Origin of the sequence: Aeromicrobium sp. YIM 150415 (assembly GCF_016918125.1) — a bacterium.
Taxonomy (GTDB): Bacteria; Actinomycetota; Actinomycetes; order Propionibacteriales; family Nocardioidaceae; genus Aeromicrobium; species Aeromicrobium piscarium.
The window spans coordinates 1-57,671 of the sequence record NZ_JAERWM010000015.1 but is presented as its reverse complement, the minus strand read 5'-3'; the positions used below and the strand labels follow the sequence as shown (position 1 = coordinate 57,671).

The window sequence follows — 57,671 nt, the reverse complement described above, 5'->3', positions numbered from 1 at the left end:
GAGACACGGCCATAGGACTGACCACCGCTGTCGCCCTGGTTGACGATCGTGTCGTTGCCGATCTGCAACGGCGAGTTGCCGTTGAGCAGCGTGCGCAGGCTGTACCCGTTCTCGAGCGCCGCGACGACCGCGAAGGCCTTGAAGGTCGAGCCCGGCTGCACCAGCTCGGTCGCCCAGTTCAGGCTGGCCCGCTCGCCCTCGCCGAGATAGTCCGGTCCGCCGTACATCGCCCGCACGGCTCCGCTCCCCGGCTCCACCGAGACGAGGGACTCGTTGAGCTCGTCGAGACCCTCCGGACGAACCTGGTTCACCGCCTCGACCGCGGCATTCTGCATGCCCGCGTCGAAGGTCGTGATGATGTCCAGGCCACCGCCGTTGATCTCATAGTCGGTGAACTGCAGATTGGTCATCTGCGTCTTGACGAGCTGCAGCAGGTGACCGTTGGGGCCCTGGTAGTCGTTGCTCTCGCTCGGCTCCTGGAAGGCCGGGAGCTGATCGGCGAACTCGGCCGCCTCCTCGGCGGTGATGTCACCGGCCTTGGCCATGCCGTCGAGGACGTAGTTGTAGCGCGGAAGGATGCGCTCGGCCGCGCCCTCGGTGTACGGGTTGTAGTAGGTCGGGCTGTTGACGACCGTGGCGAGATAGGCGGACTCGGGAATCGAGAGCTCGGCCGCCGACTTGCCGAAGTAGTTATTGGCCGCGACCTCCACGCCGTAGGCGCCGTTTCCGAAGTAGATGGTGTTGAGATAGCCCTCGAGGATCTCCTGCTTGGAGAGCTGCCGATCGACCTTGATCGAAAGAATCGCCTCTTTGGCCTTGCGCGTGTACGTCTGGTCCTGTGTGAGGTAGAGGATCTTGACGTACTGCTGCGTGATCGTGGAACCGCCGCCGGTGATCTCACCGCTGGAGGTGTTGTCGCGCAGGGCGCGCACGATGCCGCGCAGGTCGATGCCCCGGTTGTCCCAGAAGGTCCGGTCCTCGGCGGCGACGGCGGCCGCCCGCATCGGTTCGGCGATCTCGTCGTAGTCGACCATGATGCGGTCCTGTGTGGCGAAGGACCCGATCTTCGTGGAGCCGTCGGAGAAGTAGACGTCGGTGGTCTGCGTCTGGAAGTCCGCATTGGGGTCGGGGATCTTGACGACCGCGTAGGCCGTCGCGAAGGCCGCGGCACCGGCCAGGAATCCCAGGACGGCCAACAACAGCAGCCAGCGGATGACCTTGACCGGCCACGGGCCGTTGCCGCCGATCCGACGGAACAGCCCGCGCTTCTGGGAGTCCTTCTTGCGATTCGTCGCCACGTACCTATCCCTTCGTACGGCAGCAGGGCACGCGCCACCAGCGTCCCAGTGTGCCGTGTCGCGCCCCAAGTTCCAAGAATCACCCCCGGGGGGAGGCTGACGAACGTCGCGGCTCGATGTATCGTTTCGATATAACCAGTCGTCAGTGAATGAAGGAAGTCGATCGTGTCTCGTCGTGGAGTCGCCTTGGAGTTGGCCGTGCTCGGTCTGCTCGCCGACTCACCCATGCACGGGTACGAGCTGCGCAAGCAGGTCAACGCGCTGCTGGGCTGGACGCGTCTGTTGTCGTACGGAACGCTCTACCCCTGCCTCAAGCAGTTGGGGCGCGCGGGATACATCGTCGCCGACGAGGACGCCTCCAGTGGTCGCCGGACCAAGATCACCTATCGACTGACCGCCGACGGCAAGGAGCACCTGGCCGAGCTGTTGGAGGACACCGGCCCGAGCGCGTGGGACGACGAGAACTTCGGCGTGCGATTCGCCCTGTTCTCGCGGACCACCTCCTCGATCCGGGTCCGCATCCTCGAGGGGCGGCGCAGCCGCCTGGAGGAGCGGCTCGACACGGTCAAGAACGCCGCGCAGCGCGGACGTGAACGCATGGATGCGTACACCGCCGAGCTGCAGCGTCACGGCCTGGAGTCCGTGCAGCGCGAGATCACCTGGCTCACCGAGCTGATCGAGCGCGAGCGGGCCGCGGCCGACCAGACCAATGACGGCGACCTGCCTCCCGCGGGCCGCCGGGAAACCACCCGAAACAAGAAGAAGTGAGGACCCATGAGTTCGGTACGCGTAGCGATCGTGGGCGTGGGAAACTGCGCCACGTCCCTGATCCAGGGCGTCGAGTACTACAAGAACGCTGATCCGGCCGGAACCGTCCCCGGGCTCATGCACGTGCAGTTCGGCGACTACCACGTGCGCGACATCGAGTTCGTGGCCGCTTTCGACGTCGACGCCAAGAAGGTCGGCTTCGATCTCGCCGAGGCCACGCAGGCCAGCGAGAACAACACCATCAAGATCACCGACGTCCCCCCGACGGGTGTCACGGTGCAGCGCGGTCACACCCTCGACGGTCTGGGCAAGTACTACTCCGAGACGATCGAGGAGGCCGACGGCGATCCCGTGGACGTCGTGCAGGTCCTCAAGGAGACCGGCGCCGACGTGCTGGTGTCGTACCTCCCGGTGGGTTCGGAGGAGGCCGACAAGTTCTATGCGCAGTGCGCGATCGACGCGGGTGTCGCCTTCGTCAACGCGCTGCCGGTCTTCATCGCCTCGGACCCGGAGTGGGCTGCCAAGTTCGAGGCCGCCGGCGTGCCGATCATCGGCGACGACATCAAGAGCCAGGTCGGTGCCACCATCACGCACCGCGTCATGGCCAAGCTGTTCGAGGACCGCGGCGTGTCGCTGGATCGCACCTATCAGCTGAACGTCGGCGGCAACATGGACTTCAAGAACATGTTGGAGCGCGAGCGGCTGGAGTCCAAGAAGGTCTCCAAGACCCAGGCCGTGACGTCGAACCTGCACGGCTCCCTCGCCGGCAAGATCGATGACAAGAACGTGCACATCGGCCCGTCGGACTATGTCGCCTGGCTCGATGACCGCAAGTGGGCCTACGTGCGCCTCGAGGGACGCGCCTTCGGCGATGTTCCGCTGAACTTGGAGTACAAGCTCGAGGTGTGGGATTCGCCGAACTCGGCCGGCATCATCATCGACGCGATCCGCGCGGCCAAGATCGCCAAGGATCGCGGTATCGGCGGACCGCTGATCTCGGCCTCGTCGTACCTGATGAAGAGCCCGCCGGTGCAGCGCGAGGACACCGAAGGCCGCGCCAAGCTCGAAGCCTTCATCGCCGGTGACGAGGAGCGCTGACCGCCCGACGCAAGGTACAGAGGCGCTTGCCGCGGTGATGAGGAGCGCTGAGCGCTCACGTCAGCTGCAAAGCGGCCTGCGCCGGTGACGAGGAGCGCTGACCGCCCGACGCAAGGCACAGAGGCGCTTGCCGTGGTGATGAGGAGCGCTGAGCACTCAGCTCGATGACGAAGGGCCGGATCCCCTGGGGTCCGGCCCTTCGTCATGGCTCAGCCACAGCGGACATTGAGGCCGACAAGCACGGCACTCGTCGTCACCGGTGTACTCGTCGACGTCTCCGCGACCCAGCTGGCCGAACCTCGAAGACGGGCCGTGACGGCGATGTTCAGTCTCCTCGAGCCCAGCCCCAAGTCGAGCAGGTTCGTGGTCATCTCCAAGGTCACGGTGGAGCCGGCGGGCCCGGTGGGCGTCACCACCCCGCTCGCCACCACCGTCGAGTTGTCGGCGCGGCGGGCCACCCAGAAGTACTCGTAGCGCGGGTCGACGTGGGACCACGTCATCCGCGCCCCGGTCAGCAGACCCAGGATCCCGCCGTAGGTCTCGCAGGCCGGTTGCGCCTGGGCCACGACCTGGTGGGCGCCGATCGACGCGGTGTCGAGGGTGGCGGTATCGGTCCAGGCCGCCGAGGCCGCGCTGGTCGTCGCCACGACGGCGGCCACGGTTCCGGCCGTCGCAAGGTTCCAGCGTCGCCTCATGGCGCACCACGTTGGATGCCGGTGACGACGAAGCGGGCGGTGGCGGTGGCTCCCTGCAGCGTGGAGTCCGCGTTCGCGTCGAGGGCGACGATCACACAGACCTGTTCGCTGGCGCCGACCGCCAGTGGACGAGGGGTGGCGATGACGCCGGTCGGGCTGGTGGCCGAACCGCTGATCGCCGCACTCGGATACGTGCTCGAGCCTCCGGTGCAGCTGCCCGCCCGGTTGCCGCCCGCGACGGTCCCCGCATTGGTCGCGCTTCCGCCGGGGACGACGGTCCAGCGCAGGGCGGCCCCCAGGGTTCCCGATGTCGACCCGGTCATCGTGTAGTCGAGGGGCACCGTTCCGCCGTTGCCGACCGCGATGATCCGCGCGAAGCTCTCACCGGGGACCAGATCCGCGATCTGGAACTGTGTATCGACGAGCACGCCTCCCTCCCCGGCCAGCTCTCCGTTGAGCGTGACATCGAGCCGACCTGCGTCGAGGCTCCCGGTCTCGACCGTCGCTTCGTCACTCCAGAACGCCATCGTGCCGCCCACGCCGACGGCGAGCATCAGCACCACGCCGCTGACCCAGACGAGGACGGCCAACAGTCGAGGGCGCTGCTCAGCGGTCACCATCGCTCCTCCCTCAGACGGCGGGCCCAGACGCCGAGAGAGACGACGAACAAGCCGAGCACGATCCACCAGGGCGAGATCACGGTGCCCGCACCGGGGAGTTCGCCCGCACCGGCGCGCGGCCCGGCGGCCTGCCACACCACCTCCAGGTCGACGCTGCTGTCCTGGTGCCTGTTCGTGGCGCCCTCGTGGAAGAAACCCCGTAGCTCGACCGGAATGCTCTCACCCGCCTCGAGGGTCCCTCCCGGCGTCCACGTGGACCATTCGACTGTTCGCCACGGCCCACCGTCGATGCGCACATCCAACCACAGCATCCCCTCGCCGTAGAGATGCTCGTCGCCTTCCACGAGGACCTGGAAACGCGCATTAGCGGCCGTCGGACCGGCGTTGCGCACCACCATGCTCGTCTCCCAGATATCGCCGGGGACCCACCGCGCCTCGGGATCGAACAACGGCTCCGTCATCGTGGCGCTGCCGCCGCCGGGGGACAACTCGATATCCGGCGCCGGCATCGCCGGGAGCAGCAACGTGGACAACACCGCAACCGCCCCGAGGAGGGGCGTCATCGGGACACCGGCCGCGATCGGGCACGATCACGCCAGGCACCGGCGAACATCGCCAGGGCGTAGACCGACAGCCCGCCCACGATCACGAGCGTCAACGTGGCCCGCTGGGCGCCCGTGAGCCAGCGGTGCGCGTACCCGAGATAGGGCACGGCGTACCAGAGCTCTCCGCGCACCTGGACCGGACGCACCGGCTCGGGGTCGGCCGCGGCATTCGCATCGCCCTGTGTCACGAAGCTGCGCTCACCGTCCAGTCGCTGCTCGATGGCGGTCACCCGATGGGTTGCCGTCAGCGCCCGGCCCGAGGACAGCTGATAGGTGATGACATCGCCCACCCCGATGTCGCCGGTCGCGACGGGCCGCGCCACCACCAGGGTTCCCGGTGGCAGCGTCGGCTCCATCGACGATGTGAGGACCGCGTAGGGTGTCGCGCCGGCCAGTCGGGGAACCACCACGGCGGCCAGGAGAGCCGCGGTCGCGCCGAGGATCCCCATCCAGGCGAGGACCAGGAGCACGGCGGCCCTGACGGTCGCCGGGCGGCGACGGTGGGCTGCCATGAGCTCAGGGGTTCGGATCAACCTGGGTCAACGTCACCGTCAAGGTGTCGAGCGTGGCGGTGATGTCCTGCATGTCGTCGACATTGACCGCGGTGGCGTCGCCATAGGGGAACTCGACCAGGAAGGTGGCCGCCAGGACGTCACCGTCGTTGTCCTCGGTGATCGTGGCATCGTCGGCGAGGGCGGCGCCGCCCAAGGTGAAGGAGGCGTCGACATCGGCGGCGAACGATGCCGCCTCGGCCGGCACCGTGAACTCGAGGCTGTCGGGGACGTCCACGGTGGCGGCGAGGTTGTCGCCCGTCGCACCCACGGCGAAGCTGCAGGTGGTGGTCACGACGTCACCGGGCACGAAGGCCGTCACGGTCTCACCCGCCGAAGCGCTCCCGGCGGCGTAGACCCAGGTGTCGCAGTCGTCATTCGAGGCGAGGGTGAGGTTGCCCGAGGCGACCGGGCCGCCATCGGCCGAGTCCTCGGCCGTCCAGTACGCCAATGTGCCGGCGCCCCCGATCAGCAGTGCCGCGGCCGCTCCCGCGGCCAGTGCTCCCTTGGTGGTCTTGCGCATGTCGTCTCTCCCGGTCTCATGGCCGATCGAAACGGACGATCGGCTCCCGAGAACTATTGGAGCTCACGCTCCGGATAAACGGAAGACTGTATGTGATCTAACCCACATGTGGTTGGCGGCGGGAGCCGATCCAGTGCCACCCGGCGACGATGGCGGCACCCACGATCAGGCCCAACAGCGCCGAGGCCGCGGTGTTGACGAACCAGCCCGCGACCATGTTCGCGGGTTCGAGGCGGTGCACCGCCTCGTAGAGCGCGTGCCAGCCGAGCTCCTCGGAGCCGACGAGCAGGATGTGCCCGCCCACCCAGAGCATCGCCACGACCCCGACCGTCGCGAGCGTCGTCATCACCTTCGGCATCGCCTTGACCAGTCCGCGTCCGATGCGCCGCGCCAATCTCGACGAGCGCTCGGCCAGGGCCACCCCGATATCGTCCATCCGCACGATCAGGGCGACCACCCCGTAGACGAGGGCCGTGATGGCGACCCCCACGACGGCCAGGATGATCGCCCGCGACAGCAGCGGTTCGGAGGACACCTCGTTGAGGGCGATGACCATGATCTCCGCGGACAGGATGAAATCGGTCCGGACGGCCGAGGACACGACCGCATCCTCGGACTCCGGACCGTCCTGTGTCCTCGGCACCTCGTCGTGACTCTCGCCACGGAGCTTCTCCCACAGCTTCTCCGCACCCTCGAAACACAGATAGGCACCGCCGACCATGAGGAGGGGAGTCAGCAGCCAGGGGAGGAACTGGCTGAGCACCAGCAGCGCCGGGAGGATGAAGATCAGCTTGTTGCGGAGCGAGCCCTTGGCGATGCGGCCGATCACCGAGAGCTCACGCCGCGGATCCAGGCCTCGCACGTAGCGCGGGGTGACCGCCGCGTCGTCGACGATGACACCGGCGGCCTTGGCACTCGCCCGCCCGGCCGCCGTGCCGACATCGTCCACCGAAGCCGCGGCGAGCCGCGCGAGCGCGGCCACATCATCGAGCAATGCGGCCAGCCCGCCGCTCACCGATCCGATCCGTTCACCGGCTCAGCGTAGGCGAGCCGGCAGAACTAGTGTCCTGCGTCGGAGGTTCGTTGCCGAGAGGCGTCGTCTGAGTGGGTGCTCCGCAATCCCCCAAGGACTCCGTCCAGGGAGGTACCCCCACGGCGGAGCGCGGGCAGGCTGGGGGTACCGCCCTGCACGGAGCGAAGCGGAGTGCTTGGGGGAGGCGCCTTTCGAGTGACGCCAACGTCGCGGAGCGCCGCTTCCCCCACTCGCTAGCGCTCGCGGGAGGTGCCCCCAGGCGGCGAAAAGCGGTGATGAACTTTCGGCGCAGGACACTAGACTCGGCCCATGATCGGCTTCGGCATCGACATCGGTGGTACGGGCACCAAGGGAGCACCGGTGGATCTGACGAGCGGCAGTCTCGCCAGCAACCGCACTCGCTTCGCGACCCCCAAGAAGTCGACCCCGGAGGCGCTCGCCGATGTCGCCGAGCAGATCATCGGCTCCTACAAAGGACTGGAGCTGCCCGCGGTGACGGGTGTGGCCATTCCAGCGGTGGTTCAGCGTGGCGTGGCCCGGTCGGCCGCGAATATCGACAAGAGCTGGATCGACACCGATGTCGACGCACTCTTCACCGAGCGTCTCGGACATCCGGTCCACGTCGTCAACGATGCCGATGCGGCGGGAGTCGCCGAGGCACGCTACGGCGCGGCTCGCGGCCGTGACGGCGTCATCCTGGTCATCACCCTCGGCACCGGTATCGGCTCGGCGCTGATCGTCGACGGCACCCTCGTGCCCAATACCGAGCTCGGCCACCTCGAGCTGCGCGGCGACGACGCGGAGCACTACGCCGCCACCAGTGCACGCGAGCGCGAGAACCTCAGCTGGACCCAATGGGCCAAGCGACTGCATCACTACTTCCGCCATCTGGAGCGGCTGTTCTCACCGGATCTGTTCATCGTCGGCGGCGGCGTCAGCAAGAACTACGAGGCCTTCATGCCGCTCATCGACGTACGGACCGAGATGATCCCCGCCGACCTGCGCAACAATGCCGGCATCATCGGGGCCGCGGCCCTCGCGCACGACGAGGCCTGATCATGATGCGTCGTGGTTCCCGCCGCGACCTGAACGCATCGAGTTTCGAGCAAGTCCGCACGGATGATGATGCGATACGGCGGCCATAGCAGCCGCAACGCATCGCCCTCGGTCCCTGACCGTCGCCCCTTTCGGAGGTCTAGCGACACCCGGCCAACAGCGCCGTGAAAGCGCGACGCATCGCGGTCTCACACTCCTCGGCGGTGCGGCCGAGATCATCGTGCAGGATCGACCAGGAGTTCCAACTGCTCGCCGCCAAGAGCGCATCGCAGAGCGTCTCGGGAGCGGCCGAGACGGCGATCTCCGCGGCGAAGACCTCGGCGATCTCCACTCGCACGTTCTCGATGTGGGCACGGCGGCTTCCCCGCAGTGTCGAGGAGGACGCCTCCATCAGCTGCGCCGCGCGGGCGGCGGGCGCGATATTGGTGAGGCGGCGGGCACGGGCCGCGCAGAAGCGGTCGATCCGCTGCTCCAGCTCCAGTGCGGGATCGATCACGACCGCCAGCGCATCGTCGGAGACGAACCAGTAGGCGACCGTCTGCGCGAACAGGCTCTCCATGTCGCCGAAGGCGAGCCACAACGTGCGGACCGACACGCCGGCGGCCTCGGCGATCGTCTTGGCGCTGGGCTTGAGCGTCCCCTCACGCAGCAGCCGCACGTGGGCGTCGACGATCGAGGCGCGTGTCCGTTCGGCGCGCCGCACCCGGCCGTCGGTCTGCCGTGAGCCTTCCATGAGCAGTCAACCTACCCCCGTCGAGAAAAAGTTTCACTACATCTGCATAAAGTTCGTGACGTCGCTCACATCCATGTGTCAGGATGCTGCGCAACCAAGGAGGAGGGGGAGTCACCACGTGCTGAGCGTCAAGAACCTGGAAGTCGTCTACAACGACGTCGTCCTCGTGCTGCGCGGCGTGAGCCTGACGGTGCCCCGCGGACAGATCGTCGCTCTGCTCGGTGCCAACGGTGCCGGCAAGACGACGCTGCTGCGGGCGTTGTCGGGTCTGCTGGACATCCACGACGGCGAGATCACCAAGGGTCAGATCCTGCTCGACGAGAAGCCGATCCAGCGCTGGAACGCGCCCCGGATCGTCGCGGCCGGACTCGGACAGGTACTCGAAGGCCGCCGGGTCTTCGGCGAGTTCACCGTCGAGGAGAACCTGCGAGTCGGCGGCCACACACGCCGCGGGGGACTGAGCGAGAGCATCGAGGAGATCTACGAGCTGTTCCCGGTGCTCAAGGAGCGCCGCAAGCGCACGGCCGGGTACCTGTCCGGCGGCGAGCAGCAGATGCTCGCGATGGGTCGCGCCCTCGTCGCACAGCCGGACATCGTGCTCCTCGACGAGCCGAGCCTGGGTCTGGCACCGCGGATCGTGGCCCAGATCAAGGACATCGTCGTTCAGATCAACGAACAGCGCGGCACGACCGTCCTCCTCGTGGAGCAGAACGCGATGATGGCGCTCTCGATCGCCAGCCACGGCTACGTCATGGAGCACGGCAAGATCGTCATGGATCAGCCCGCCGAGGCTCTGCTCCAGGACAGCGATATCCGCGACTTCTACCTCGGCCGGGGCGAACTGGCGACCTCGTACCGCGACCTCAAGCACTACAAGCGCAGGAAGCGGTGGCTGTCATGAGCGAGCGCAGCGAGCGAACGATGGGTGCTGACGAATGCCGGGATCGTGGGGGTACCGCCCTGCACGGAGCGCAGCGGAGTGCTTGGGGGACTATCGTGCTTCTTCTTCAGGCGGTGCCGGCATGAGCGAGGACATCATCTGCTCGGTGGAGGATGTCGAGCTGAGCTTCGCCGGGGTCAAGGCCCTGCGAGGAGTCTCCTTCGACATCCAGGGCCACGAGCTGTTCGCGATCATCGGCCCCAACGGCGCCGGCAAGACCTCGATCTTCAACGTGCTCTCGGGGGTCTACCGGCCCCAAGCCGGGGACGTGCGCTTCGACGGCACGTCGATCCTCGGCGAGCGGCCCCATCGGATCGCCGCCCGCGGACTGGCCCGCACCTTCCAGAACATCGAGCTCTTCGAGAACCTCAATGTCGTCGACAACCTGATGCTGGGACGCCACCACCATCTCGGCTACAGCTGGCCGTGGGCGGTCGCCTGGCTCGGGCGCGCGCAGCGCAGCGAGATCGCCAATCGCCGGCGGGTCGAGGAGATCATCGACTTCCTGGAGATCGAGGGCTACCGCGAGCTCCCCGTCGGCATGCTGCCGTACGGCGTGCAGAAGCGGATCGAGCTGGGACGCGCCCTCGCGATGGAGCCCCGGCTGCTGCTCCTCGACGAGCCCGTCGCCGGCATGAACGGCGAGGAGACCGAGGACATGGCGCGCTTCATCCTCGACATCCGCGACGAGCTGAAGATCCCGATGATCCTCGTCGAGCACGACATGGGCCTGGTGATGGACCTCGCCGACCGGGTGATGGCGATGGACTTCGGCACGCCCATCGCCCTCGGCACGCCGGCCGAGGTCCAAAGCCATCCCGATGTCATCCGCGCCTATCTCGGCGCGGGCGACGAGGACCCCGTCATCGAGGAGGTCTCGTGAACGAGCGGCAGGAGAACGCCACCGCCCGGACGACACTGCCCCTGCGCATCCGCGAACGCGCCCGCACGTCGCCGGGGACCGTCGCGATGCGCGAGAAGAACCTCGGCATCTGGGATCAGATCACCTGGGAGGACTACTGGGAGCAGGCCACGCTCGTGGGCCACGGCCTGCTCTCCCTGGGCGTCGAGCCCGGTGACCGGGTGGGAGTCCACAGCGAGAACCGTTGCGAGTGGCTGTTCAGCGATATCGGCATCACCGCGGTGCGGGCCGTCACGGTGGGTCTCTATCCCACCAATCCGGCCGCCGAGGTGCTGCACGTGCTGCGCGACTCCGGCACCTCCGTGCTGATCGCCGAGGACCAGGAGCAGCTGGACAAGGCCCTCGAGATCATCGACGAGCTGCCCGAGCTGCGCCACCTGGTCTACATCGAGCCCCGGGGCATCGCCGGCCGCTACACCGATCCGCGGCTGCTGTCCTGGACCGAGCTGCTCGAACGCGGGGCCGAGCACCGCGACGCCCATCCCGACGCGGTCGACGCCCGCGCCGAGCAGGCCCAGGACGACGACATCGCCACGCTCGTCTACACGTCCGGCACCACCGGTCCTCCCAAGGGCGCCATGCTGACGATCGCCAATATCGAGTTCGTCATCGAGACCCTCGCCCAGCACGGCGCCTTCGTCGACCCCCCGGCGAACGACAAGGACCTGATCGTCTCCTATCTGCCGCTGTGCCATGTGGCCGAACGCGTGTTCACCACCTGGTTCAACGCGGCGGTCGGCACCCAGGTCAACTTCGCCGAGTCGATCGAGACCGTCCAGGTCGCGCTGCGCGAGGTGCAACCCACGATCGTGTTCGGCGTCCCGAGGATCTGGGAGAAGATCGCCGCCGGCGTGCACATCCGGATGAGCGGGGCCAGCCGGCTCAAGAAGCTCAACTTCGGGCTGTGGATGAAGGTCTCGCAGTGGATCGGGCGCCGTCTGGTCGAGAACGACGGCAACCACACCCTCGCGACGCGGCTGGCGTACGCGGCCGGCTGGGTGTTCCTCTACCGGCCGCTGCGCGAGCGGCTCGGCCTGGGCAAGGCACGGTACGCCGCCTCGGGTGCGGCGCCGATCGCCCCGGAGGTGCTGGAGTTCTTCATGGGCATCGGCGTCCCGATGCACGAGGTCTACGGCATGACCGAGAACAGCGCGATCGCCACGGCCAATCGGGCGGGGCGCATCAAGGTCGGCACCGTCGGCGAGCCGCAGGAGAGTGCCGAGGTGCGCCTCGACCCCGAGACCGGGGAGATCCTCACACGTCACGCGGGCACCTTCGCCGGCTACTGGAACAACCCGGAAGCCACCGCGCGGACGATCACCGAGGACGGGTGGCTCCGTACGGGCGATGTCGGCGAATGGGTCGACGGCACGCATCTGAAGATCACCGACCGCATCAAGGACATCATCATCACCGCGGGCGGCAAGAACATCTCCCCGAGTGAGATCGAGAACAGCCTGAAGTCCTCGCCGTACATCAAGGAGGCGATCGTCATCGGCGACCGTCGCAAGTATCTGACGGCGCTCATCGGGATCGAGCTCGACACCGTGGGCGACTGGGCGCAACGGCGCAAGCTCGCGTTCACCACCTACCGCGACCTGTCGCAGAAGCCCGAGGTCATCGAGCTGGTGCAGGAGGTGGTCGAGGCCACGAACACCAAGTTCGCCTCGGTCGAGACCATCAAGCGCTTCCGGCTCATGCCCAAGGAGCTCGATCACGAGCAGGGCGAGCTGACCGCCACCCAGAAGATCAAGCGTCCCGCGATCACCCGGCAGTTCGCCGCGGAGATCGCCGACATGTACGACGAAGAGGTGCGCGCATGAGCCCCGTTCCCGTATTCACGTCCGAGCAGTGGTTTCGATACGCCGCTCGTTCCTCACGGCTACTCAACCACCGAGGCGCAGCAAGCCGGTGGTTGAGTAGCGCAGGTCGCTCAGCGACCGGAGCGTATCGAAACCACCCCACCGCACGCCTACTCAACCACCGAGGAACCGGCACCCGGTGGTCGAGTAGCCACGGCGAGCGCAGCGAGCGCGTGGCGTATCGAGACCACAGGCAGGTGAGCGCATGACCACGTTCGCCCAGGCCGTGCTGAACGGCTTCGCCCAGGGCGCGATCTACGCGCTGCTCGCCCTCGGCTACGTCATGATCTACAAGGCCACGCACGTGATCAGCTTCGCCCAGCCGGCGCTGATGGTGTGCGGAGGACTGTTCACCTATCACCTGACCACGCAGATCGGCCTTCCGTTCTGGCCCGGCCTGGCCGGTGCCGTCGTGCTCGGCGCGCTGCTCGGCATGGCCGTGGAACGGCTGGCCCTCCGGCCGATGGTCGGCAAGCCGGTGTTCACCCTGGCGATCATCACCATCGGTGTCGACATCGTGCTGCGCATCTTCGCCAACCGGTACATGGGCCCCGATCCGCGCATCGTGACCTTCCCGAACGGCTCGCGGCGCTATGAGTTCCTCGGGCTGTCGATCAGCCATCAGCGCGTCTCGCTGATCGTCGTGACGCTGCTGACGGTCATCGCCCTCGTGCTCTTCTTCCGGTATGCCAAGGCGGGGCTCGCCATGCGTGCCACGGCGCTCAACCAGGAGACGGCGCTGGCCCAGGGCATCCGCGTGGGAGCGATCTTCGCCCTCGCGTGGGCGATCGCCGGCGGGCTCGCCGCCATCGCGGGCACCTTCGTGGCCGCCGGGTCGGCCGGCATGGAGCAGAACACCTGGATCATCGCGCTCAAGGCCCTCCCGGCGATCATCATCGGCGGACTCGACAGCCTGCCCGGGGCGGTGATCGGCGGGCTCGCTGTCGGCATCGTCGAATCGCTCACCGCCGTCTACCAGCCGAGCGTCGCGCCCTTCCTCGGCGCCAACTTCGCGCTGGTCGCCCCCTACGCGCTCATGTTCCTGGTGCTGCTCGTCAGACCCTATGGACTCTTCGGCACCAAGGAGGTGGAGCGGGTATGACCGCCACCGTCACGTCACCGCGCCGTACCCCACGTCCCCCGCGCGGACGGCCGCGGCTGCGCACCGCGTACCGCCAGGACATGGCGCTCATCAACACGCCCGCCAAGCGCCGGTCGACCGTCCTGCTCGTGCTGGCCGCCTTCGGGGTGCCGTTCTTCTTCACCGACGACCTTCTGCTGGTCTTCACCCTCGGCCTCATCGCCTCGGTGGGCGCCATCGGCCTCAACCTGGTCACCGGCTATGCCGGGCAGGTCTCCCTGGGCCACGCCTTCTTCCTCGGACTCGGGGCCTACACCGCGGCAGTGCTCGGTGGCGATCCCGAGGGCCGACTGATCGGCTACGGCATGCCGATGTGGGTGTGGCTCCCGGCCGCCGGAATCGTGGCGGCGATCGCCGGACTGATCGTCGGGCCGATCGCGGTGCGCCTGCGCGGCCTGTATCTGGCCATCGTCACCCTCGGACTGGTGTTCCTCGGCGAGCACGTGTTCCGCGAGGCGCGGACCCTCACCGGCGGGCCCGGCGTGGGCCGCCGCGGACCGGACCTCGAACTGTTCGGCATCCGCTTCTCCGAGGGCGGATCGCTGTTCGGCCTCGGCCTGAGCCGCGACCAGCAGCAGTTCTTCCTGGCCCTGGTCTTCCTGATCGTGTTCGCGATCCTCGGTCGCAATATCGCCCGATCGGGTGTCGGCCGCGCCTTCTCGGCCGTCCGCGATCGCGATGTCGCCGCGGCGGTCATCGGCATCAACCTGACCGTCTACAAGGTGATGGCCTTCGCGATGTCGTCCTTCTTCGCCGGCGTGGCGGGAGCGATGTACTACGCGGTGGTGGGGGTGTTCGAGCCCGCGGCCTTCGGCCTGCTGCTGAGCATCCAATACCTGGCGATGGTGCTGATCGGCGGCGTGGCGACCATCTCCGGGTCGATCATGGGCGCGATGTTCATCACCGCCCTGCCCCGTATCGCGCAGGAGATCGCCCACCTGTTCCCCGTCATCAGCACATCGACCGTCGGTGGCGGCATCATCAACGTCTTCCAGTTCGAGGCCATCCTCTACGGCCTCTTGATCATCGGATTCCTCATCTTCGAGCCGCGCGGTCTGTACGGCATCTGGATGCGCATCCGGAACTACTGGAAGGGCTGGCCCTTCTCCTATTGATCCCCATCACCTGATCCCTCCGAAAGGAACACCATGAAGCAACGCAGGTTCATCACCCGAGCGGTGGCGGGTGCGTCCATCGCCGCGCTCGTCCTGACCGGGTGTCGCGGCGGCGGAGACGACTCGTCGAGCGAGGCGGGCCCCGGCATCACCGACGAAGCGTGTCCCGATGCGGTCAACGAGGACAACGGCTGCATCTACCTCGGTGCGATCTCCGACCTCACCAAGGGGCCGTTCGCGCCGCTCGCCGTCCCGATCACCGATGCCCAGAAGGCCTTCTGGGAGCGCGTCAACGAGGACGGCGGCGTCGGCGGCTACGACATCAACATCAGCGAGCACATCGCCGATGCCGAGTACAACCCCGAGATCCACAACCGGCGCTACCAGGAGATGCGCGGTGAGATCCTCGCCCTCGCGCAGACCCTCGGGTCCTCGCAGACCCTCGCGATCCTCGATGACATGAAGGCCGATGACGTCATCGGCATCCCGGCCTCGTGGAACTCGGCCTGGGACTTCGAGGATCAGATCCTCCAGAGCGGCGCCAGTTACTGCTTCGAGGCGATGAACGGCGTCGACTGGGCGGTCGAGAACCGTGGCGTCGAGGGCACGGTCATGGCGATCAAGTACCCGAACGACTACGGCGGAGACGCCGCGGCGGGCGCCAAGGCCGCGGCCGAGGCCAATGACCTGGAGTTCGTCGAGGTCGAGACGCCGACCGGCCAGGACAATCAGGCCGGCGCGGTCGCCGCGGTGCTGGAGAATCAGCCGGACCTCATCGTGGTCACCACCGGTCCCGCCGAGATGGCGACGATCGTCGGTGGCGCCGCGCAGCAGGGCTGGCAGGGCACCGTGGTCGGGTCGAGCCCGACCTGGAACCCCGCGCTCCTGCAGTCGGCCGCCGCACCGGCGCTGGAGGCGATGTACTTCCAGGCCGGTCCGTGGGGCCCGTGGGACACCGACAGCGCGGGCCATGAGGCGATGCGCGAGGCACTCGACGGCGTCACGCCCAATGACGGCTACACCGCAGGCTGGGTGTGGAGCTACCCGCTGCTCGCCGCCATGGAGGCTGCCGCCGACATGGACGGTGGCATCACGCGGGAGAACCTCGTGAAGGCCGCGGGCGAGCTCGAGGAGGTCGACTACGAGGGCATGCTGCCGAACGAGGCCGGCAACAACGCCGGTGACCCGTCGGAGGTCGCGTGGCGTTCGAGCGTCATCAGCGGGGTCGACACCGAGGCCATGACCGGCGTGACGATCGCGCAGGAGCTGACCGCCGGGCCGACCGCCGAGGGCTATGACTACACCGAGCCCTGTTTCGCGCTGAACTGATCCCCCCGAGCCGAGATCTGCTCCCGTTTCGTCAACCGGTCCCCATCCCGGACGACGATCCGGGAGCAGATCTCGGTTCTTCGCGTGCGGCCGGTAGGCTGGCGTACCGTGTCCGACCTGACCGATCTCGAACGCCGGCGCCTGGAATCCCTGCTCTCCACCTACCCGGTGCTGGGCGAGATCGGCGCCCGTTTCACCGATGCCGGACACGAGCTGGTGCTGGTCGGCGGTCCTGTCCGCGACGCCCTCCTCGGCCTGCCGGTGCACGATCTCGACTTCGCCACCTCCGCCACGCCCGATCAGATCGAGGCGGTCCTCGCCGGCTGGGCGGATGCCGTGTGGGATGTGGGTCGGGACTTCGGGACGATCGGCGCCCGTAAGGGCGGCGACCAGCTGGAGATCACCACCTACCGCACCGACGAGTACGACCCCGCGACGCGCAAGCCCGTCGTCGCCTTCGGCGACACCCTCGACGGCGACCTCTCGCGTCGGGACTTCACCATCAACGCGATGGCCGTGCGACTGCCCGATGGCGAGTTCGTCGACCTCTTCGACGGTGTCGAGGACCTCGCCGACCGCCGTCTCCGCACCCCGGTGGCTCCCGAGCTCTCCTTCTCCGACGATCCCCTGCGGATGATGCGCGCGGCGCGGTTCACCGCGCAGCTCCATGTGTCCGCCAGCGACGAGGTCGTCGAGGCGATGACCCAGCTCGCCGAGCGGCTGCAGATCGTCTCGGCCGAACGCATCCGCGACGAGCTGTCCCGGCTGCTGTGCGCGGGATCGCCCGTCGATGGTCTGCGGCTGCTCGTCGCCACCGGCCTGGCCGACCAGATGCTCCCCGAGCTGCCGGCGCTGCGCCTCGAGCGCGACGAGCATCACCGGCACAAGGACGTCTACGAGCACTCGCTCACCGTGCTGGAGCAGGCGATCGATCTGGAGCACCGCCTCGACGAACGCCCCGATCTGGTGATCCGCCTCGCCGCGCTCCTCCACGACATCGGCAAGCCCAAGACCCGCCGGTTCACCGATGACGGCACCGTCACCTTCCATCACCACGATGTGGTGGGCGCCAAGCTCGCCCGCAAGCGGTTGCGTGCGCTGCGGTACTCCAATGACGTCGTCGACGCGGTATGCCGACTGGTGGAGCTGCACCTGCGTTTCCACGGGTACGGGTCGGGCCAGTGGACCGATGCGGCCGTGCGTCGCTATGTCCGCGACGCCGGACCCGAGCTCGAACGCCTCCATATCCTCACGCGGGCGGACAGCACCACCCGCAATGCCAAGAAGGCGCTCCGGCTGCAACGCACCTACGACGACCTGGAGCGCCGCATCGGCCAGCTGGCCCAGCAGGAGGAGCTGGACTCCCTGCGACCCGATCTCGACGGCAATCAGATCATGGAGATCCTCCAGATCGGTCCCGGCCGCGAGGTCGGCGAGGCCTACCGTTTCCTCCTGGAGCTGCGGATGGATCGCGGCCCGCTCGGCGAGGACGACGCGTCCGAGGCGCTGCGCTCGTGGTGGGCGGCAAGGTCCTGACCCCACCCCCTCCGGGGCGGTGACTTACGCACCTCTCGTCCGCATGGGCGGTGACTTACGCACCCGTCGCCACGCTCGAGAGGTGCCTATCCCACCGCCCCTGGACCTGAGGGGTGCGTAAGTCACCGCCCAGGGTGGGGTGGGTGGAGTCGCCCGACCTCGGCGTCGCGGTCCGGGCATCAGACAACGCCACCCTAGGATGGGACGGTGAGCTTCCGATCTGCCGGCCGCCGGCGCGCCCTCGTGGCCGCCCTCACCGGATGGCTCGTCCTGGGGCTCACCGTGCTGCTTCCGAGCCCGAGCCAGGCGGCGGAGGACGAGGAGGATCCGGGCGGGGGGCTCACTGTCACCATCGACACGCTCACCCCCTCCCAGCTGACGGCCGACGCGACGATCGAGGTCTCGGGGCGGATCGAGAACACCTCCGACGGCGAATGGAGCTCGGTCCAGGCCTATCTGGTGATGGCGCGGTCGCCCTTCACCACCCGCGAACAGGTCGAGACGGCCGTCCGGAGCTCGAGCACCTACACCGGCGAACGCGTCACGACCATCGGCCTGTTCGACGAGGTCGGCGACATCGCCCCGGGTGACACCGCCCGGTACGACCTCTCCGTCCCCCTCGACGAGGTCGGCCCCACGGGGGCGCCCGGCGTGTATCCGGTCGGCGTGCAGCTGCTCGCCACTGACCCCGACGGCGTCCGACCGCAGGACTCGGTGGCCCGGGCGACCACCTTCCTGCCGTGGATCGACGACCCCGCGTCGCCGATCGACGGCGGGCTCGTGTGGTCCTTCGTCCTGGACCCTCGCCGCGACGACGAGGCCGATGACGTCCAGGCCCTCCGGACCGCCGTCGGTGAGAACGGCAGGCTGCGCCGCCAGCTGGATCTCGCCGCCGCCCTGCCCGTGGAGGCACAGAGCCTCGTCATCGACCCCGCGGTGCTCGATGCCAGCCAGCGCATGGCCGACGGCGAGGGACCCTTCGACGATGTGAGCGACGAGGCCCGCGAGCAGGCGCAGTCCTTCCACGACGACCTCGTGGCCCTGGCACGCCGCTCCTCGGTGTGGAATATCGACTACGACCGGCCGGACTGGGCGGCACTCTCCGAGCGCCCGGATCTCGCCGCCGAGCTCTCACCGCAGGTTGCCGCCGCCACCCAGTCGGCCCTGGACGAACACGGCATCACCGGCCGCTCCGCACGGTGGGCGATGGAGACCGGCGTGACCGACGCGATGCTCGAACGTCATCGCGCCGAGGGCGACGCCCCGACGATCGTGCGTGCCTCGGCTCTGCCGCAGTGGGACCAGCGCGACGGATCCCTGGTCACCGTCGATGCCGAACACGGTCCCGCCCTGCTGGCCGTCAACGACACGCTGGGGAGCGCCGACGAGGTCGAGACGACTGTCTCGCTGCGCCAGCGTGTGCTGACCCGCGCCGCCCTCGCGACCCTCTCCCGCGCGGCCGACCCCGAGTCCGCCGCGGATGCCGTCACCTTCGTCGATCCGGACTGGATCCCCGAGCCCCGGGCGAACACCAGCGCCCTGGCCGCCTCGCTCCGCGGAGACGAGCTGGTCGAAGGCACCACCCTGGATCGTCTCGTCACCAGCGGAGTGGACGGCTACGACGGCGAGCTCCCCGCCAATCCGGTCTCCGAGCCGCTGTCTCCCACGGTGCTCAGTGCGGCCGCTGACCTGCTCGAGGCCGAGGACGCGGTCGCAGCCGTGAGTGCCGGCGCGGCCGAGGGCTCGCAGGCCGACCGCGAACTCGCCTCCGCGGTCTCCGTGCGGTGGCGCTCCGTTCCCGAGAGGGCGGTCCGCACCGCCGAGCAGCAGGCGGTCGAACGCAACGGCAGTCTCGCGGGCATCGAGGTGCTCGGCCCCGAGACCGTGACCCTATCGAGCAGTCAGGGGAGCTTCCCGCTCACCGTCAACAACCCCACCCGGCTGCCGATCTCGGTGTCGATCCTGCTGACCCCCGGCAATCCCGCGCTCAGCTCGAACCGCCTCGACCCGATCGACGTCGCTCCCGGTGAGCGGCGCACCGTCAACGCCGATATCGACCTCGGGCGGCAGAACTCGACGACGATCACCGCACAGGCCATGGCCGGTGACCGTCCCGTCGGCTCCGAGGCCTCCTTCAACGTCCGGTCGAGCCAGGTCGGCACGATCGTCTGGGTCGCGATGGGCGTGGCGGTCGCCGGCGTCGTGTTCGCGATGAGCCGCCGTTTCCGGAGACGCGGTTTCCGGCGACTCTCAGAGAGCGATGACGATGGCTGACGCTCCTCGATTGGCGCGCGCGAGCGCGTGGATGGCGCTCGGCACGGTCGTTTCCCGGGCGACGGGACTGCTGCGCTCGGTCCTGCTGATCGCGGTGATCGGCACGGCACTCAATGCCGATCTGTTCAACACCGCCAACTCGATACCCAACTCGCTCTACATCCTCGTCGCCGGCGGGGTGTTCAATGTCGTGCTGGTGCCGCAGCTGGTCCGGGCTATGCGCAACGATCCCGATGGCGGGGACGCGTACGCCAACCGCATCATCACGCTCGGCATGCTGGTGCTCCTCGGCGCCACGATCCTGTTGATGCTGGCAGTGCCGCTCATCATGCGGATCATCTACGCCGATCTCTTCACCCCGGAGTTCACGGCCCAGCGCCAGTCGGCCTATCTGCTGATGCTCCTGTGCCTGCCGCAGGTCTTCTTCTACGGGGCATTCGTGCTCGTCGGCCAGATCCTCAATGCCCGCGAGCGCTTCGGGCCGATGATGTGGGCGCCGATCGTGAACAATCTGACGGCCCTGGTCGTGCTCGGCATCTATGCCGTCGTCTTCGGCGCCGATCGTGGTGGAACCGGGGGATTCTCCACGGCCGAGTCATTGCTGCTCGGCATCGGTTCCACGCTCGGCATCGTCATCCAGGCCGCCGTGCTAGTGCCGTTCCTCGGGCGCGTCGGATTCCGGTACCGTCCACGCTTCGACTTCCGCGGGGTCGGGCTCGGGCACACGCTGCGGCTCGGCGCCTGGACGCTCGGCTTCATCATCGTCAATCAGATTGCCTTCTTCGTCATCGCGCGGCTGGGTGTGCGAGCGACCAGTGAGGGGCGCGCGCGCGACGTCCCGGCGGCCGGCACGACCGTGTACGACTTCGGCTTCCTGCTCGCCCAGGTGCCCCACGGCATCATCACCGTGTCCGTGGCCACCGCGATCATCCCGACGCTCTCCGCCTATGCGGCCGCGGGTCGTGTGGACCGGGTCGGCGTCGAGATCGGGCGCACGCTCCGGCTCGTCGTGAGCCTCGTCGTCCCGATCGCGGTCGCCGTCGGCGTCCTCGGGCCGTCGCTGGCCCGGCTCCTGCCCGGCGAGAACCCGGCGATCGGGATGACGATCTCCGCCTTCGCCCTCGGGATGGTGGCCTTCACGATCCACTACGTGGTCCTGCGCGGCTTCTATGCTATGGAGGACACGCGGACGCCGTTCTGGATCCAACTGGTGATCATGGCGGTGAACCTCGGCACCGCCGTCGTGGCGACGCGCCTCGTCGAGCCCGTCTGGGTCGCCACCGTGCTCGCGGTCTGCTGGAGCCTCGCCTATGTGATCGGTCTCGCGGTCGCCTTCGCACTGCTGTCGCGGCGCGTGGGCGGGACACTGGTCGACCACGAGATGGCCTGGTTCCTGCTGAAGATGGCGTTGCTCACCCTCATGATGTGCGGCGTCATGGTGGCCGCGAGCCTCGTCTGGGTGTTGTTCGAGCCGACACCCGGCGGCGCCACGACCGCCATCGCGCAACTCTGCGTCGTGGGTGGCGTCGGAACGGTCACCTATCTGTTCATGGCGGAGGTGCTCGGGATGAACGAGCTGCGCTATGTGCTCACGAGCCTGGTGGGGTCGCGACGGCGCTAGGGCTCTCGGGCGTGGCTGACACGACGCATGGGGCGAACGCCTAGGATGAGGGGGGTCGGAAGGAGGATGCGGTGACGAGCGAACGACGTGCCCTGACGCCCGGGGTCGTGATCGCCGACCGCTATGAGCTCCACGACCTGGTCAGCGAGCGGCTCGGCTGCTCGAACTGGCGAGCCCACGACCAGGTCCTCAATCGCAATGTGCGGCTCGAGCTGCTGCCGGCGAGCGATCCACGGGCCGCGAACTTCCTACAGGCCGCCCGCGAGTCCACCCGGGTCACCGATCATCACTTCCTGCGGGTGCTGGATCTCATCGAGGACGACGACGGCTATCACGGCATCGTCCGCGAGTGGGCACGGGCGGTTCCGCTCAGTCAGGTGCTGCAGGAGGCTCCTCTCCCGAACCGGCGGGCGGTGACGATCATCGCCGAGGTCGCCGATGCGATCGCCCACGCACACGCGCACGGCGTGTACCACCGTCGGCTCACGCCCCATCAGATCCTCCTGAAGGAATCGGGCGCCGTACGGATCGTCGGGCTCGGCGTGGCGACAGCGCTGGCACCGGCGGACCATCAGATCTCCGAGGCCGACAAGGCAGGTTACGAACGCGCCGATGTCGAGGCGATCGGCAAGCTCCTCTATGCCTGCCTGGTGAGCCGCTGGCCCGGCGGGCACACCGACGGCCTGCGCGCGGCCCCCACCGAGCACGGCCGGCTGCTGCGGCCTCGCAGGGTGCGCGCCGGTGTGGCCCGCGATATCGACACCGTCTGCGATCGCATCCTGGGGCAACCGCCGCGCCACCACCAGACCCCGCTCACCACCGCGGCCGACATCGCCCACGTGCTGAACCTCGTGGGCGAGGACGACGAGGCGCCCCTCGCCTTCGCGGGCGAGGCACGGCAGTCCTCCCCGGATCTGCTACGGCTCGATCCGGTGATCGAGCCGTCCGGACCACCGCCGGGTTTGACGCCCCCACGGCGCCGCCCCAAGGCCTTCGAGCCGGCTCCTCCGACACGAGCCGAGCGGGGGCGCGCCCGGCTGCGCGCCGCCGCACGGGGCGACCGCGGCCTGGTGCTCCTGGGCGTGCTCGGCACTGTCACGATCGTCGCCGTGCTCGCTCTCCTGGTGCAGCAGGCCACCCACGAGGGCGGCCCGCCGCTCGAGTCGACGCCTACGGCGACCGCCCCGACCACCGTGCTCCCGATCGACCGGGCTCTCGACTTCGATCCGCAGGGCGCGGACCGTGCCGAGAATCCCCAGCTGGTCGAGAACGCCCTGGACGACGACGCCGAATCGGGCTGGTACACCTCGACGTACTACGGCGATCCCGCGCTCGGCCGGCTGAAGGACGGGGTCGGTCTGGTGCTGGACCTCGGTCGCCCCTCCCAAGTCGAGCAGGTGCAGTTGCGGCTGGCCGGCAGTCCCACCGATGTCTCCATCCTGACGACACCATCGACCCAGCAGGAGCCGCCGTCGAGCCTGTCGGAGCTGCGCGAGGTCGCGGTGCTCGACGGAGCCGGGGAGGACGCCGCGATCGCCCTTCCCTCGGACACCTATAGCCGGTACGTCGTGGTGTGGCTTCGCTCGCTCCCACAGGTCGGCAACGACGAGTATCGTGGCGAGATCCGCGCGGTCGCGGTGCGCGGTCGCTGATCTCGGGAATGTCTGCGCCGCTCCATCCGTTCTCCCTGATAGTTCCGTCCTCGACAGAAGAGTCCACACATGACCGACGTCCGTAATGTCATCATCATCGGCTCGGGCCCCTCGGGCTATACCGCCGCCGTCTACGCCGCCCGCGCGAACCTGTACCCACTGGTGTTCGAGGGCTCCGTGACCGCCGGTGGCGCGCTCATGAACACCACCGATGTCGAGAACTTCCCCGGCTTCCCCGAGGGGATCATGGGGCCGGAGCTGATGGACAAGTTCCGCGCCCAGGCCGAGCGCTTCGGTGCCGAGCTGATCGCCGATGACGTGGCCTCGGTCGATCTCACCGGCCCGGTCAAGACGGTCTCGCTCGCCGACGGCAGGACCTTCTCGGCGAATGCCGTGATCCTCGCCATGGGATCGGGCTACCGCAAGCTCGGTATCGAGGGCGAGGACACCCTCTCGGGCCACGGTGTCAGCTGGTGTGCGACCTGCGACGGCTTCTTCTTCCGCGGCAAGGAGATCGCGGTGGTGGGCGGTGGCGACTCCGCCGTGGAGGAGGCGACCTTCCTCACGCGATTCGCCGAGAAGGTCACGCTCGTGCATCGCCGCGAGGAGCTGCGCGCCAGCAAGATCATGGCCGAGCGCGCCCTCAACAATCCCAAGATCGAGTTCGCCTGGAACAGCGAGGTGGCCGCCATCCACGGTGACGGCAATCTGGAGTCGATCACGCTGCGCGACACGGTCAACGGGGAGACCCGCGAACTTCCGGTGAGCGGCCTGTTCATCGCGATCGGGCACGATCCGCGTTCCGAGCTGTTGACCGGCCAGGTCGATCTCGACGACGAAGGCTATGTGCTGACCCAGCCCGGCACCACGGCCACGAACCTCCCAGGCGTGTTCGCCGCGGGAGATCTGGTCGACCACACCTATCGCCAGGCCATCACCGCTGCGGGCACCGGGTGCTCGGCGGCCCTCGATGCCGAGCGCTACCTCGCCGACTTCGCGGAGGCGGGCGAACCCGCTCCCGCCGCCGCCCTCACCGAATGACAACCCGAAGGAGTACCCATGGCAGACATCGCCGCAGTCACCGACGCTGATTTCGAGGAGAAGGTCCTCAAGGCCGACGGGCCGGTGCTCGTCGACTTCTGGGCTTCCTGGTGCGGTCCGTGCCGCCAGGTCTCGCCGATCCTCGAGGAGATCGCCAAGGAGCACGCCGGCTCGTTGACCGTCGTCAAGATGGACGCGGATGCGAATCCGGTGACACCCGCGCAGTACCGGGTCACCGGCCTGCCGACCATCAACCTGTACCAGAACGGGGAGGTCGTCCGGTCGATCGTCGGCGCCCGGCCGAAGTCCGCGATTCTCTCGGAGATCAGCGACTACGTCTCCTGATCTACTGACGATAAATCCCCTTGTAGATTTCTCTACAAGGGGATTTATCTATTTGTCGACTTATTGCCGTGAGCCTACTCGGGATTGATCAGGCCGACGATACGTTCGAGATCGTCGATGGTCGCGAAGTCGATGCTGATCTTGCCCTTCGACTTACCGAGCTGCACCTTCACCCTGGTGTCGAAGTGATCCGACAGCCGGCTCGACAGCTCCGCGACCTTCGGTGAGGTGGGCCGCGTGCTCAGCTTGCGCGCCGCCGGCGTCAACTCCTCCTCACCGAATCGCACGATCTCCTCGAGGGCACGGACGGAGATTCCCTCCGCGACCACACGCTGAGCGAGGCGGTCCTGCACCTGCGGGCTGGTGACCGAGAGCAGCGCCCGGGCATGGCCTGCCGATAGCACCCCCGCGGCGACGCGGCGCTGCACATCCGGGGACAGCTTCAGTAACCGGATCGTGTTGGTGATCTGCGGCCGTGATCGACCGATGCGGTCGGAGAGTTCGTCGTGCGTGCAGCCGAAGTCCTCCAACAGCTGCTGGTAGGCGGCGGCCTCCTCGAGGGGATTCAGCTGCGAGCGGTGAAGGTTCTCGAGCAGTGCGTCACGCAGCAGATCCTCATCGGTGGTCTGCCGCACGATCGCGGCGATCGTGTCGAGCTCCGCCTTCTGGTGAGCGCGCCAGCGGCGCTCCCCCATGATCAGCTCATAGCGGTCCTCGCCGAGCTCGCGGACCACGATGGGCTGCAGCAGTCCGACCTCGCGGATGGAGTGGACGAGCTCGGTCATGTCGTCCTCGTCGAACACCGTCCGCGGCTGCTTCGGATTCGGCTGGATCGACGACACCGGGATCTCCGCGAACCGCGCACCCTCGACCTCGGCCAGTCCCTCGCGCTGTGCCGCCGCACGGGAGGTGGGGATGAGCGCCTCCAGTCCTCTTCCCAGTCCCGGTCGCGTCGCCATCACTGCTCCTTCTGCGGATAGTGGGTGGTCATCTCCCGCGCCGCCTCCAGATAGGACAGCGCTCCCGTCGATGTCGGGTCGTAGGTCAGGATGGTCTGCTGGTACCCCGGCGCCTCGCTGATCTTGACCGACCGCGGGATCGCTGTCTGCAGGACACGGTCTCCGAAGTGCTGGCGCACCTCGGCCGCCACGCTGGCGGAGAGATTCGTGCGTGCGTCGTGCATCGTCAACAGGACCGTGGTGACGTCCAGGTCTGGGTTGAGGTGACGCTGCACCAGTTCGATATTGCGTAGGAGCTGGCTGAGGCCCTCGAGGGCGTAGTACTCGCACTGGATCGGGATCAATACCTCGCGTGCGGCGGCCATGGCGTTGACGGTGAGGAGTCCGAGCGAGGGGGGACAGTCGATGAACACGTAGTCGACATCGTGGCTCTCGACGTAGCTGTCGATGGCCTGCCGGAGTCGCTGCTCGCGGCTGACGAGCGAGACCAGCTCGATCTCGGCTCCCGCGAGGTCGATGGTGGCGGGCACGACGGTCAGGTTCGGGATATCGGGCGCCTGCTGTACGGCGTCATCGATGGCCATGCCGTCGAGCAGGACCTCGTAGGTGCCGGGGGTGCCGCTGCCGTGCTCGATATTGGTGGCGGTGGAGGCGTTCCCCTGCGGATCCAGATCGATCAGCAACACCGACAGTCCCCGCAGTGCCATCGCGGCAGCGATATTGACCGAGGTCGTCGTCTTACCTACGCCGCCCTTCTGGTTGGCCACCACGAAGACTCGTGAACTGGTCGGGGACCCGAACTCACCGACGGTCGACAGGCGTTCCATCAGGTCGACGTGGTCGCGCGCCTGCGTCGCCAACGGTGTCGAGGCATCTTCCTCGAAGTCCGGTCGCGCGAAGTCAGCGGCGGTCGGGGTCTGCTCCATGCTCATTCCTTCGGTGTTTCACGTGGAACCATCCAGCCCAATGGCGACAGCTGGACACCGGCATCGTCTGACGCCGCGCCATCCAAGGGCGGTGCGTCGGACGCCGGCCAGCCGAGCGGGCTCTGTGTCATCGGGTCACCTCCACCACGGTCGTCGGGACCTCCAGGACATCGTCGCCATAGGTCTCCACCACCATAGTGCGCGCACCGAGGCGTACGAGGTCGGCACGCGCAGCCTCCAGCTCATCGCTCGCACTACTTCCCTTCATCGCGAGCAACGCGCCTCCGGGTGCGACCAGGGGCAGGCACCACCGTCCGAGCTTCCCCAGCGCAGCCACGGCGCGCGCCGTCACGACGTCGAACCGCAGATCGACGTCCTCGGCGCGACGCCGATCGATGACGACGTTCGACAAGCCCAGGCGTTCGACCGCCTCATCCAGAAAGCGGGTGCGTCGCAGCAGCGGCTCGATCAACGTCATCTCGATGTCCGGACGAGCGATCGCCCAGACCAGGCCGGGCAGCCCGGCGCCCGATCCGACATCCGCCACACGCGACCCGTCGGGAATCCGCGGCGTCACCACGACGCAGTTGAGGAGATGCCGATCCCAGAGACGAGGCGCCTCGCGGGGGCCGATCATCCCGCGCTCCACCCCGGCTGTTTCCAGGAACTGCGCGTAGGCCTCGATCAGCGGGCGGCGCGCGCCGAAGTATCGATCGAGCGTCGTTTCACGTGAAACGGAGTCAGTCATCAGCCGCGACCAGCGCAGCGGAGATCACCACGTGGCGGCCGGCGCCCGTCCCGTCGGAGGAGCTACTGAGTCCAGCCTCGGCCACGGCATCGTGGACGACCTTGCGCTCGAAGGGCGTCATCGGATCGAGCGCCACCGACGGGGCGCCGGCGCGCACCTCTTCGATGGCAGCCTCCGCGATGGTGACGAGCTCCGCCCGACGCGCGGCACGGTGTCCACCCACATCCAACATCAGCCGACTGCGCTCACCGGTCTCCCGGTAGACCGCCAGCCGCGTCAGCTCCTGCAGCGCATCGAGCACCTCACCATCGCGACCGACCAAGTGCTTCAACGAGCCACCGATGATCTCCAGCGCCGCGCGATCACCGTCGACGTCGATATCGATATCTCCATCAAGATCCGCGATGTCCAGCAGCTCCTCCAGGAAGTCCGCGGCGATATCGCCTTCGCGTTCCAGATCCGCATCACTCATGTCGACTTCTCCGTCACTTCGAGGGCTTCTTCTTGCCCTGGGTGGATCCCTTCGAGGGGGAGTTCTTGGGCTTGCTCTGCTTCTTCGGCGTGATCGCTCCGTCGGAGGCCTCGCGCGCGTCCGCCGCGGGCTCCGGGGACGAGGACGACTCGTCCGACTCCGCTGCCTTGTTCGGCGGCGTGTCCTTGGCCTGCTGGCCGCCACCCTTGCGCTGATTGCGCGACTGCTTCTTCGGCTGCTGCCGGCGGGCGGCCGCCTCGCGGGCGATCTTCTTACGCTCCTCCGCCGCGGCGGCCGCCGGATCGATCTGCGGCTCCTTGCCCTTGCGGCGATCCCGCTCCTGCTTGGCCCGGAAGGCCTCCGTGCCGGGAGCCGGGTTGTTGCGGATCACGTAGAACTGCTGACCCATCGTCCACAGATTCGAGGTGGTCCAGTAGACGAGGACACCGAGCGGGAAGTAGACACCGGACACGGCGAAGACGAGCGGCAGGATGTAGAGCAACATCTTCTGCTGCTGGGCGAACGGCCCGTTCAGTGCCTCGGGCGGCATGTTCTTGGCCATCAGCTGACGCTGCGTGAAGAACTGGGTGGCGCTCATCATGACGACCATGACGAGCGCGATGATCTTGGTCTCGAGGTGATCGCTGGTGAGGAAGGTGTCGGCGATCCGGCCGCCCAGCCACTCGGCGTCCTGAAGTGCCTCCGCTTGGTCGCCACTCAGGAAGCCCAGCGCTCCATCCGCGCCCTTGCGCGACGCCTCGTTGATCACCCGGAACAGCGACAGGAAGATCGGCATCTGCAGCAGCAGCGGCATACAGGAAGAGAACGGATTGGTGCCGCTGTCCTTGAACAACTTCATCTGCTCCTGGGCGAAGCGCTCACGATCGTGCCCGTACTTCTCGCGCAGCTCACGAAGCTGCGGTTGCAGCAGCTGCATGTTGCGGCTCGACTTGATCTGCCGCACGAACAGCGGGATCAGCATCGCCCGGATCGTCACCGTCAGGCCCACGATCGACAACGCCCACGACCAACCACTGGCTGGGTCGAGGATCAGCGAGAACAGTTCGTGCCACGCCAGCACGACACCGGACACCGCGTAGTACAGCGGAGTCATCACCGCGTTGAAGATCGAGCCTAGGAAGTCGAACATGCTTCTCCTTGAGCCGACGTCGCAGATCGCGCCGTCGATGGGGGTACGAGATCGACGCCTCCGGGCGTCCACGGATGGCAGCGCACGAGGCGTCGCACCGCGAGCCAGGAGCCACGGATGGCTCCGTGCCGCTCGACCGCCTCGAGTGCGTAGGCCGAACAGCTCGGGTAGAACCGGCAGGTCTGGCCGTACAGCGGACTGATCACCGCTCGGTAGCCCCGCAGCAGCACCACCAGGAGCCACTTCATCGCGGCTTCCTCTCCGCTATCCGCGCCAGCGCGCGATCCAGATGCTCGCCGAGTTCGGCCGAGCTCGCTTCGGCAGCAGGACGAAGTGCCCTCACCACGACCCACTGCGGCTCGCCGAACTCGCTCACCCGTTCGCGCATGAGGTGGCGCAGCCGTCGTTTGACCTGATTGCGTTGCACGGCACCGCCGACCGCCTTGCTGACGACGAAACCGACGGACGAATCCGTCGGTTCCGTGGGAGCCATCGCATGCACGACGAGCGCAGGGGTCGCGCCCTTGCGCCCGCGACGGATCACGTGGCGAAACGTGTCACCGTCGCGCATGCGGTGGGCACGCGCGAGCACGTAGATCAGGCAGACAGATTGGCGCGGCCCTTGCGACGACGCGAGGACAGGATCGCGCGGCCGGCACGCGTGCGCATGCGGAGACGGAAGCCGTGCTTCTTGGCACGACGGCGGTTATTGGGCTGGAAGGTGCGCTTGCTCACGAGTCTTTCCTTTGACGTCTGTAGTGGGCCGCGATCGACGGCCACCGCTCGCCCGCGAAGTCTACCTCGTGGGCATGCGGCGGAAGTCGCACGTGTCGACCTCTCTACGGTACGGGGCGCACCAGAATCGGGTCAAACCGGCCCGTTGTACTGCGCCGCCGATGGAGACTTCCAGTCGACACGCCGATGTGTCCACAGATTTCTTCAACCCGGGTTGTGGGAGCGAGGCACTCGCCGTTAGAGTCCCAGAAGGCTTTTCCACAGGAATGCGCTCTCGGGGGCGTCAGTCATTCACAGTCTGTGGACAAGTCTGTGAACAAGTCGGGCGGCTCGCCCGTCATCACAGGCAGGACGAGACCAGCTACGAGGAGCGCGACGTCGGTGAGCGATGTGGATCACGGCCAGAGCCAGGACCTGAACGATGTGTGGGCCGAGGCCGTTGCCACGCTCTCGCCCGGCGCCAAGGTCTGGGTCTACGGTGCCAAGCCGCTATCGCACCACGACGGTCTGCTCATCGTCGCCGTCCAGGACGATCTCACCCGCGCGCAGCTCGAATCTCGCGTGCGTCCGGCTCTCGAGCAGTCGCTCACCGCGCGCCTCGGCCGGGACACCCGTCTCGTCGTGACGATCGACCCGAGCGTCCTCGATGAATTAGAGACAAAGACACATGTCGACAAAGAGACGTCAACCCTCATCGACGAGGACGACGACGATCTCGACGACACCGACGAGCCCACCGAGAGCGACGCCCTCACGCCGAGCTGGGTGAGCCGCCCCGCCGCGATGGGACCCGTCAGCTCCGAACAACACCGCAGCAGCATCGCCGAGGCGCGGCTCAATCCCCGGTACCAGTTCGAGAACTTCGTCATCGGCTCCTCCAACCGCTTCGCCCACGCGGCAGCCGTCGCCGCCGCCGAGGCACCCGGCAAGGCCTATAACCCCCTCGTCATCCACGGTGACTCCGGTCTCGGCAAGACCCACCTGCTGCACGCGATCGGGCACTACGTGCTCAACCTCTACCCGTCGTCACGAGTGCGCTACGTCAGCTCGGAGGAGTTCGTCAACGACGTCATCAACGCGATCGGCGAGAACCGCACCCCTGCCCTGCGCCGCAAGTACCGCGAGATCGACGTCCTCCTGGTTGACGACATCCAGTTCCTCGAGCGCAAGGAGTCCACGCAGGAGGAGTTCTTCCACACGTTCAACGCGCTCCACAACGAGAACAAGCAGATCGTCATGACCTCCGACCGGCCGCCGCAGGAGCTCAAGACCCTCGAGGAGCGCCTGCGCAACCGGTTCACCTGGGGGCTCCAGACCGAGATGCTGCCTCCGGATCTCGAGACCCGCATCGCGATCCTGCGCAAGAAGGCCTCCAATGAGAAGCTCACCGCGCCCGCCGATGTGCTGGAGTTCATCGCCAGCAAGGTGCAGACCAATATCCGCGAGCTGGAGGGCGCCCTCATCCGCGCCACCGCCTTCGCCAATCTCAACGGCACCACCGTCGATCTACAGCTCGCGCAGATCGTGTTGAAGGATCTCGTCGCCGAGGGCGAGGAGCCCGAGATCACCGTGGGCGTCATCATGGCCCAGACCGCCACCTACACCGAGTTCACGATCGACGAGATCTGCGGCACCAACCGGTCGCGCAGCCTGGTGCTGGCGCGCCAGATCGCCATGTACCTGTGTCGCGAGCTCACCGACATGTCGCTGCCCAAGATCGGCCAGGAGTTCGGCGGCCGCGACCACACCACCGTCATGCACGCCGAGCGCAAGATCCGCAAGCTCATGGCCGAGAAGCACGCGGTCTACAACCAGGTGACGGAGCTCACCGCCCGGATCAAGCAACAGGCGCGTCAAGCGTGATGCCCTTTACTACCAGCCGCCCGCGCGCGTCAACCTCTTCTCACAACTGGGGAAAACACTGTGGGTAACTGTGGACACGTGGTGGAGCCGGCGGGGGTCGCCTGTGCACGAAGGGTGGACGACGACGACTCGTCCACACCTAGACGGGGCCGCTCCACGAGGTGCTCCACACCCCGTCCACGTACCGTTCAATGCTCTGACCAGCACGAACACCGGTTCTCCACAAGATCCACAGTGCCTACTACGACGACGACAGAGATATACATGACAAGAACCCGACGAAGTCACCACCGCTCCCGGATGTGGATCGACCGGGCCGAAGCCTCCCGCGCTGGTTCGCTGTCGTCTGCTCGTGGCAGGATTCGATGCATCTCCCGTGCGACCCGAAAGGCCTTGCTCTCGTGAAGTTCCGCATCGACCGCGACACCCTCGCCGATGCCGTCGCCTGGACGGCTCGCAGTCTGCCCAACCGGCCGAGCGTGCCCGTGCTGGCCGGACTTCTGCTCCAGACCGCAGACGGGCAGCTGACCCTCGCCGGGTTCGACTACGAGACCTCGACCCGCGCCACGTTGCCCGCCGAGGTCCACGACGACGGCCAGGTCCTCGTCTCGGGCCGTCTCCTGGCGGAGATCGTCAAGGCCCTGCCGCACCAGCCGGTCGATATCGCCGTGGACGGCTCCAAGATGCAGGTCACCTGCGGTTCCGCGCGATTCAGCCTGCAGACCATGCCGGTCGACGAGTATCCGCAGCTGCCGCAAATGCCCACGGCCTCGGGCACCATCAAGGCCGACGCCTTCGCCACTGCCGTCGCCCAGGCGAGCGCGGCCGCCGGCCGCGACGAGATGCTGCCGCTGCTCACCGGTGTCCGCCTGGAGCTCGAGGGCGAGACGATCTCGCTGATGGCCACCGACCGCTTCCGCGCCAGCCTGCGTGATCTGCCCTGGTATCCCGAGACCGCGGACGTCTCGGCTCGCGCGCTCGTGCCTGCACGGGTGCTCGGCGAGACCGCGCGTGCCCTGGGCACCAGCGGCGAGGTGACGATCGCCATCTCCGGCGGCGATGCGGGAGACGGCATGATCGGCTTCGAGGGCACGGTCGGCAATGGCATCCGCCGCACCACCACGCGCCTGCTCGAAGGCGACTTCCCCCGTGTCCGCCAGCTGTTCGCCGCCCAGGCCGAGACGGTCGCCTATGTTGGTACGGCCACCTTCATCGAGGCCGTCAAGCGCGTTGCTCTCGTCGCCGAGCGCAACACCCCGGTCCGCCTGAGCTTCTCCGAGGGGCAGGTGCTCCTCGAAGCCGGAAGCGGCGATGAGGCTCAGGCTTCCGAGGCGATCGAGGCCACCCTCGACGGTCCGGACATCTCGATCGGCTTCAACCCGACCTACCTGCTGGAAGGCCTCGGCGTGATGTCCGAGCCCGTCGTCCATCTGGCCTTCACGCAACACACCAAACCGGCGGCGATGTCGGGCGTCTCGGAGGTCGGCAACGACCCCGACGGAGCGTTCCGTTACCTGATCATGCCGGTTCGCCTGCAAAACTGAACTCGATCTCCAAGGAAGTGACCTCGATGCACATCGGACTCGTCGGCCTGGGCAAGATGGGCGGCAATATGCGCACTCGCCTGCGCAACGCCGGGCTCACGGTCGTCGGCTACGACCGTGATCAGGAGCTCAGCGATGTCGCCTCGCTCGAGGACCTCGTGCGGCAGTTGCCCGACGACGCGCCGAAGGTCGTCTGGATCATGGTGCCGCACGGCGATCCCACCCATGCGACGGTCGACGCTCTCGCGGACCTGCTCGGCGAGGGCGATGTCGTCGTCGACGGCGGCAACTCGCGGTGGACCGATGACGAGCTCCACGCCGAGCAGCTCTCCGAACGCGGCATCGGCTACGTCGACTGCGGCGTCAGCGGCGGTGTCTGGGGGCTGGAGAACGGCTACGCGCTGATGGCCGGCGGTTCCGCGGAGGACGTCGCCAAGGTCCAGCCGGCCTTCGACGCGCTGCGCCCCGGGCCCGAGGAAGGTTTCGTCCACGCCGGTCGCGTGGGCGCCGGCCATTTCTCCAAGATGGTCCACAATGGCATCGAGTACGCGATGATGCAGGCCTATGCCGAGGGCTTCGAACTCCTCGAGAAGTCCGACATCGTCGACAATGTCACCGAGGTCTTCGACTCCTGGCGCGTGGGCACGGTCGTGCGTTCCTGGCTGCTGGATCTGCTGGTCAAGGCCCTGCAAGACGATCCGGGACTCTCCCAGATCCGCGGCTATGCCGAAGATTCCGGTGAGGGACGCTGGACGGTCGAGGCCGCCATCGACAATGCGGTGCCGGTGCACACCATCGCGGCTGCGCTGTTCGCGCGCTTCACGTCCCGCCAGGACGAGTCCCCGGCGATGCAGGCGGTGGCGGCCATGCGTCAGCAGTTCGGTGGTCACGCCGTGCGCGCCACCCAGGAATCCCCGGACGTCCCGCCGGCCACCGACTGACCTGGGCGAGCCATGTTGCCCTGATAGCTCAGCGATCCGTGGTCATCCCCCGCGGGCGGTGAGCTATCCCGCACGTGGAGCACGAAAGTGCGTGATAGCTCACCTGGCACTGACGGTGTCCCGTCAGACCCGTCACCACCCTCGGCCTCGAGCAGCTGGGCTCCGCTCGGCGGGGGCGGCAGTGAGACCACCGCACCGGCTACGGTGGACGCGTGCATGTCCGTCGTCTCTCGCTCGTCGATTTCCGCTCGTATGCGAGCGTCGACATCGACTTGCGCCCGGGGGCGACGGCGTTCGTGGGTGCCAATGGCCAGGGAAAGACCAATCTCGTCGAGGCGGTCGACTACATCTCGCGGCTGACGTCGCACCGGGTGTCCGGAGACGCTCCCCTCGTGCGGGCAGGGGCTGACCAGGCGATCGTGCGCGCCGAGGTGGTCAAGGACGACCGCCCGGCCTTGGTCGAGGTCGAGATCACGCCAGGGCGGTCGAACCGCGCGCGCGTCAATCGCAATACGGTGCCGCGCGTGCGCGATCTCGTCGGCATGGTCCGCAGCGTCATCTTCTCCCCCGAGGATCTGGCGCTGGTCAAGGGTGACCCGTCCGATCGCCGGCACTTCCTCGACGGACTGCTGGTCATGCGGGCTCCGCGACTCGCGGGCGTCAAGGCCGACTACGACCGGACGCTGAAGCAGCGCAACACCCTTCTCAAGACAGCGAGAAAGCGACAAGTAGATTTGTCGACTTTGGAGGTGTGGAATGAGTCGCTGGCCCGCAACGGCGGCGAATTGACGGCTGCGCGGCTGGCTCTACTCGATGAGCTCATCCCCTACGCCACCGTGGCGTATCAGTCCGTCGCGGCCGCCGCGTCGCCTGACCGGCGCGAGGTCAGCGCCGCCTATCGCCCGGCCGCGGGCGCGGTGGAGGTGCACGAACGAGATCCGAAGGCCCTCACGGACGCGCTGCTCGAGGAGATGGATCGGCGGCGGCGCGACGAGCTGGACCGTGGCGTCAGCCTCGTCGGGCCGCATCGCGACGAGGTGGTGCTCGGCATCGGCGAGCTGCCCGCCAAGGGGTATGCGAGCCACGGTGAGTCCTGGTCCCTCGCCCTCGCACTGCGCCTCGCGTCCTACGACCTATTGCGTGACGAGGGCGATGATCCGATCCTCATCCTCGATGATGTGTTCGCCGAGCTCGACCAACGGCGCCGCGACCATCTCGCGACCCTCGTCAGCGGGGCCGAACAGGTACTCGTGACCGCCGCGGTCGATGCCGATGTCCCCGAGGGTCTGGGCGACGAGCGGTTCGCGGTCCATGCGGGAAAGGTGACGCCGGCATGAGCGAGCGGAGCGAGCGTTGTGTGGGGTCTTTCTCATGCCGGCGTCGGCCTATCGTGTTCTTCTCTCGGACGGTGCCGGCATGAGCGAGCCGACACCGCCCGACGAAGAGCAGCCCGAGGACATCCCGGAGGACGAGGCGCCCTGGCACTCGGCCGATGACGTGGTCAAGATGGCGCGGGAGATCGCCGACTCCTACCGCTCGAGCGGCGCCCCGGCCGCGCCTCAACGGCGACGCGGGCGTGCTCGGCGACGGACTGCGCGTCCCCAGCGTGAGGATGCCACCCCACTCGGCGATTTCGTCGGGGAGCTGGTCCGTCAGCAGGGGTGGACCGATCAGCTCGCCGCGACCCGGGTGTTCACGGACTGGGCCTCGATCGTGGGTCCGGAGGTGGCCCAGCACAGCGAGGTGGTGGGCTTCGACGACGGGATCGTGCGCATCCAGGCGACGTCCACGGCGTGGGCACGCGAGCTGACCCTCCTCGCGCCACGTCTCGTCGCCAAGCTCAACGAGCTGCTGGGTGACGGTTCCGTCATCCGTTTGGACATCCGCGGCCCGCAGGCACCGTCGTGGACTCGGGGCCGACGCTCCGTCAGAGGCGGCCGCGGCCCCCGCGACACCTACGGCTGACAGAACGGTCAGTTGTGGGCCGGGGTCACGGCGACGAAGAGGGTGACGGCTGCTGCTGTCATGGCTGCCACGGCACCCAGCACGCTGGTCGCGAGCACGACATCGGACCACGACGAGGCGGGGCGGACGCCCACGGCGCCGAGGAACACGACGGACGCGGCGGCACCGAGCAGCGCGGTCAGCGCCGACGCCCAGGTCCGGCCGCGGTGCCCGCCGAGCACGGCGGCGACCAGACTCGTCCAGATCACCACCATCAGCAGCGCGCCGACCACGTCGGCGGGACGGTGCCAGCCGGCGACGATCGTGCTGAGACCCGTGAGCCCGATCGCCGCGGTGCCGACCGCGGCCATCACGGGGCGGACCGCGGCGGGAAGCACCAGCACCAGCGCGGCGACGGCGCTGGCCACCACCGTGGTGTGGCCGCTCGGCAGGCTATTGGCCAGGTGCAGTCCCACGCCGAGATCCGGTCGGTCCAGCACTGCCTTCAGCGCCTGGGTCGAGATATTGGCTCCCCCGATGATGGCGAGCGCACCGACCGCGTGTGCGAAGCGCCGTCGCAGCAGCGCTATCACGACACACACCGCGGCCACCGCCAGGATCGCACCGATCGAGACCCGGCCGAGGACGCTGAGCAGGGTGATCTCTGCGGTGTTGCTGGCCGTCACGGCGTTCATGGCGGCGTCGTCGACGAGCTGACCGGTCGAGGAGCTCAGGGCGGCCATGACAAGGCCGGCCAGTGCGAGCGTGCCGACGATCGCCACCGCCACCGCCGGTCCGGTGACGCGGCCTCGCGCGGCAGCCGATCTGGTCGGTTCGGCGACGAGCGGAGCGGTCATGACTCCACTGTGCCCCATGCGGTGAATCCGCAGCCGCATCGACCGCGGTGTCAAGCGTCCGCTGGGACGCCGAACACCTCTTCCGCCATGGTGGTGGTTGGAGGAGGGGGCGACAGTGCGTTCTAAGGGCCTTCTCGTCGCTCACAACCGCACTGTGGAGGAGACATGCCGTCCACATCTACCCCGCGCGTGTGCTGAACGCCACGAGGTTGCCCGTATACTTATCGAGTGACTCCAGCGCCTGAGAGCAACAGCGACCTTCCCGCGGATGGTCAGCCGCAGTCCTACGACGCCAGCAACATCCAGGTCCTGGAAGGGCTGGAAGCGGTACGCAAGCGTCCCGGCATGTATATCGGCTCCACCGGCGAGCGTGGCCTGCACCATCTCGTCTACGAGGTGGTCGACAACTCGGTCGACGAAGCCCTGGCCGGTTATGCCAGCGAGATCGTCGTCGTGCTCCAGTCCGACGGCGGTGTGCGGGTGGTCGACGACGGCCGTGGCATCCCGGTCGACGTCCATCCCACCGAGCAGATCCCCGCGGTCACCCTGGTGCTCACCTCGCTGCACGCCGGCGGCAAGTTCGGCGGCGGGGGCTACAAGGTCTCCGGCGGTCTGCACGGCGTCGGCGTCTCGGTCGTCAACGCGCTGAGCACCCGGCTGTTCATCGACGTCAAGCGCGACGGGTACCGGTGGACGCAGTCCTTCACCTACGGCGAGCCCGATGCCCCGCTGGAGCGGCACGAGGCCACCGACGAGACCGGCACCAGCAACACCTTCTACGCCTCCGACGAGATCTTCGAGACCACCACCTACGACTTCGAGACGCTCAAGACCCGCTTCCGGGAGATGGCCTTCCTCAACAAGGGCCTGACCATCACCCTGCGCGACGAGCGCGAGCTCCCCGGCGATGCCAATCCCGAGGCGACCGAGGGGACTGTCGACGAGATCGAGCGCGAGGTCACCTTCCACTACGACGGCGGCCTTGTCGACTACGTCAAGCACATCAACACCGGCAATCGCCAGCCGATCCATCCCGATGTCATCAACATCGAGCGCGAGGACGAGACCAGCGGGCTCTCGCTCGAGCTCGCGATGCAATGGAATGCCAGCTTCAGCGAATCGGTGCACACCTTCGCCAACACCATCAACACCCACGAGGGCGGCACCCACGAAGAAGGCTTCCGCGCCGCCATCACCACCACGGTCAACCGCTTCGCCGAGAACAACAATCTCGTCAAGAAGAAGGAGGACCGGCTCACCGGTGATGACATCCGCGAGGGCCTGACCGCGATCATCTCGGTCAAGCTCACCGAGCCGCAGTTCGAGGGGCAGACCAAGACCAAGCTCGGCAACACCGAGGCCAAGACCTTCGTGCAGCAGATGCTGAACGACGAGCTCGGCGCCTGGCTCGAGGCCCATCCCAACGAGGGCAAGACGATCGTCCGCAAGTCGATGGACGCGGCATCGGCGCGCCTGGCCGCCCGCAAGGCGCGCGACCTGGCTCGCAACCGCAAGGGCTTCCTCGGCAGCGGCGGTCTCCCCGGCAAGCTGGCCGACTGCTCGAGCCGCAATCCCGAGGAGTGCGAGGTCTTCGTCGTCGAGGGCAACTCCGCCGGTGGCTCGGCCAAGGGCGGCCGCGACCCGCGCACCCAGGCGATCCTCCCGCTGCGCGGCAAGATCCTCAATGTCGAGAAGGCGCGCATCGACAAGATCCTGCAGAACGCGGAGGTGCAGGCGATCATCAGCGCCCTCGGCACCGGGGTCCACGAGGACTTCGACATCGCCAAGCTGCGGTACAACAAGATCGTCCTGATGGCCGATGCCGATGTCGACGGCCAGCACATCACCACACTGCTGCTGACCCTGCTGTTCCGCTTCATGAAGCCGCTCATCGACGCGGGTCACGTGTACCTGGCGCAGCCGCCGCTGTACAAGATCAAGTGGACCAACGCGCCCCATGAGCTCGCCTACTCCGACCGCGAGCGCGATGCCCTGCTCGCGGCCGGCGACGAGGCGGGCCACCGGCTGCCCAAGGAGGCTCCGGTCCAGCGGTACAAGGGTCTGGGTGAGATGAACGACTCGGAGCTCTGGGAGACCACGATGGATCCCGAGCGCCGACTGCTGCGTCAGGTCACGCTGGCCGATGCCGCCGTCGCCGATGAGATCTTCACCGTGCTGATGGGCGAGGACGTCGACCAGCGGCGTTCCTTCATCCAGCGCAACGCTAAAGACGTCCGCTTCCTCGACATCTAGCCGGCCCACCGGTGGTCGAGTGCCGTCGCGAGTGAAACGAGCTGACGGTGTATCGAGACCACCAACCATATCTTGACTGAGGTATCTGACTTATGACTGAGACGCCGACCGGCGAGACTCCCTCCGACCGCATCGAACCGGTCGAGCTGCACGACGAGATGCAGCGCTCGTACATCGACTATGCGATGAGCGTGATCGTCTCGCGGGCGCTCCCGGATGTGCGCGACGGTCTCAAGCCGGTGCACCGTCGGGTGCTCTACGCGATGTTCGACGGCGGCTACCGTCCCGACCGCGGCTTCAGCAAGTGCAGCCGCATCGTCGGTGACGTGATGGGTCAATATCACCCCCACGGCGACACCGCGATCTACGACACCCTCGTGCGGCTCGCCCAGCCGTGGGTCATGCGCGCCCCGATGGTCTCGGGGCAGGGCAACTTCGGCTCGCCGGGCGACGATCCGGCTGCGGCGATGCGGTACACCGAGTGCAAGCTCGCGCCCATCGCGATGGAGATGGTGCGCGATATCGACCAGGAGACGGTCGACTTCAAGGCGAACTACGACGGCCGCTCGCAGGAGCCGACCGTCCTGCCCTCGCGCATCCCGAACCTGCTGGTCAACGGCTCGGCCGGTATCGCGGTCGGCATGGCCACCAATATCCCGCCGCACAACCTCCGAGAGGTCGCCGAGGGCGTGCAGTGGGCGTTGAAGCACCCGGGTGCCTCGGCCGCGGAGCTGCTCGAGGCGCTGATGGAGCGCATCAAGGGCCCCGATTTCCCCACGCACGGCCTCATCGTCGGCACCAAGGGCATCGAGGACATGTACCGCACGGGTCGCGGTTCGGTCACGATGCGCGCCGTGGTGAACATCGAGGAGGACACCAAGGGCAGGATGCAGCTCGTCGTCACCGAGCTGCCCTATCAGGTCAACCCGGACTCGCTCATGCGCAAGATCGCCGAGCTCGTCAACTCCGGGCGGTTGCAGGGGATCGCCGATCTGCGCGACGAGTCGAGCTCGCGGGTCGGACGCCGCATCGTCATCGAGGTCCGCCGGGACGCGGTCGCGCGGGTGGTCCTCAACAACCTCTACAAGCACACCGAGCTGCAGAGCAACTTCAGCGCCAACATGCTGGCGCTCGTCGATGACGTTCCGAGGACGCTCACGCTCGACGGCTTCATCCTCAACTGGGTCAACCATCAGATCGACGTCATCCAGCGGCGCACCCGGTACCGCCTGCGGGAGGCCGAGAAGCGCGCCCATGTGTTGCGCGGCCTCGCGAAGGCGCTCGATCACCTCGATGAGGTCATCGCGCTGATCCGTCGCAGCCCGACGGTCGATGAGGCGCGCGAGGGGCTCAAGTCGCTGCTGGACATTGACGATATCCAGGCCGGCGCGATCCTCGACATGCAGTTGCGCCGCCTCGCTGCCCTGGAACGCCAGAAGATCATCGACGATCTGGCCAAGATCGAGGCCGAGATCGCCGAGCTGAAGGCGATCCTCGAGAGCGAGGAGCGGCAGCGTCAGATCATCAGCGACGAGCTCGCCGAGATCGTCGACAAGTACGGCGACGACCGCCGCACGCAGATCATCCCGGCCGATGGCGATCTCTCCGATGAGGATCTGATCCCCGACGAGGAGGTCGTCGTCACGATCACCCGCGGCGGTTACGCCAAGCGCACGAAGACCGATCTGTACCGTGTGCAGGGTCGTGGCGGTAAGGGTGTCCGAGGCGCGTCGCTGCGCGGCGAGGACTCGGTGCAGCACGTGTTCGCGACGACGAGCCACCACTGGATCCTGTTCTTCACGACGGCCGGCCGCGTCTACCGGGCCAAGGCGTATCACCTCCCCGAGGGCGGCCGTGATGCCCGCGGTGGTCACGTCGCCGGGTTGCTGAGCTTCCAGCCGGGCGAGGAGATCGCCCGCGTGCTCGCCATCCGCGACTACGAGACGACGCCGTATCTCGTACTGGGTACCAAGAAGGGCCTGGTCAAGAAGACGCGGCTCTCCGACTACAACAGCCCGCGGCAGGCGGGTGTCATCGCCATCAATTTCCGTGACGAGGACGACGAGCTGATCGGCGCCGAGCTGGTCTCGGCCGATGACGACATCCTGCTGATCAGCCGCAAGGCCCAGTCGATCCGCTTCCGTGCCGATGACGAGCAGCTGCGCCCGATGGGCCGGGCCACCTCGGGCGTGACGGGCATGAAGTTCCGTGACGGCGACGAGCTGTTGTCGATGACCGTCATCAAGGCCGGCGCTGAGGAGGAATCCGATCCGCTGTACGTCTTCACCGTCACCGACGGTGGCTACGCGAAGAAGACGCCGATCGAGGAGTACCGGGTTCAGGGGCGCGGCGGTCTGGGCATCCGCGCCATGCAGATCACCGAGAATCGTGGTGAGCTGGTCGGCGGTCTGGTGCTGCGCGACAGCGATGATGTCATCAGCGTGACCGCGTCCGGTCAGATCACACGCAGCCTCGTTTCCGGCGTTCCCGCCAAGGGTCGTGGCACGATGGGAGTCAGCTTCGTCAAGTTCAAGGGGGACGACCGGGTGGTGACCATCGCACGCAACAACGAGCCGGTCCCGACCGAGGACGACGCGGCGACGGACGAATCAGGCACGACGAGCGACGAGGGGCAGAGCAGTGACTGAGAAGTCGCCGGGAGACAGCCAAGGCAAGCGCGACTCGCCGACCCAGGAGATGCCGCGGGTCGAGGCGGACCAGGACGGGCCGAAGAAGCCCGGTAACGACGCGAAGAACACGACGGAATCCGCCGAGACCTCTGCCCCGAAGTCCGGTGGGGCGGCCGCGCCCTCCGGTGCCAAGCCGGGGTCGGCCGATGGCGGTACTGCGTCTCAGAAGTCTTCTGCGTCGACGTCCAAGACGTCGCCATCGTCGTCGAGCGCCTCCGAGGCCCCCGCGGCGAAGAAGCAGGCAGCTGGGGCCAAGCCCGAACAGGGTAAGAACCCGGAGAAGGGCAAGAACGCGGATACCGGCAAGCCCGACTCCAGTAAGAAGCCGGGCGGGGGCGAGAAGCCGAGCGTGTCGGCGCGCCAGCCGCTGAGCCGCCCCTCGGGCGGAACGGCCACCGGGGGTCCGCGCAAGCCGCTGAGCGGTCTGAGCAAGGACGAGTACACCCGGACCACGGCGTCCAGCCCGGATGCCACCTCGGTCATCCCGGCGGTCAAAGATGACAAGCCGGCACCGGAGTCGGACACGACCAAGGACACCGGTACGGGCACCAGTACCGTCAAGGACAAGACCGAGAAGTTCAAAGGCAAGCTGAGGGGCAAGGGTCCGGCGACCCCGCCCGCGGAACAGCAGGTGCCGGCCCGCGGCAAGGCGGACGCGGCGACCACCAAGGTCGAAGTCGAACAGGACGCCACCGAGCCGGGGCGCGCACTGCTGCGGCTGCGCTATATCGAACCGTGGTCCGTGACGCGTCTGGCGTTCGTGATCTCGGTGGCGCTGATGATCGTGGCCGTGGTGGCCATGGCGGTGTTCTGGGTCGTTCTGCAGATCACCGGCGTCTGGGGTGCGCTGAACGACAGCGTCACCAATATCCTCAGCGACGACGCCGGATCCTTCGATGTCTCCGACTATTTCGGCTTCGGCCGTCTCGTGGGTCTCACGCTCGTGCTCTCTGCGCTCAATGTCGTGTTCATGACCGCGCTGGCCACGATCGCCGCCCATCTGTACAACCTGTCGGCGTCGATTCTGGGTGGTCTGAAGGTGACCTTCCTGGAGGATCAGCGCTGAGGCCACCCCGACGGTCCGCACCTCGCGGACGTAGGGTAGAGTTCAACGCTGTTGCGGGCCTATAGCTCAGCTTGGTTAGAGCGCTTCCCTGATAAGGAAGAGGTCGCTGGTTCAAGTCCAGCTAGGCCCACCGCACCCTGGAGGTTCACCATGAAGAAGATCGTCGTTCTCATCGCCGTGGCCGCGGGTGCTTTTCTGTTCTGGCGGCGCCGTTCCGGCGGCCAGGACGCCTGGGCTCAGGCCAGCGATTCGGTCTGATCCCCACCGGGGGCTGTGGCGCAATTGGTAGCGCACCTGCTTTGCAAGCAGGGGGTTAGGGGTTCGAGTCCCCTCAGCTCCACCAGACGCTCTTATCAAGAGCGCAAATCGACGTTAGTGAGACCGTCCGAGAGGGCGGCCTCAGTCGTTGCTGGGCTTGGTTATGCTCTCGAAGGGTTCGTTGAGTTCGGCGCGGATCCGGCCGGGGTCAGCGCCGAGGACGATCTCGGCGAAGATGGCCTAGTTGAGCTGCTTCCGCACCGTTGCAGGAGCGTCGGTGTACGTCGCATGGGCATCCTGCAGCAGGTCGAGGGTGTCACGGACACTGTACGGCGTTGAGGCGTCGCTGGTGGGTGAGGAACAGCTCGCGGCCGATGGAGTCGGCGTAGTAGGCATCGACCAGCTTGGTCTGATTGGTCTCGGTCTCCTCGGTGATCTCTGCGAGTCGCTCGTCGTTGACCGCCTGCTGCTGGCGGAGCGTGGCGAGCACGATCTGCTCGACGCGGTCACGCTCGTCGGAGTTCAACTCGATCGTGTAGTACAGGTTCTCGACCCGCTGCTCGACTCGGGCCATCGGCAGGGCTTTGCGTTGCGGGCAGACAGAGTTGTGGCGTAGGCGTTGAATGCCCAGATGATGTGCTCGGCCCGCTCTGGGTCGATCGTGACGGTGCGGACCTCGCGTCCGTCGTCGATGCGACGCTCGTTGAGATAGCCGAGCGGCGTCCGGCCAGGTGTGCCTCCCTGGATGGCTTTTTGTCGCATTCCTTTCATCACCTCGGTGGCGAGGTTCTGGGAGTAGAACTCCGCGATGGATGCCATGATCCCAGGCAGCAGCCTCCCGCTCGGTGTCGTGCTGATCGCCTCAGTTGTAGAGACCAGGTACGCGCCCGCTCCCAGGATCGTCTTCGTGATCGCCGAATCGTGGAGCCGGTCGCGGGCGAGTCGGTCGATCTTGTGCCGATCACGAAGTCCACCGAGCGGTCCTGGATGTACTCCAGCATCCGCCGCAGCTCCGGCCGCTCCAGCGACCTGCCCGAGCGGCCCCGCTCGACGAATTCCGCGACTACGAGCGCGCCCATCTCCAACGCTCGTCGCCGGTTCGTCTCCCGCTGCGCGGGAATGGACAATCCTTCGGGCTCAGAACCGCGGCGGGCCTGATCGAGAGTGGACACACGGACATAGGACACGGCCCGAAGCGGAGACAACGGACTCTCAGTGGTTGCAGTCATTCCCCAACGCCGCGGCTTGCGGATCAGTCAGCCGCGATCACACCAGCGGGATCGACGCCATAGCCTTGAACCATGTACACGCCGTGGGCGTCGAGCGCCGCCGCACGCAAGACGATGCAGGGCAACCGTGGTCGAGACACCAAGGCAGAGCTGGCCGTACGCCGCCTCGTGCACGCGCGGGGCCTGCGCTACCGGGTCAACGCTCGACCCGAGCAAGATCTGCGTCGGACTGCCGATCTGCTGTTCACCCGGGTACGGGTCGCCGTCTTCATCGACGGCTGCTACTGGCATGGCTGCCCGGACCACTTCTCCATGCCAGCGACGAATCTGGACTACTGGGAGGGCAAGATCGGTCGGAACCGCTACCGCGATGTCGAGACGACCGCGCTGCTGAAGGAGCGCGGCTGGACGGTCCTGCGGTTCTGGGAACATGAGGCGCCAGCCTCGGTCGCGGACAACATCGCCGAGACGGTCCGATCGCGCGGGGAGGTCAATGGCTGAGGTCGGCCAGGGTGCCAGTCCAGTCGTCGGTGATGGTCTGGATCGGGGCGAGACGGTCGGGGAAGTCCCTGTGCCTGGCCATGCGCGCGGTCAGGCCATAACGGAACTCCCAGCGTCCGGTGGGAGAGAACAGGCACGCTGCGACGACGTCGAACCCGTCGGCCGGGTAGAACCGTGAGGCAGGGTCGCCCTTGGAGGCGCGGGTCTTTTGCACCTCCACCTTGAACGCCCCACTCGCGGAGGTCTTCGGGCTAGCGTTCTTGCACTCCACCCGGAGATGGCGACCATCGGTCATCGTGACGTTGAAGTCGTGCATCGCGTCCACATCAAGCCGCTCCACCGCAGCGACGCCTGGAGCATGTTCGAGCAGATGCTCCAGGTGATGTTCGGCCACCCCGCCACGGACGGCGACGGAGAGTCGGTTGCGTCCACTGATGATGTCGAGGATCTGCTCGCTGGTGAGCGCGAACTGCTCCTCGAGCACATGTCGGCGCGGCAGTTCCTCGACCTCCGTCTTGTCGGCAAGTGTGACGGCGGCGGAGTACCGCAGGGGCGGGTCCAAGCGCAACGAGGTCGCACGGCGTTCCAGGCGGACGTAGTCGATCAGGCGATCTGGCGTGAATGCGACGACGGTCTCCAGGCTGGTGGGAGAGCGTGGCTCGGAGCGCTTCGTGCCGGCCCGGTTGATCTTCTCCCACACATGCCACCCGGATGCCTTGGCCTGCTCGATCTCAGCATCCTTGGCGTAGAAGGAGATGCCCATCGGCAGCGGGTCCCACAGGTTCGCGTCCAGCCCGAGGATCACGCCGTCGATCAGGTCGATTCCCAGGATCATGCTCACATCCACGCCCGCGACGTCGCGTCCGACCGGGTGCTCTCGCTTCCACGACTCCTCCGAGCCGTAGCGAAGCTGACCGCGAACCTCGTCGGCGGGGCGATTCTTGATCGTGTTTCGCGTGATCCGGAAGGGGTAGACGAGCATCCCGATCCGTTCGTCGGAGTCGAGCTGCACACCCAAAAAGACCGGGGCGCGGTGCGGATCGCTCGCGTACAGGAGCCGACCACCAGACGCCTTGACCGCCTCGATGAGGAACACGTGCAAGTCAGCGCGGCCCTGCACCCGATAGACCTCGCCGAAGACGCGACCGGCGAGTGGCTGCTCCTCCACAGGTCTCCTCTCTTCTCCGACTTGTCCACAGAACTCAACGTTCACGCTGGGCATGTCGGTGGCTCCCGGCAGACTCTTCTCGACGATACTGGTCAGACACGCACTGTCCGCAGACGCCGGGCCGTGCGTGCATGAATAGGAACGAGGTGGCATATGGGCGAGCAGCTCCCGGTCGTGAGCCTGTTCTCCGGCGCAGGAGGGCTTGACCTCGCTGTCGAGCGCGCCGACGCCGAGCCCTTGGTCTCAGGTGACCCGGGCGGTGGCCTGCTGCGGGTGTCGGTTGCGACGGACTACAACGAGCCCGCGTTGCAGACGCTGAAGGCGAACTTCCACGATGCCGCCACCCTCACCGGCGACATCCGGCAAGTTTTCACGGAGCAGATACTCGATGCCGCGGGCCTTTGCGCAGAGGAGCCCGTGCTCCTGGTCGGTGGCCCGCCGTGCACCCCGTTCTCCAAGTCTGGGTTCTGGCTGGAGCAGAAGCGCGAGAGCCGCGACCCCAACGCCTCGCTGCTCGACGAGTACGTCCGGATCGTACGCGAGTCACGGCCCGAGGCATTCATCCTGGAGAACGTCCAGGGCCTGACCTACAAGACCCACAAGGCACAGTTCGAGCGCCTGCTCAGAGGTCTCGGCGAGCTGGGTTACAACCCGCAATGGAAGGTCCTGCTCGCCGCGGACTACGGCGTTCCTCAGCTGCGCCGCCGTGTGTTCGTTGTCGGACGTCGCGATGGGGAGAAGTTCGAGTTCCCCGAGCCAACCCATTCCGGGTGGAGCGAACGCGACCGTAGGATCGATGCGACCAAGATCCCACACGTCACCGCGGCACAGGCGTTCGCCGACCTGCCCCGACTGGTGCCCGCATCGCTCGACGAGATCGTCGACGGTCAGTATGGTGAGCTCGCGGCCGAGATCCCACCCGGGCAGAACTACCTCTGGCACACCGAACGCTACGACGGCCGCAACCAGTTCGAGTGGCGCAGTCGCTACTGGACATTCCTGCTCCGCCTGGACCCCAATCGACCCTCGACAACTCTCCAGGCTCAGCCCGGCCCGTGGGTCGGCCCATTCCACTGGGAGAACGTCCTCACCTCCTCCGGTGAAGAACGAGCAAGACGCCTCCGCGTGAACGAGATGCTGCGGCTCATGTCCTTCCCCGATGACTTCAAGATCAGCGGCACTCGATCCGACGTCCAACGTCAGCTCGGCAATGCTGTCCCGCTGGAACTCGGCAAAGCCGTCGTTCGAGCGTTGATGGACCAGCTCGGCTACCTCGATCGGCGGCAGGCGGTTCGTGACGTTGTGTTCGCGTGAGCCGAAGCAGTATGAATATGCTCCGCCGACTTGATTTGAAGGATTCCTGGCGCGCTCTCTACCGGGGCTTTTGGCCGGACGATCTTCCGTTGGGTGGCCGCACAGTCGTGTACGGCCACAACGGAAGCGGCAAATCGACGCTGTCTGAACTTCTTCTCAGCCTTGCCGAGGGAGGCTGCGCCACGGGCGTGGTCTGGGAGGACGAACAAAAGAACCGCAACAACATCAAGGTGGGTGGTGCAAGTCCCTTGACGTCCATGGCGGTGTTCACCCGCAAGTGGGTTGAGGCCAACCTGTCTGCTTTCCTCGACGGTGCTGGTGCCACGGCTATCGTGACCCTTGGCAAAGAAGCTATCGATGCGAAGGAGGAGGAACACCGACTCGTCGAGGAGATCGGCGAGCTTCGAGACGAGGCCGCGGAGGCCGCCAAGCAGCAGAAAGCCGCCGATGACAAGGTCGAGAAGCTGGCTCGCGGCCTCCAGGACCGCATCGTGTCTGAGCTCAAGGAGTTTGACTACAGCCACTTCACGAAGAACCGCTACTCCGTGCCGAAAGTCCAGGATGACCTGCGCAAGTACAAGGGAGATTTTCCAGATAGCAACGCGCACGCTGAGGCCCTCAAACGGCTTGGAGAGGCTGCGCCGTCACCCGTGCCGGAGATCGTCGCTCCGCCCAGTGGCATCGCCAGCCTCCTGGTCAGTCTGCCCGAGACGTTGGCCGAGACGCCCACTCGATTTGCTATCAAAGCACTAGAAGGCAACCCGGCGGCTCAGACATGGGTTGAGCAAGGTCTCATACTGCACGAAGGCCTCAATCACTGTCTGTTCTGCGCCGGGGAGATCAGCGGCAATCGTCGTGATCAGTTGGCTCGCCATTTCGATGAGAGCTGGCTCCAGATCCGCAGCAAGGCGAAGAAGCTGCTGGAAGCTGTCGTGGGCGAGAAGAAAGAACTTGTCGCCTGGCATGCGGCTCTGCCGGCCGCGGCGAGCTTGGCGAGCGAACTTCAGTCGGTCTACGAGGGGGCTGTGGAGCGAGCCAAGACCGATGTGGATGATCGCGTTGTCGTGCTTGTGGCCGTTGAAGAGGCGCTCAACGACAAGATCGCGGACCCCAGCGCCACCCCCAGTGTCCCAGAATGGGCTTCGCTCAACACGACTCCATCCGCCACACTGCTTGCCCAGGCTGTCACGGAGCACAACGACCGGGCTCGACGTCACGCAGAGGTCACCGCGGAGCGCAAGCAGACGGTTCTGGACCATCTCGTCGGATCCCAAAGCGAAGCCTTCCGAGCGCTTGAAAAACAGGCGAAGGAGCTGGCAGCCAAGAGTCAGACCGCCAAGGATGCCGCAAACCTGGCCGAACGACGTCTGGATGAGGTGCGTCAGGCACAGTTCACCACGAAGGACATGGCTGACACTCTGACCCGTGACCTGGCTCGCGTTTACGGCAAGGATCACCTCAGCGTTGCAGTCACGTCAGACGGCAAGTCGTATGCCTGCCGTCGCGGGAACGGGCCCGGTACGGATCTCAGCGATGGTGAGCGGACGACCTTGTCGTTGCTGTACTTCCTGCGGAAGCTGGAAGACGAGCAGACTCCTGGCGGTGACCGGTCGCAGCGAATCGTAGTGATCGACGATCCGTCCAGCTCGCTCGACCGGGAAGCTCTCTTCGCGACCCATCAGTGGCTGATCGACACGCTCAAGGGCTTCGGTCAGTACATCATCCTGACCCACGATTTCAGCTTGCTGCGACTATTCATCAAGTCCCACAAGAACGTCTGGGGCAAGTCGATGAGTCAGATCAAGAAGAACGATGCCGACGAGATTCGCTTCCCGAAGGTCTCGTTCCTAGAGATGTACGCGGCCTCGGTTGACGGCGAGCGCCGCTCTCGTGTCGGTAGACTTCCACGCGTCCTGCTCCACAACACATCGGAGTATGCCTATCTCTTCTCGATGGTGATGGCCGGCATCGCTGACTCCGAGGACCACGAACGCCTCTTCCTACTACCGAACGCCGCTCGCCGCGTCCTGGAGGTCTTCGCCAGCTACAAGGCGCCCCACCGCACCGACTTCCTTCAACAACTCGAAGCGTTGGTGGAGTCTCAGGAAGGCGAACCTTACCGCGACGTATATGACTTCTGCAATCGCTTCTCACACGGCGAGGGGAACGAGAGCATCGACGTGCTTGACGCCCGCGCCGTCCATGGGCAGATCCGCCGGTGTATGGAGTTCCTGCGCGCAGTTGACAGCGAGCACTTTGAGCGGATGTGCACAGGCGCTGGGATTGATGTTGCTGCACTTGCGTGACTCGCTGGTGAGTCGCAGCGCGTTGCGGACGTAACTCGCCCTGCCGACAGCGGCGTTGTCGGTCGTCGATGGGATACTGGATGCGACAGCCGCCGTAGGAAGGAAGCGTCGTGCCGAGAGTTCCCCGGATGCCCTCGCAGGCGAAGCTCCAAAACGACCTCCGAAAGCTCGAGCAGGCCGGCCGCAAGCTCAAGAGCGCGGCCAACGATCTTGATCGCCAGGCCAAGCGCTCCGACCGCGAGCTTCGTCAGCTGCAGTCACGGCTCCGGTCCAACGCAACCCGATCGCGCCCGGTTGTCGACTACACGCCAGACCAGGTTCGTCATCTCGAACCAACTAGCGACGCCCTCCGCGAGCTCCATGAGCGAAAGCCCGACCTGCGGGATGTGTTTCTCTGCCACGCATGGCCGGACCGGAACGAGTCTGCCAGGGAGCTACACGATCACCTCGAGAGCTTCGGCGCCTCTGTCTGGTTCAGCGAGAAGGATGTTCGGCTTGGAGAAGCGCTCACACGCCGGATCGACCAAGGCCTACGAGACTCGAAGCTGGGGGTTGTGCTGGTTACGCCCAACATGATCCAGTCACTGCGGAACGAAGGAATCGCAGACAAGGAGCTCGCCGCGCTGCTCCGCACGAACCGGGTCATTCCGGTCCTTCATGGTCTTTCATTCGATGAACTGAATGATGAGAGTCCGCTCCTTGCGTCCCGCGCCGGGCTCTCGACCGAGGAGAACTCGTTAGAAGAGATCGCCGCCATGATCGCCGACACCATCGACCGGTCGGAAGCCACACCCGAGGACGCATGACGGTCTGATGATCGATAGCGGTCTATCATGGCGGATGCCGCGTGCACTCCCACACGGTCACCCGATGGACGTTGAAGCGCTCCGTGATCGACATGACGCTCTCCCCTCGATCCCGGGCAGTTCGAATAGCGTCTCCTTCCTTCTCGGTCAGCGGTGTTCGAGTACGTCTACCAGGGTTCGTCATAACATCCCGATCGGCTTGTGCGGGCCCGTTCGGCTCAGATGTTTCTTCCTGTTCTACCTGTTCCCATGTGGAAATATGGTGTTCCAGTCGACGCTGGGTGTTCCGATTGGGTCGACCAGATTCCACTCAAAGTTGAATGTTCGAACCTTGCCCGCGTGATCGCGGGGCTCGCAGCTCAGGCGCGATCTGGGAGAACCGTTGACGAGTGCACAAGAGCCAGGCGCATCCGACGTCCTCGGGTGAGCCCTCCAGTACCGTTGACGAGTAATGAGCACTCAGCCCCCAGACCGATTGCCGTCTCCTCCGCCGCCGCAAGGACGGTCCCGTCATAGGGATGTGCCACCTCTACAGCAGCCTCAACCGGCGACGATGTTCGCCTGGATCTTCGGTGGCGTAGGGGCCATTGCCGTGATCGGCATCCCGTTCAATGAGTTTGTCTACAAGCCCCTGCTGGTCGAGGTCGCTTCGTCCATAGCGCACCAGGCTGGTTGGGTCGTTGAGCGCCCTTACAGCTGGAGCTCTGCGGCGTTCACGATCTTCGCGGTTCTTACGGTGGTGCAGGTCGCCATCCCATGCACGGCCTATCTTCTCTTCGTCGCGGGCATCACCCGACGCCGTCGACGAGGCGCTTCGATCACCGTATTCTGTGTGGCAGGTGTTCTGGGGGTCCTGTCGGTCATGATGGCCTCGATTCATCCACGCTGGAATCCTGGTCTTGGCCCACGTGTTGAGCGATTCGCCGAACGGTTCGATACCTACGATCCCCAGGTGCTCTCGGTGATCTGGCGGACCACTCCGGGAACTCAGACGGTGCTTTTGTGCTGCGGTGTCCTGGTGGTGGTGTTGGCGATGACCACCTGGCGGTCTGGCCGTTCGCGACGTCCACGAGCCGCCTGGCCGTGGATCCTGCCGCTGCCGGTCATCGCTCTGCTGGCGATCGCCTTCCAGCTGACCGGAGCCGCGCCCGACTTCGCCTCCTGACGGACGCCGCTTCAGACGATGGGGGCCGGTACTCCCAGTCGAATCGATGCCTTGACCGGGTCGGGAGCTCGGCGGTCATGGTCGCGGGCCTTTCTCAACCGTGGAACCGGAGTCGGACTCGGCCCGCGAGGGTGAACGGGCCGCCGATGCGGGCGTGAAGGGCGATGCGCTCGTCGTGGAGGAGTCCGTTGAGCTGGTCCCAGCGGTCGGTGTCGATGACGACAACCGCGGGGCTGGTCGCGCCGCGCGACGGATGGCGATGTCGCGGTTCAGGCGTGTGCGGCTGGGCCAGGCGACGTTGGGTATTCGGTGTGAGTTCACCAGCGTCCACCTCGCGTAGAAGGTGAGAAGCTGTGTGCCGGGCATAAGATCGTAGTGGTCATGATGTCTTCGGTCTCGATATCCGACGGTCAGGGCTGGCTGCAGGTGGGCGAGCTGGTGCTGGCCTTCGTGCTGAGCAGCCTGATCGGCCTGGAGCGCCAGCTCCGGGGAAAGAGCGCCGGGCTGCGGACGCAGGCGATCGTTGGCACGGCGTCGGCGCTGTTCCTCCTGGTCAGCAAGTACGGCTTCATGAACGTCCTCGGTGACCAGGTCGTGCTCGACCCGTCGCGAGTCGCGGCGCAGATCGTCTCCGGCCTCGGATTCCTCGGCGCGGGTCTGATCCTCACCCGACGAGGACGGGTCAGCGGCCTCACCACGGCCGCCTCGGTGTGGGAGACGGCGGCGATCGGCATGGCGGCAGCGGCTGGTCTGTGGGTGCTCGCGCTGGTGGTCACCGCACTGCATTTCCTCGTGGTCTACGGTTTCACGGCCCTCACTCATCGGTTACCGGGATCCCGGGATTCTCAGATCCAGATCGAGGTGGTCTACGAGGACGGCCGCGGGTTGTTGCGGGAGGTGTTGCCCCGACTGACCTCCGGCGGGTGGACGGTGAGTCGGGTCGAGTCGCATGGCGCATCCCGGGGAACGGCGGCGTTGACAGTGGAACTCAACGGGCCTTCGGACGATGGCCGACTCGTCGACGTGCTGACCCGTATCGACGGTGTTCGCAGCGTGCAGATCCTCGCCGAGGACGACCGCGAGTAGCTCGCTCAGACCGGTTGTCCCTCCAGGTGCAGTACCTCGCCGCATCGCAGGCGTTCTACGAGCAGTACCTCGGCCTCGTCCGCTCCCCAGGCCGGTCAGGAGTCCCGCCGCACCTTGCGCACCAGGGAGCCGCACCGGGAGGTACCCGCTCGTCCTCGATGACCTGGTCGTCGACAACCCGATCGCGGACTCCATCACGGTCTGTTCTTCTACTGAGCTGGGACTCCATCTCGTCGCCGCACGGAGATGAGCGCCGCCGCGCCGCCCAGGATCGCCATCGCGCCCAGACCGAGCAAGAGCCAGGGCGAGGTGTCCGATCCGGTTGCGGGGAGGGCGCGCGGCTCGCCGGCCCTGCCAGGCCTGTCTCCTGTGCCACCATCACGATCGTTGCCGGTGCCACGATCATGGTCGTCGGTGCCACCGCCGCCATCGTCACCGCTGGTGAGGCGCAGGCCATGGCTGGTCCGAGACGATGTCACGTTCTCATCGCCCGTGTAGACGACCTCGACCGTGTACTCTCCGGGATCCCCATCGAGCACGAGGGAGACATCTCCCGTCGAGGCCTCACCCTGCTGCTCGTCCGGTTCCGTGAGCGGCACGGGATCGCCATAGGGCATCCCGTCCACCAGCACCTGCACATCGCCGGTGGGCACGACACCGCCCCAGTCTGAATCCGCCTCGGCATCGCTCGACTCGGTACTCGTCACGGTGGCGCTCCACTCGATCGTGTCACCGACCGTCGCCTCGTTCGGGCCGCTGACCGATACGGTGCTTCCGGCCCGCAGCACCTCGACCTCGACGGGATCGGAGTCGCTGGGGTCGACGACGTCGTTGCCGAGGTAGCGGACGATGAGCTCATGGGAGCCGACACCGAGGCCGGGCACCTCGATCGAGGCCGTTCCGTCATGCTCGATCTCGCCTGTCGCGACGGGATCGCCCGACGTGTCTCCGATGTAGACCTCGAGGCCGCCGGTGTGGGTCAAACCGCCGAACGCCCCGACGCGCACGTCGAGCACGGGTGCTCCGCCGACCGTGACGGGAGTGCGCACGGCAGTCGCCGTCACCGTCGACGGCACGGTGACCGATACCTCGAAGGCGACGACGTGCTGCACCTGGTTCCCGTCAACGGTCTGCTCGACGGCGAGCGGCGCGAGCGCGGTTGAGTCCTCGACCGCCACGCCCTGACCGGTCGGCAGCGTGTTCCACACGGCACCCGTCGACAGCGCGGGGAAGTCCCGGTAGCCGGTGTCGAAGCTCGGCGCGTACACCCACACATCGTCGAGCATGGGTGCACCGAGGCGCTGGAATCGCACGAGGTAGGAGTTGCCCTCGACCAGGTGCGGCGCGTCCGGCCGGGTGAGGGCGATGACGCCCTGATTCTGCACGACCCCGGGACCGGTGAGCCGGGCGGTCACTGCATTGTCTGGCTCACCGAGGATCGCACCGTCGGCTCCGACACTCAGCGAGGTCGCCGCGGGCACGTGGAGCCGCGAACCGTCACTGATCCGCAGTTTTCCGTCGATCTGGATCTCGTGCGGCGCAGTGTCCGCGTTGGTCGTCGTACCCACTGCATTCCCCTCTGAGTAGGGGGCATCCGCGATCAGCGTCGCACCATCACCGAGAGCAACCGTCGAGGTCTCGGTGGGCACCGCCTCGCCGGGGATGCCGTGGCCGACCGCCGCTCCGAGCCGGGAGAATGCGACGACCTGAGCGGCGCCGTCGATCGTCACGTCGACCGATCCTCCGCCATTGCTTCCGGCACCGATACCCGCACCACCGTTGCTGGAGCTTCCCGTCACCTGCGCGTCGCCCGCGATGCTCACCGCAGTGTGACCGGCGGAAGTGAACAGCCACCCGGAGCCGATGCCCGCACCTTCTTCGGATTCGCCGCTCACCATCGCAGACCCCTCGATGACCACGCCGCTGCGGTCACCGCCACCGCCGATACCGGCTGCGTACTTGCTGACGCCGGTCGTACGCGCCGCACCGCGAATAGCCACATCGCTTCCAGAACTGCCGTCGCCGCTTCCTATGCCCGCACCGATGCCGCTCGCGGAGGCCTCGACCACCGCATTGCCGTCGATCACGACCGTGCTCCGGCCAGTACCGTCGCTCCCCGCCCCGATACCGGAGCCGTCGTGCGCAGTCGCGACGACATGAGCGGAGTCCGTGATCGTGACGGTGGTACCGCGCCCGGAGAAACCATCGCCGATCGCGGCGCCCCATGCACCGGTCCCCGAGGTGACGGTGGCCGTGACGGCCGCATTGCCGCCGATCGTCACGGTGCCATTTCCGCTGCCTGAGCCACCGCCGATAGCCGCCGAGTACTGCGCGTCGGCGGAAGCCTCAACAGTGGCGGCGCCGCGAATCACGATGGCGCCGTAGCCGCAGCCCGTGCATCCTGAGCCGATCGCGGGCCAGTTCGTCGAGCTCACGGTTGCCCGGGCATTGCCTTCGATCACGAGGCCGGTGCCGGCGGATTCGATGCCGATGCCCGCGACCGATCCGCCATCCGGGCTCCGCGCCGTATCGATGTCGAGCACGCCTCCGGTCGCGGTGTCGGTGATGGTTACCTGCGCACCAGGGGCGATGCTCATCGAATGAGGTGCGAGACGATGCCCGTTCAGGTCGATGACGACATCGCACGAGATCCGCACCTGACCCTCAGCGAGCTGAGGCGCGACGTCGATATCCGCCCCGAGCGTGGCGGTGTCTCCGGCTTCGCAGCCCGCGTCGCCATCGACCGCGGCTTTCAGCCCACCGAGGTCCGTCACCGTCGTGTCGGCGGCGAAGACCGGGGTTGCCGCGAGGGGCAACGAGATCACCAGCGCGGCAAGCAGCCCGAACGTCACCCTGGTGCTTCGTCGCATGCTGCTCCCCTGTCTCGCGCGTGGCGCGCATCGTCGACCGGCGCCCTCCACCGACTATGCTTCAACGATAGACAGGAAAATGCCAGATTGTGGGTCAGATAGATGACACGGCAGGAAGATGACATCGTTGCGGGTGTGCTCAGCGCGATCCTGCGAGGCGCGACGGACGTGGACGAGATCGCCGCGAGCACCGGGGCCGATCCGGCCGAGATCGCCGCGGCGACCTCCTCTCTCGCATCCGAGGGTCGAATCGCCCGCGAGGGTGATCGTCTGCTGGCGCGCTCACCCGTTGACCACCTGCGCTCGGTGGTCGACGCGCAGCTGCAGAGCATCGTGGGCGCGGGAGAGAGCATCCGGGACCGGCTCGACACCATGCCCCAACTGCTCAACGATTGGGCCATCGGGCGCCAGAAAAGCGGCGGCGAGTACCCCGTCGAGGTGCTCCAGGGTCCGCACGTGCTGCAGGAACTGTGGAGCGGCCGGTTCGGGTGGGAGATTCCCGGAAAGATCCGCATCATGACGAACGGACTCGAGCTCATCGAATCGTTCCGCGTGCCGGATGTCGCGCTCGCCGACTCGTTCATGAGCGAGCACTCGCTCGACGTACGGTGCCTCCTGCCGGGATCGACTCTCGCTGAAGCTGGTGCGGAGCGCGTCGGGGCCCTCATCGCACCGAGTACCCAGATCCGCATCGCACGATCGACGTCCGAATGGTTCGTGCTCCACGACGACACGCTCGCCCTGCCGACCTCGAGCGATCAGGACACCTTCGAGCGCGTTCTGCTCGTCACCGCGCCGCCGATCGCCAGGCTCGCCGCTCACTACTTCGATACGGTCTGGCAGCACTCGCAACCGTTCCCTTCGCCCGAGAACGATTGGCGCGCGCTGCTGCCGCTCCTGGCTGGCGGTGTCACGATCGAGTCGGCTGCCCGCACACTCGGTATCTCCGAGCGCACGGCACGGCGGAGGGTAGCGCTCGCGATGGACCACTACGGCGTCGATGGCCTCTTCGCGCTCGGTATGGCGTGGCACAGCGACTCCGCACGCTGATCCGGCTCCACGGACGGCTACACCGCGGTGGCGTCGTGGCGTAGGGAGCGAACCATGCTGCGTAGGATGCGGAGCGCTTCTGACTGCTCTGTCTCGCTCAGGCCGGCGAGCATCCTCATCTCGACCGAGCGGACGGCCGCCGATGCCTCCTCGAGACGTCGTCTCCCGCGATCGGTGAGCCGAGTGGGCAAGGCCTTCCCCACGGGCGCCTCCGCGAGCCTGGTCACGAAGCCGTCCCGTTCCAGAGCTTTCAGCAGCACGTTCATCGATTGCCGGGTGACGAAGGCTCCGCGCGCGAGCTCGGAATTCGACGATCCCGGTCGCTGTGCCAGCAGTTCGAGACAGGAGTAGTGCGTGATGCTCATCTCGAAGGGCCGCAGCGCTTCCTCCATCGCCAGGCGAAGAGCGCTCGATGCTTCCTTGAGGAGGTAGCCGACCGAGGTGTCGAGGTCGATCCCTGCACCGTCTTGACTCATGTCAGTATTCTGACATAGAGTCCTCGTGTCAGAAAACTGACATGAAAAGAAAGGGCACCACATGCCTGTCACCGGCCCCGACTTCCTGTCCCTTCAGGTGCGCGACCTCGCCGCATCGCAGGCGTTCTACGAGCACTACCTCGGCCTCGTCCGCTCCCCAGCCGGGCCCCCGCATGCGGTCGTCTTCGAGACGACACCGATCGCGTTCGCCCTCCGTGACATCATCCCCGGCACCGACATCGCCTCGGTCGACCAGCCGGGTATCGGCACGGCGATATGGCTCCACGCCACCGATACGCAGGCGATTCACGATGCCCTCGCCGCCGACGGCCACACCATCGTGGCCGACCCCTTCGACGGCCCCTTCGGGCGGACCTTCGCCTTCGCGGACCCCGACGGCTACCAGATCACCCTCCACGACCGTGCGTGATCGCCGTAGGGCGCGGGGGTGGGGGGGGGGGCGGGGGCGGGGGCGGCGGGGGGGGGGGGGGGCGCGGGGGGGGGGGCGGGGGGGGGGGGGGGGGGGGCGCGGGCGC

Annotated in this window: 52 protein-coding genes, 2 tRNA genes and 3 pseudogenes (1 of these 57 running past the window's edge); 35 read left to right on the top strand and 22 right to left on the bottom strand. The window is 67.0% G+C overall.

Annotated features, from left to right (window positions below):
* Positions 1-1,298, bottom strand: partial view of a transglycosylase domain-containing protein gene (locus JL108_RS10550; RefSeq protein WP_205198238.1) — the 5' portion only. It extends 871 nt beyond the left edge of the window; 1,298 of the gene's 2,169 nt are visible here — the first part of the coding sequence; it begins with the start codon at positions 1,296-1,298; the stop codon falls past the left edge of the window.
* A gap of 165 nt (positions 1,299-1,463) precedes the next feature.
* Between JL108_RS10550 and JL108_RS10545 the strand changes: the two genes are divergently transcribed.
* Both JL108_RS10545 and JL108_RS10540 read left to right on the top strand, forming a co-directional pair.
* Complete coding sequence (locus tag JL108_RS10545) at positions 1,464-2,066, top strand: PadR family transcriptional regulator (RefSeq protein ID WP_143914664.1); 603 nt, start codon at positions 1,464-1,466, stop codon at positions 2,064-2,066.
* Positions 2,067-2,072: 6 nt separating this feature from the next.
* A complete protein-coding gene (locus JL108_RS10540) occupies positions 2,073-3,164 on the top strand; it encodes an inositol-3-phosphate synthase (protein WP_205198237.1) in 1,092 nt (363 codons plus the stop codon).
* 209 nt (positions 3,165-3,373) lie between these two features.
* Here JL108_RS10540 and JL108_RS10535 read toward each other — a convergent pair whose 3' ends face one another.
* The 6 genes from JL108_RS10535 to JL108_RS10510 form a co-directional block, all read right to left on the bottom strand.
* A complete protein-coding gene (locus tag JL108_RS10535) occupies positions 3,374-3,859 on the bottom strand; it encodes a hypothetical protein (RefSeq protein ID WP_205198236.1) in 486 nt (161 codons plus the stop codon).
* Positions 3,856-4,479: a TasA family protein gene (locus JL108_RS10530; protein ID WP_205198235.1), complete on the bottom strand. Its 624-nt coding sequence runs from the start codon at positions 4,477-4,479 to the stop codon at positions 3,856-3,858. The genes JL108_RS10535 and JL108_RS10530 overlap by 4 nt, the downstream gene beginning before the upstream one ends.
* Positions 4,473-5,042: a hypothetical protein gene (locus JL108_RS10525; RefSeq protein ID WP_205198234.1), complete on the bottom strand. Its 570-nt coding sequence runs from the start codon at positions 5,040-5,042 to the stop codon at positions 4,473-4,475. Before JL108_RS10525 ends, JL108_RS10530 begins: the two co-directional genes overlap by 7 nt.
* Entirely contained in the window at positions 5,039-5,596 is a 558-nt protein-coding gene (locus tag JL108_RS10520) for a signal peptidase I (protein ID WP_205198233.1), read from the bottom strand. The genes JL108_RS10525 and JL108_RS10520 overlap by 4 nt, the downstream gene beginning before the upstream one ends.
* 4 nt (positions 5,597-5,600) lie before the next feature.
* Positions 5,601-6,158, bottom strand: coding sequence for an alternate-type signal peptide domain-containing protein (locus JL108_RS10515; protein WP_205198232.1), 558 nt, complete (start codon positions 6,156-6,158; stop codon positions 5,601-5,603).
* A gap of 97 nt (positions 6,159-6,255) precedes the next feature.
* Complete coding sequence (locus JL108_RS10510) at positions 6,256-7,173, bottom strand: DUF808 domain-containing protein (RefSeq protein ID WP_205198231.1); 918 nt, start codon at positions 7,171-7,173, stop codon at positions 6,256-6,258.
* A 327-nt stretch (positions 7,174-7,500) separates the two neighbouring features.
* On the opposite strand from JL108_RS10510, the gene ppgK reads away from it, so the two are divergent.
* The gene (gene ppgK, locus JL108_RS10505; RefSeq protein ID WP_205198230.1) at positions 7,501-8,247 is read left to right on the top strand and encodes a polyphosphate--glucose phosphotransferase; all 747 of its coding nucleotides are present in this window, start codon (positions 7,501-7,503) and stop codon (positions 8,245-8,247) included.
* 139 nt (positions 8,248-8,386) lie between these two features.
* Here the strand turns inward: ppgK and JL108_RS10500 are convergent, their stop codons facing one another.
* Complete coding sequence (locus JL108_RS10500; RefSeq protein ID WP_205198229.1) at positions 8,387-8,980, bottom strand: TetR/AcrR family transcriptional regulator; 594 nt, start codon at positions 8,978-8,980, stop codon at positions 8,387-8,389.
* 118 nt (positions 8,981-9,098) lie between these two features.
* Between JL108_RS10500 and JL108_RS10495 the strand changes: the two genes are divergently transcribed.
* The 12 genes from JL108_RS10495 to trxA all read left to right on the top strand — a co-directional run bounded on the left by JL108_RS10495 (position 9,099) and on the right by trxA (position 24,758).
* Positions 9,099-9,881: an ABC transporter ATP-binding protein gene (locus JL108_RS10495; protein WP_205198228.1), complete on the top strand. Its 783-nt coding sequence runs from the start codon at positions 9,099-9,101 to the stop codon at positions 9,879-9,881.
* Between the two features lie 121 nt (positions 9,882-10,002).
* The gene (locus tag JL108_RS10490; protein ID WP_205198227.1) at positions 10,003-10,803 is read left to right on the top strand and encodes an ABC transporter ATP-binding protein; all 801 of its coding nucleotides are present in this window, start codon (positions 10,003-10,005) and stop codon (positions 10,801-10,803) included.
* The gene (locus JL108_RS10485; RefSeq protein WP_307837241.1) at positions 10,800-12,665 is read left to right on the top strand and encodes an AMP-binding protein; all 1,866 of its coding nucleotides are present in this window, start codon (positions 10,800-10,802) and stop codon (positions 12,663-12,665) included. The genes JL108_RS10490 and JL108_RS10485 overlap by 4 nt, the downstream gene beginning before the upstream one ends.
* A gap of 244 nt (positions 12,666-12,909) precedes the next feature.
* Entirely contained in the window at positions 12,910-13,806 is an 897-nt protein-coding gene (locus tag JL108_RS10480) for a branched-chain amino acid ABC transporter permease (protein WP_205198226.1), read from the top strand.
* Positions 13,803-14,960, top strand: coding sequence for a branched-chain amino acid ABC transporter permease (locus JL108_RS10475; RefSeq protein WP_143914651.1), 1,158 nt, complete (start codon positions 13,803-13,805; stop codon positions 14,958-14,960). The genes JL108_RS10480 and JL108_RS10475 overlap by 4 nt, the downstream gene beginning before the upstream one ends.
* A gap of 33 nt (positions 14,961-14,993) precedes the next feature.
* A complete protein-coding gene (locus tag JL108_RS10470; RefSeq protein WP_205198225.1) occupies positions 14,994-16,289 on the top strand; it encodes an ABC transporter substrate-binding protein in 1,296 nt (431 codons plus the stop codon).
* A gap of 15 nt (positions 16,290-16,304) precedes the next feature.
* Positions 16,305-17,825, top strand: a complete 1,521-nt coding sequence (locus JL108_RS10465) for a CCA tRNA nucleotidyltransferase (RefSeq protein ID WP_374190849.1) — start codon at positions 16,305-16,307, stop codon at positions 17,823-17,825.
* Positions 17,826-18,032: 207 nt separating this feature from the next.
* Positions 18,033-20,099 carry a DUF6049 family protein gene (locus JL108_RS10460; RefSeq protein ID WP_205198224.1) on the top strand — a complete coding sequence of 689 codons (2,067 nt, stop codon included), beginning with the start codon at positions 18,033-18,035 and terminating at the stop codon, positions 20,097-20,099.
* On the top strand, positions 20,092-21,720 hold the full coding sequence (murJ, locus tag JL108_RS10455) for a murein biosynthesis integral membrane protein MurJ (protein WP_205198223.1): 1,629 nt from the start codon (positions 20,092-20,094) through the stop codon (positions 21,718-21,720). Before JL108_RS10460 ends, murJ begins: the two co-directional genes overlap by 8 nt.
* Before the next feature lie 71 nt (positions 21,721-21,791).
* Entirely contained in the window at positions 21,792-23,372 is a 1,581-nt protein-coding gene (locus JL108_RS10450) for a protein kinase family protein (RefSeq protein WP_205198222.1), read from the top strand.
* 69 nt (positions 23,373-23,441) lie between these two features.
* Complete coding sequence (gene trxB, locus JL108_RS10445) at positions 23,442-24,413, top strand: thioredoxin-disulfide reductase (protein WP_205198221.1); 972 nt, start codon at positions 23,442-23,444, stop codon at positions 24,411-24,413.
* A gap of 18 nt (positions 24,414-24,431) precedes the next feature.
* Positions 24,432-24,758, top strand: coding sequence for a thioredoxin (trxA, locus tag JL108_RS10440; RefSeq protein ID WP_143914645.1), 327 nt, complete (start codon positions 24,432-24,434; stop codon positions 24,756-24,758).
* A 74-nt stretch (positions 24,759-24,832) separates the two neighbouring features.
* Here trxA and JL108_RS10435 read toward each other — a convergent pair whose 3' ends face one another.
* The 8 genes and pseudogenes from JL108_RS10435 to rpmH form a co-directional block, all read right to left on the bottom strand.
* Positions 24,833-25,717, bottom strand: a complete 885-nt coding sequence (locus tag JL108_RS10435) for a ParB/RepB/Spo0J family partition protein (protein ID WP_205198220.1) — start codon at positions 25,715-25,717, stop codon at positions 24,833-24,835.
* Positions 25,717-26,643 (bottom strand): ParA family protein, encoded by a 927-nt coding sequence (locus tag JL108_RS10430; RefSeq protein WP_143914643.1) that lies wholly within the window; start codon positions 26,641-26,643, stop codon positions 25,717-25,719. The genes JL108_RS10435 and JL108_RS10430 overlap by 1 nt, the downstream gene beginning before the upstream one ends.
* 127 nt (positions 26,644-26,770) lie before the next feature.
* Positions 26,771-27,391: a 16S rRNA (guanine(527)-N(7))-methyltransferase RsmG gene (rsmG, locus tag JL108_RS10425; RefSeq protein WP_205198219.1), complete on the bottom strand. Its 621-nt coding sequence runs from the start codon at positions 27,389-27,391 to the stop codon at positions 26,771-26,773.
* Positions 27,384-27,863, bottom strand: a complete 480-nt coding sequence (locus tag JL108_RS10420) for a R3H domain-containing nucleic acid-binding protein (protein ID WP_205198218.1) — start codon at positions 27,861-27,863, stop codon at positions 27,384-27,386. Before JL108_RS10420 ends, rsmG begins: the two co-directional genes overlap by 8 nt.
* Before the next feature lie 205 nt (positions 27,864-28,068).
* Positions 28,069-29,013, bottom strand: a pseudogene (gene yidC / locus JL108_RS10415) (membrane protein insertase YidC); the annotation flags it as partial.
* A complete protein-coding gene (yidD, locus tag JL108_RS10410) occupies positions 28,998-29,261 on the bottom strand; it encodes a membrane protein insertion efficiency factor YidD (RefSeq protein WP_205198216.1) in 264 nt (87 codons plus the stop codon). The gene yidD and the pseudogene yidC, both read right to left, overlap by 16 nt.
* The gene (gene rnpA, locus JL108_RS10405) at positions 29,258-29,605 is read right to left on the bottom strand and encodes a ribonuclease P protein component (protein WP_205198215.1); all 348 of its coding nucleotides are present in this window, start codon (positions 29,603-29,605) and stop codon (positions 29,258-29,260) included. The genes yidD and rnpA overlap by 4 nt, the downstream gene beginning before the upstream one ends.
* 5 nt (positions 29,606-29,610) lie before the next feature.
* Positions 29,611-29,748, bottom strand: a complete 138-nt coding sequence (gene rpmH / locus JL108_RS10400) for a 50S ribosomal protein L34 (RefSeq protein ID WP_087622387.1) — start codon at positions 29,746-29,748, stop codon at positions 29,611-29,613.
* Between the two features lie 381 nt (positions 29,749-30,129).
* On the opposite strand from rpmH, the gene dnaA reads away from it, so the two are divergent.
* From dnaA to JL108_RS10375, 5 genes are all read left to right on the top strand, one after another.
* Positions 30,130-31,611, top strand: coding sequence for a chromosomal replication initiator protein DnaA (gene dnaA, locus JL108_RS10395; RefSeq protein WP_307837240.1), 1,482 nt, complete (start codon positions 30,130-30,132; stop codon positions 31,609-31,611).
* A gap of 401 nt (positions 31,612-32,012) precedes the next feature.
* On the top strand, positions 32,013-33,155 hold the full coding sequence (dnaN, locus tag JL108_RS10390; protein WP_143914636.1) for a DNA polymerase III subunit beta: 1,143 nt from the start codon (positions 32,013-32,015) through the stop codon (positions 33,153-33,155).
* A 26-nt stretch (positions 33,156-33,181) separates the two neighbouring features.
* The gene (gnd, locus tag JL108_RS10385; protein WP_205198213.1) at positions 33,182-34,096 is read left to right on the top strand and encodes a phosphogluconate dehydrogenase (NAD(+)-dependent, decarboxylating); all 915 of its coding nucleotides are present in this window, start codon (positions 33,182-33,184) and stop codon (positions 34,094-34,096) included.
* Positions 34,097-34,308: 212 nt separating this feature from the next.
* Positions 34,309-35,433, top strand: coding sequence for a DNA replication/repair protein RecF (recF, locus tag JL108_RS10380; protein ID WP_205198212.1), 1,125 nt, complete (start codon positions 34,309-34,311; stop codon positions 35,431-35,433).
* A 79-nt stretch (positions 35,434-35,512) separates the two neighbouring features.
* On the top strand, positions 35,513-36,061 hold the full coding sequence (locus JL108_RS10375) for a DUF721 domain-containing protein (protein ID WP_205198211.1): 549 nt from the start codon (positions 35,513-35,515) through the stop codon (positions 36,059-36,061).
* An 8-nt stretch (positions 36,062-36,069) separates the two neighbouring features.
* Here the strand turns inward: JL108_RS10375 and JL108_RS10370 are convergent, their stop codons facing one another.
* A complete protein-coding gene (locus tag JL108_RS10370; RefSeq protein ID WP_185973202.1) occupies positions 36,070-36,897 on the bottom strand; it encodes a phosphatase PAP2 family protein in 828 nt (275 codons plus the stop codon).
* A 228-nt stretch (positions 36,898-37,125) separates the two neighbouring features.
* Between JL108_RS10370 and gyrB the strand changes: the two genes are divergently transcribed.
* The 6 genes from gyrB (at position 37,126) to JL108_RS10345 (ending at position 43,249) form a co-directional block, all read left to right on the top strand.
* Positions 37,126-39,150, top strand: a complete 2,025-nt coding sequence (gyrB, locus tag JL108_RS10365; protein WP_205198210.1) for a DNA topoisomerase (ATP-hydrolyzing) subunit B — start codon at positions 37,126-37,128, stop codon at positions 39,148-39,150.
* Between the two features lie 92 nt (positions 39,151-39,242).
* The gene (gene gyrA, locus JL108_RS10360) at positions 39,243-41,798 is read left to right on the top strand and encodes a DNA gyrase subunit A (protein ID WP_205198209.1); all 2,556 of its coding nucleotides are present in this window, start codon (positions 39,243-39,245) and stop codon (positions 41,796-41,798) included.
* The gene (locus tag JL108_RS19920) at positions 41,791-42,906 is read left to right on the top strand and encodes a DUF3566 domain-containing protein (RefSeq protein ID WP_307837239.1); all 1,116 of its coding nucleotides are present in this window, start codon (positions 41,791-41,793) and stop codon (positions 42,904-42,906) included. Before gyrA ends, JL108_RS19920 begins: the two co-directional genes overlap by 8 nt.
* Before the next feature lie 55 nt (positions 42,907-42,961).
* A tRNA-Ile gene (locus JL108_RS10350) sits at positions 42,962-43,036 on the top strand.
* A gap of 20 nt (positions 43,037-43,056) precedes the next feature.
* Complete coding sequence (locus JL108_RS19915) at positions 43,057-43,164, top strand: DLW-39 family protein (RefSeq protein ID WP_221933787.1); 108 nt, start codon at positions 43,057-43,059, stop codon at positions 43,162-43,164.
* 9 nt (positions 43,165-43,173) lie between these two features.
* Positions 43,174-43,249 (top strand) — tRNA-Ala (locus JL108_RS10345).
* Between the two features lie 231 nt (positions 43,250-43,480).
* Here the strand turns inward: JL108_RS10345 and JL108_RS10340 are convergent.
* Together JL108_RS10340 and JL108_RS20605 are read right to left on the bottom strand one after the other, a co-directional pair.
* A complete protein-coding gene (locus JL108_RS10340) occupies positions 43,481-43,738 on the bottom strand; it encodes a hypothetical protein (RefSeq protein ID WP_205198208.1) in 258 nt (85 codons plus the stop codon).
* Positions 43,687-44,393 (bottom strand): annotated as a pseudogene (locus JL108_RS20605) (recombinase family protein). The gene JL108_RS10340 and the pseudogene JL108_RS20605 overlap by 52 nt, the downstream one beginning before the upstream one ends.
* A gap of 72 nt (positions 44,394-44,465) precedes the next feature.
* Here JL108_RS20605 and JL108_RS10330 point away from each other — a divergent pair.
* Positions 44,466-44,894, top strand: coding sequence for a very short patch repair endonuclease (locus JL108_RS10330; RefSeq protein ID WP_205198206.1), 429 nt, complete (start codon positions 44,466-44,468; stop codon positions 44,892-44,894).
* Here the strand turns inward: JL108_RS10330 and JL108_RS10325 are convergent.
* On the bottom strand, positions 44,884-46,062 hold the full coding sequence (locus tag JL108_RS10325; RefSeq protein WP_205198205.1) for a hypothetical protein: 1,179 nt from the start codon (positions 46,060-46,062) through the stop codon (positions 44,884-44,886). The genes JL108_RS10330 and JL108_RS10325 overlap by 11 nt on opposite strands.
* A 153-nt stretch (positions 46,063-46,215) precedes the next feature.
* Between JL108_RS10325 and JL108_RS10320 the strand changes: the two genes are divergently transcribed.
* From JL108_RS10320 to JL108_RS19910, 6 genes and pseudogenes are all read left to right on the top strand, one after another.
* The gene (locus JL108_RS10320) at positions 46,216-47,376 is read left to right on the top strand and encodes a DNA cytosine methyltransferase (protein ID WP_205198204.1); all 1,161 of its coding nucleotides are present in this window, start codon (positions 46,216-46,218) and stop codon (positions 47,374-47,376) included.
* A 17-nt stretch (positions 47,377-47,393) separates the two neighbouring features.
* Positions 47,394-49,682: an AAA family ATPase gene (locus JL108_RS10315; protein ID WP_205198203.1), complete on the top strand. Its 2,289-nt coding sequence runs from the start codon at positions 47,394-47,396 to the stop codon at positions 49,680-49,682.
* Between the two features lie 128 nt (positions 49,683-49,810).
* Positions 49,811-50,488 (top strand): toll/interleukin-1 receptor domain-containing protein, encoded by a 678-nt coding sequence (locus JL108_RS10310; RefSeq protein WP_205198202.1) that lies wholly within the window; start codon positions 49,811-49,813, stop codon positions 50,486-50,488.
* Between the two features lie 553 nt (positions 50,489-51,041).
* The gene (locus tag JL108_RS10305) at positions 51,042-51,653 is read left to right on the top strand and encodes a hypothetical protein (protein WP_205198201.1); all 612 of its coding nucleotides are present in this window, start codon (positions 51,042-51,044) and stop codon (positions 51,651-51,653) included.
* Positions 51,654-52,034: 381 nt separating this feature from the next.
* Positions 52,035-52,739 carry an MgtC/SapB family protein gene (locus JL108_RS10300; RefSeq protein WP_240190918.1) on the top strand — a complete coding sequence of 235 codons (705 nt, stop codon included), beginning with the start codon at positions 52,035-52,037 and terminating at the stop codon, positions 52,737-52,739.
* 14 nt (positions 52,740-52,753) lie between these two features.
* Positions 52,754-52,852, top strand: a pseudogene (locus JL108_RS19910) (VOC family protein); the annotation flags it as partial.
* Between the two features lie 96 nt (positions 52,853-52,948).
* On the opposite strand, the gene JL108_RS10295 reads toward JL108_RS19910, so the two are convergent.
* Positions 52,949-55,609, bottom strand: a complete 2,661-nt coding sequence (locus tag JL108_RS10295; RefSeq protein ID WP_205198200.1) for an Ig-like domain-containing protein — start codon at positions 55,607-55,609, stop codon at positions 52,949-52,951.
* Positions 55,610-55,711: 102 nt separating this feature from the next.
* Between JL108_RS10295 and JL108_RS10290 the strand changes: the two genes are divergently transcribed.
* Positions 55,712-56,659: a hypothetical protein gene (locus tag JL108_RS10290; RefSeq protein ID WP_205198199.1), complete on the top strand. Its 948-nt coding sequence runs from the start codon at positions 55,712-55,714 to the stop codon at positions 56,657-56,659.
* A 17-nt stretch (positions 56,660-56,676) separates the two neighbouring features.
* Here JL108_RS10290 and JL108_RS10285 read toward each other — a convergent pair whose 3' ends face one another.
* Positions 56,677-57,135, bottom strand: coding sequence for a MarR family winged helix-turn-helix transcriptional regulator (locus JL108_RS10285; RefSeq protein ID WP_205198198.1), 459 nt, complete (start codon positions 57,133-57,135; stop codon positions 56,677-56,679).
* 61 nt (positions 57,136-57,196) lie between these two features.
* Between JL108_RS10285 and JL108_RS10280 the strand changes: the two genes are divergently transcribed.
* Positions 57,197-57,565 (top strand): VOC family protein, encoded by a 369-nt coding sequence (locus JL108_RS10280; RefSeq protein ID WP_205198197.1) that lies wholly within the window; start codon positions 57,197-57,199, stop codon positions 57,563-57,565.
* Positions 57,566-57,671: the final 106 nt, after the last annotated feature.

Bases quoted from the DNA above. Each gene is read 5' to 3' on its own strand.
- JL108_RS10480 (WP_205198226.1), top strand. From the start codon at position 12,910: ATGACCACGTTCGCCCAGGCCGTGCTGAACGGCTTCGCCCAGGGCGCG.
- JL108_RS10525 (WP_205198234.1), bottom strand. From the start codon at position 5,042: ATGACGCCCCTCCTCGGGGCGGTTGCGGTGTTGTCCACGTTGCTGCTC.
- JL108_RS10540 (WP_205198237.1), top strand. From the start codon at position 2,073: ATGAGTTCGGTACGCGTAGCGATCGTGGGCGTGGGAAACTGCGCCACG.
- JL108_RS10515 (WP_205198232.1), bottom strand. From the start codon at position 6,158: ATGCGCAAGACCACCAAGGGAGCACTGGCCGCGGGAGCGGCCGCGGCA.
- trxB (WP_205198221.1), top strand. From the start codon at position 23,442: ATGACCGACGTCCGTAATGTCATCATCATCGGCTCGGGCCCCTCGGGC.
- yidD (WP_205198216.1), bottom strand. From the start codon at position 29,261: ATGAAGTGGCTCCTGGTGGTGCTGCTGCGGGGCTACCGAGCGGTGATC.
- JL108_RS10300 (WP_240190918.1), top strand. From the start codon at position 52,035: ATGATGTCTTCGGTCTCGATATCCGACGGTCAGGGCTGGCTGCAGGTG.
- murJ (WP_205198223.1), top strand. From the start codon at position 20,092: ATGGCTGACGCTCCTCGATTGGCGCGCGCGAGCGCGTGGATGGCGCTC.
- gnd (WP_205198213.1), top strand. From the start codon at position 33,182: ATGCACATCGGACTCGTCGGCCTGGGCAAGATGGGCGGCAATATGCGC.
- JL108_RS10280 (WP_205198197.1), top strand. From the start codon at position 57,197: ATGCCTGTCACCGGCCCCGACTTCCTGTCCCTTCAGGTGCGCGACCTC.
- JL108_RS10490 (WP_205198227.1), top strand. From the start codon at position 10,003: ATGAGCGAGGACATCATCTGCTCGGTGGAGGATGTCGAGCTGAGCTTC.
- JL108_RS10375 (WP_205198211.1), top strand. From the start codon at position 35,513: ATGAGCGAGCCGACACCGCCCGACGAAGAGCAGCCCGAGGACATCCCG.
- JL108_RS10320 (WP_205198204.1), top strand. From the start codon at position 46,216: ATGGGCGAGCAGCTCCCGGTCGTGAGCCTGTTCTCCGGCGCAGGAGGG.
- ppgK (WP_205198230.1), top strand. From the start codon at position 7,501: ATGATCGGCTTCGGCATCGACATCGGTGGTACGGGCACCAAGGGAGCA.
- JL108_RS10290 (WP_205198199.1), top strand. From the start codon at position 55,712: ATGACACGGCAGGAAGATGACATCGTTGCGGGTGTGCTCAGCGCGATC.
- JL108_RS10315 (WP_205198203.1), top strand. From the start codon at position 47,394: ATGCTCCGCCGACTTGATTTGAAGGATTCCTGGCGCGCTCTCTACCGG.
- JL108_RS10530 (WP_205198235.1), bottom strand. From the start codon at position 4,479: ATGGTGACCGCTGAGCAGCGCCCTCGACTGTTGGCCGTCCTCGTCTGG.
- JL108_RS10500 (WP_205198229.1), bottom strand. From the start codon at position 8,980: ATGGAAGGCTCACGGCAGACCGACGGCCGGGTGCGGCGCGCCGAACGG.
- JL108_RS10295 (WP_205198200.1), bottom strand. From the start codon at position 55,609: ATGCGACGAAGCACCAGGGTGACGTTCGGGCTGCTTGCCGCGCTGGTG.
- trxA (WP_143914645.1), top strand. From the start codon at position 24,432: ATGGCAGACATCGCCGCAGTCACCGACGCTGATTTCGAGGAGAAGGTC.
- JL108_RS19915 (WP_221933787.1), top strand. From the start codon at position 43,057: ATGAAGAAGATCGTCGTTCTCATCGCCGTGGCCGCGGGTGCTTTTCTG.
- JL108_RS10310 (WP_205198202.1), top strand. From the start codon at position 49,811: ATGCCCTCGCAGGCGAAGCTCCAAAACGACCTCCGAAAGCTCGAGCAG.
- rsmG (WP_205198219.1), bottom strand. From the start codon at position 27,391: ATGACTGACTCCGTTTCACGTGAAACGACGCTCGATCGATACTTCGGC.
- JL108_RS10475 (WP_143914651.1), top strand. From the start codon at position 13,803: ATGACCGCCACCGTCACGTCACCGCGCCGTACCCCACGTCCCCCGCGC.
- gyrA (WP_205198209.1), top strand. From the start codon at position 39,243: ATGACTGAGACGCCGACCGGCGAGACTCCCTCCGACCGCATCGAACCG.
- JL108_RS10470 (WP_205198225.1), top strand. From the start codon at position 14,994: ATGAAGCAACGCAGGTTCATCACCCGAGCGGTGGCGGGTGCGTCCATC.
- JL108_RS10305 (WP_205198201.1), top strand. From the start codon at position 51,042: ATGTTCGCCTGGATCTTCGGTGGCGTAGGGGCCATTGCCGTGATCGGC.
- JL108_RS10340 (WP_205198208.1), bottom strand. From the start codon at position 43,738: ATGGCCCGAGTCGAGCAGCGGGTCGAGAACCTGTACTACACGATCGAG.
- JL108_RS10330 (WP_205198206.1), top strand. From the start codon at position 44,466: ATGTACACGCCGTGGGCGTCGAGCGCCGCCGCACGCAAGACGATGCAG.
- JL108_RS10520 (WP_205198233.1), bottom strand. From the start codon at position 5,596: ATGGCAGCCCACCGTCGCCGCCCGGCGACCGTCAGGGCCGCCGTGCTC.
- JL108_RS10370 (WP_185973202.1), bottom strand. From the start codon at position 36,897: ATGACCGCTCCGCTCGTCGCCGAACCGACCAGATCGGCTGCCGCGCGA.
- JL108_RS10285 (WP_205198198.1), bottom strand. From the start codon at position 57,135: ATGAGTCAAGACGGTGCAGGGATCGACCTCGACACCTCGGTCGGCTAC.
- JL108_RS10535 (WP_205198236.1), bottom strand. From the start codon at position 3,859: ATGAGGCGACGCTGGAACCTTGCGACGGCCGGAACCGTGGCCGCCGTC.
- JL108_RS10430 (WP_143914643.1), bottom strand. From the start codon at position 26,643: ATGGAGCAGACCCCGACCGCCGCTGACTTCGCGCGACCGGACTTCGAG.
- JL108_RS10435 (WP_205198220.1), bottom strand. From the start codon at position 25,717: ATGGCGACGCGACCGGGACTGGGAAGAGGACTGGAGGCGCTCATCCCC.
- JL108_RS10420 (WP_205198218.1), bottom strand. From the start codon at position 27,863: ATGAGTGATGCGGATCTGGAACGCGAAGGCGATATCGCCGCGGACTTC.